Below are 57,671 nucleotides of genomic sequence, written 5' to 3' on the forward strand. Positions count from 1 at the left end.
TACACACACTACAAAGCAGAAATGTTTTCTAAAACCCACACATCTTATAGTCCTTGGATGATGGTAAAAACAAACGATAAAAAAGTAGCAAGATTAGAAGCAATGAGACACGTTATTTCTCAATTTGATTATGATGGAAAAGAAGAAGCAAAAACAACGCTAACACCAGATCCAAACGTTGTAATGAGATTTTATCGTTCTAATAGTAATGTAGATTAACAAAATGGGGAAAAAACTTACAACAAAGCAAGTAAATAAGCTAAATACAAAAAAAGGTCTTTTGGCACTATTATCCAAAGAACCTTTAAATATAGAAAGAGGTTTACGATATGTAGATTATCAAAAAAAATTAAAAAAATTACAAGTAGAGTTAATTCGATTACAAACTTGGGCAATTAATAATAACGAGCGAATAATTATTGTTTTTCAAGGACGTGATGCAGCAGGAAAAGGTGGAGCAATTAGAAGGTTAACAGAACGTATAAATCCAAGACATATGCGTATTGTAGCACTATCAAAACCTACAGAAGATGAAAAAACCCAATGGTATTTTCAACGTTATGTAGAGCAATTTCCAAAAGCTGGTGAAATTGTGTTTTTTGATAGAAGTTGGTACAATAGAGCAATTTTAGAGCCTGTAAATGGATTTTGTACGCAAGAAGAATATGAAATTTTTATGAACCAAGTAAATGAATTTGAAAAAATGATTTTAGAATCTGGTATTCATTTGGTTAAAATTTACATGTCAATTTCTAAAAAAGAACAAGCAAAACGTTTTGCCGATATAAAAAGCAATCCATTAAAACAATGGAAAATGACAAAACTAGATGAAAGAGCTCAAGTTTTGTGGGACCAATATACAGAGTATAAAAACGTAATGTTTCAAAGAACAAATACAGAAAAATCTCCTTGGAAAATTATACGAGCAAACAGAAAAACGGAAGCACGTGTAAACGTGATTAATTACGTTTTAAATAGAATACCTTACGATAAAAACTTAGAAATTTAACGAGTTAGTCTTTTTACTTCATTAAATATAAAATACATTTCAGCAGCAATTTGACGATTTGTTTTCAAATACGTTTTTTCTTGTTCAGGTGTTCCATCAGAAGCCTTAGGGTCTTCAAAAGGTAAATGATACCTTACAAGTGCACTTGGTATGAAAGGACAATTTTTATCAGCATTATTACAAGTAGTTATTGCTATAAAAGGTTCTTTGTTTTCAGGATGATCAAATCTTTTAGAAAAACCTAAAATAGATTTTTTACTTCCTTTAAATCGAATTTCATACTTCGGATTTTGATGTGAAAAATCTGAAACTTGAAAATCAAAACCTGCCTTTTGTAATGTTTTTACTGTATTTCTGTAAAAAGCAGTTACCTCTGTACCTCCAGAAAAAGAATTAATATTTAAATTAAAATAATTTGCAACATAAAAACCCCAGACTTGTCCAAGTTGACTTCTTCTAGAATTATGAGTACAAATAAAGTTTAAATTAACCACTTCATTTTTTAAATATTCTTTTGCAATACCTTCCGAAATTTTATGAAGTAAAACTTTTCTATCTTCCTTTAAAACAATACTTTTTACAGCATTTTTAAAGAAGTTTTCGGTAGAAGTTATTGAAGTAGTTAACATATCATTATTTTTGCCTCAAAAATAAAACTTATTAAACTTATATAAATTAATAAAAAGTTAAGAATGCGTTTAGAAATTGGAAATAAAGTGGCTGTTTTAGACGATGTTTTAAAAGGAAAAGTAACTGCTATTGATAATCATACAGTTTCAGTTCAAACTGAAGACGGTATGATTTTTAATTTTAATGAAAAAGAATTGGTTAAAATTGATGCAGAACAGCATGAGCTAACAAAGTTTTCTGATATAAATAACGATTTTTTTAAAGAAAAAATTCAACAAGCAAAACCTCAAAAGAGTCTTTTTAAAAAACAACAAAAAGAAGTAATTATGGAAGTTGATTTGCATATAAATCAGCTGGTAAAATCTACAAGAGGTTTAGATAATTACGATATGATAAACTTACAGTTAGACACTGCAAAACGAAAAATTGAATACGGAATTCAAAAAAGAATTTCAAAAATTGTGTTTATTCATGGAGTTGGAGAAGGTGTTTTAAAATCAGAATTGCATTCACTTTTAAATAAATATCCTGTTAAATATTATGATGCTTCTTATAAAAAGTATGGTTTAGGAGCTACAGAAGTTTATATTTATCAAAATATAAATGAGTAAAATAGAAACCTTATTTTTGTGATATGAAAACCGTGTATTTAGATAATGCTGCAACAACACCCATAGCTAAAGAAGTGGTAGAAGTAATGCAAACTTCTATGATAGATAATTTTGGCAACCCTTCTTCTACACATCAATTTGGTAGAAAAGCAAAATCGGCTGTAGAAACTGCAAGAAAAAATATCGCAAAACACTTTCATGTTTCTGCAAGTGAAATTATTTTCACGTCAAGTGGTACAGAAGCAGATAATTTAATTTTACAAAACGCAGTTTTAAATTTAGAAGTTACTAGAATTATTACTTCAAAAATAGAACATCACGCAGTTTTACATACTTGCGAATATTTAGAAAAAGAAAAAAATGTTACTTTAAATTATGTAAATGTTGATGCATTTGGAGCAATAGATATTTCACACTTATCGAATTTATTAAAAGCTTCAAAAGAAAAAACATTAGTAAGTTTATTAATGATAAATAATGAAATTGGAAACATTTTGCCACTTAAAATAGTGGCGAATCTCTGTAAAGAACACAATGCATTATTTCATTCAGATACGGTTCAAGCAATTGGGCATTTCAATTTAAATTTACAAGAAATTCATTTAGATTTTTTAGTGGCAAGTGCACATAAATTTCATGGACCAAAAGGTGTTGGTTTTGCTTTTTTTAGAAAAGGTTTTGGAATTTTACCAATGATACATGGAGGAAACCAAGAAAGAGGAGCAAGGTCAAGTACGGAAAATGTACACGCCATTTTGGGCATGGAAAAAGCTTTAGAAATTGCTGTTCAAAATATTCAAAAAGATAAAAACTATATTGAAAGTTTAAAGGTGTATTTTATTTCTGAGTTTAAAAAAATATCTCCAAACATTCAATTTAATGGACTTTCTGCAGATTTAGACAATAGCAGTTATACTATTTTAAATGTACGTTTTCCAGTTAAAAACGACATGTTGTTATTTAGTTTAGATTTGGCAGGAATTGCAATTTCAGGAGGTAGTGCTTGTCAATCTGGTAGTAATAAAGGTTCTCACGTTTTATCGGAAATCTTATTTGATGGAGAAGAAGATAAAACTTCTATCCGTTTTTCATTTTCAAAATATACAACCAAAGAAGATTTAGATTATACGATTTTAAAATTAAAGGAGCTGCTTTAAAGATAAAGCAACTCCCTAATCAACCAAATTAAAATCAATCAAACTATATTTTTATAAGTATTTTTTTATTAAAATTACCTTTATTCGTTTTTATATTAATAATGTAAAAACCACTTTTTATTTTTCTTTTTATAGGTAATTCTATTTTTTCAAGTTCACTTTTAACTTTCCATTTTTCAACCATTTTACTGTTTAATGCATAAAGTTTAGCTTGTTTTATTTTTGAATTTTTTTGTTGGATTATGATACTATTTGAGCTTGTGTTGTAATACACATCAATCTCATTGCTTTGTATTTCATTATCTTTTATTTTTGGTTTTTTATACTCATTAAAATTGATAAAAAATCTATCTGTATAAGTTCCAGTTTCTAAATTAATATTTATATTATTTTCTAATAAATATGATTTTTCTGTAACTTTATCTATTAAATAAACGGGTGCATCTATATTAGAAATTTCATCTATTTTGATAGAAATTTCACCAGAATAATTCATAATAATTTCTAAAGGAATTTCTAAATCTTCTCTAATACTTTCTACACCTGCTATGGAATATTTATTTTCATCTTCAGGAAATTTCCAATAAATATCTGTAGGGTTTAAATCGAAAAGTTCACTGTCGTAACCAAGATCTTTACTAAAAGAATTGTTTTCATTAAAAGAAATACCTATTTGACGGTGTAAAAGCTTATTATTTTCATTTAAAAAATCCATTCCTAATTTTATAATAGGTAATTTGTTTGTTACTTTTTTTACAGCTTTTTTCTTTGTACTCGTTTTAAAGAATAAAGATTCGTCTCCAAGAGTTTTATACTCTCTTTGACTGTTATTAAATACAACATTTCCGCCAGAACTACTGCCACCTATAAAAAAACCTTGACCAACAGCAATGTATTTTTCTGGAGCTTTGTAAACTCCATTTCCTATAGAAGGTGTGTTTGTTCCACTATCTTTATTATTAGAAGAAACTTGATTGGCAGCTAAACCCATAGAAATATTTCTTGTTGCATAACCACCTACATAACCAGAAAAGTTATGACCAGAAGTATTTGAAGATTCAATATCTTCTTCTCCTGCATGTTGCCAAAAGTAAAGTGTACCAGTAATAGCACCTAAATTGTCTTCTATAAATTTTTTAGAATTAATTGCTGATGCATACGGATTACCAACTAAATAAGATTCGTTAGCGCCAATAGCTGTTGTTAAAGTTCCATCTTTTGGAGATCCTACAAAAGTGTAATTTTGATTAGTACCTGTACCTTTCATTAAAAAACCGTCTGTTTCTGGTATAGCACCAGTACTACCTTTTCTCACGTAGTTAGACCTTGTTCCATCTCCACTTGCATAGGTGTAAATCCAGTAATTAGATATTTTTATAGGAGAAGTTGTGTCACCATCAAATCCGTTTACAAAATTAATATCTACAATATCAGAATTTTCACTTAAAACATTAGTACCATCTTTTAATACGTTTGCAACACTAAAATCATTGGCTCCAATTGAATTTACAGGACTACTCATGTATGTATATCTGTAAATACTTTGCACAGAAGTTTGTACATCTTTTAAAACTTTTCCTGATCCAATAATTTCGCTATTATTTTGATGTGTTTGTATTAATTGAGAGTTTCCTGCAAGTCTTATTTCATTGGTAGTATTTGTGAAACTTATAGATTTATTTACCACTAAAAGCGCATTGTTTAAAGTAAGCTTTCCTTCACTCTCAAAAGATAAAGTGTTTGCAGGCAATTGATTTGAACTATTAAAATTTTCATTGATAATAACAGTTCTAGATCTATCTGGTAAGCCATTAGACCAACTGTTACCAGTTCTAATGGTTGGTGCAATACTGTGTTCACCTAACTGTGAGTTTTGATTTGTATTTGCTGAAATTATTTCTGAAAGTAGCGGTGCATGAGGATGTCTTTCAGGACCCCCATCTGCTGAATCTTTGTAAGGGTCTAAATTGTCATCAACAAAAAGAATCCATTCAGATTCAGTAAAGTTTCTGTTGCCTTTATCAATTAAGTCTGACCTTATATAACTTGAATTATTTGGAATATCTGTTACAACATCTGTTCTTAAATCCCAATTTTGATTTATAGAGTTTTTTGAAAGTGTAATAAAATCATTTTCACCATCAAAAGCTGTTAAAACATCGTTGTTTACTAAACCAATACCATTTTTAACATTGGTAATGGTTGCATCTGTATTTTTAAATAGAAATGCTTCTCCAGGATTAAAAACACTTGTATATGTTAATCTTGTATCTGGTAAAACGTCAGATAAATTGTTTGTATTTTTATCTAAATAAATACTTATTCTTACGGTATTTTCTGGAACTATTGCTGTTGGATGAATATTTTTTATTTCTATCCATCTATCTGTACCAGATTGATAAACTTGGGTAATTATTACTTCTCCACATCCATTAATACTGTTGTCTAAAGCATAAGAGTTGTAAGTGTTTGTAAAATTACTAGTTGCGCTTGAAGCATCTAAATCTTCTAATGTGTTTAAGTAACCATTATTACCAAAATCACCTTCAATAATTGAGTTTACAATACCATTAAAATCTAGTAAATTTGCAGGAACACCAGATTCTATTGCATCTGAACAGCCATCATTGTCTGAATCTGAATCTAAGCGATTTGGAATACCATCATTATCTGTATCAATATCATTACAAGATTGGTATGCTTGGTATTCTAAGTAATCTACTTCAATTCTACCACCTTCTCTAACTGACATAGATATTTTTATGTATTGTGTATCTTCAGTTAAAGTATAATCAGTATTTTTTGATGAGTTATTGTTGTTGTTGTGAGAAATAGAAAGTGGGTTTGATGTAGTTGAACCATCAATATTAGACTGTTCTATAACTATTGTTTTATTAGAATTATTGGTAGCAAATGTTTGAAATTTTATAATTGTGTTTGCTGGAATAATTTTTCCTATATCAATAACAAGCTCGTCGTTTATACTATTAAATCTTGCTCCATTACCATTAATTCCATCTAATAACTCATTTTCATTTCTAACACCATTGTTAACTGTAAAAATATTATTTCCAGAAGCTGTTCCACTATTAGAATTTGTACAGTTTTGTTCATCTGCGTCTAAAATACCATCATTATCATCATCTATATCTAATACATCAGTAATGGTATCATTATCAGTATCTAAATTGATGTTGGGTACTGTTTTACAGAAAGAAAATCCGCTAAGTCCAGCTCCATGAAGGAATCCTGTAGTACAAACATCACAATCTTGCCATTGAATAGTAATTGAAGAAATTTTATCATTATCAGTAAAATTTACTCCTAACCAAGAATTACTATCAGTATTTCCACTAGTAGCTGTAACGCTTCCTGTATTTTCATTAGAGGAGTAAGAAGGAGATGCTGAGTTTGTAAAAGAAGGTAAAATAGTGTTGTTTAAAGTGTTTTTTGCGGAGACTGTAAATTTATCTCCACTTTGCCCACCTAAATTTATGTGTAAGATATCAAAACCAACCGCATACACAGGTTCACTAAAATTTATAGTAATTGTTACGCCATTTGAATTGTTGAAACCACTTGTGTAGAATTGTAAATTTTCTAAAGCACTTGCATCTTGACCAACAGCAGGGGAGTTTGTTGTGGTACTAGAACCTTGCCACCTTTCTAAACTTGCAGTATCGCCACTAAATGTAAAGGTCATATTTACTCCACTATTATCTATATTATTAAGAGTATTGCTCAAGTTTCCATCATTCCAATCAAATTGTGTGTTGTCATTGGGCGTAGTATCCCAATTAAAACTAAAATTATCGGCTGAACAAGTTTGATGTAATTGTTGAGAAATTCCATTAAAAACAAACATTATTAATATGAAAAAAATAGTTTTTTTAAATATTATATTGAATGTATTTTTTGAGAGCATAAATTGTAGTTATATTGGTTACAATCATACTTACGTAAATTTTGCCTGTATGGTTTTTTTAAAATAAAAAAAAGAGAATCTTAAAAGATTCTCTTTTCACCCAAGGTTAAAAATACTAATTGATTAGTATTTTTTTGGAAACATCACCTCTATCCGTTTTTATCTTTAAAACATATACTGCTTTAGAAAGATGGTTTATTTTTAATTTCTTACTTGTGTTTTCTTCAGAAACAAATTTCCAGTTTTTTACTTCTTGCCCTAAAATAGAATATAATTTAGCATTTTTAATAGCCACATTATTTATTGGGTTGATGTTTATTTCACTGTTTAGTTTGTCGTAGAATATAGAAACGTTTTGTGCAACAACATCATCTGTACTTAATGTTTTTGTACTTTTAAATGTAATGTAAAAACGCTCTGAATATGTTCCTTTTTCTAGTTCAAGTTCAGCTTTTCCATTGTGTAATTCGTAACTTTTGTTTGTTAGTTTGTCTAAAAGAAATAACTCAGTGTTTTCCAAATTCCATTCATCTATTTCGATACTAATTGCGTCTTTTTTTGAAATAACGATTTCTAAAGGTATTTCTAATTCTTTAGATATGCTTTCTACACCTGCAATTGCATAAGGTTGTTGTTGGTCTGGAAATTTCCAATAAAAATCAGTTGATGATAAATCAAATAAATAGCTGTCATAACCTTTATCATATTTAAAAGTATTTTTAGGTTTGAAAGAAATACCAATTTGACGGTGCATTTTAACGTTTGAATTATCATTATAATTCATACCTAATTTAATGATTGGTAATTTATTTTTTCTATTAGAAGCTTTTTTATGAGTTACATTTGGTTTAAAAAATGTTGATCTTGCACCTTCAGTAATACTTTCTCTTTGGCTATTATTAAAAACTATTGCACCACCATCATTATCACCACTAATAAAAAAACCTTGACCTACAGCAATATATTCTAATGGAGATGTGTATGTAAACCCACTTACAGCTCCTGCATTTGGAGCACAAGGTATTTTTCCATCTTCGTCTTTAACTATTATGTTATTCAAGTATAATGTGTTTGTATCTGTAGATTCAATTCTAACAATACTGTTTCTTTCGATACAAAAAGGAATATTAAAAGTTGTAAAGCTTTCAGAAACAGGAATTTCATAATTATCAATTAATTTGCCATTTACTTTTAAGGCAATCATTTTTATAGTTGAAGATTTGTAGTTTAATTGTAATTTTTCTATTCCTCTTGGTATTGCTCCAAAATCAACCCATTCATCATCGGCATCTAAAACAATAAATGTGTTTGCATCAGTATCTGTTTCTAATGTACCATTATAGGTTGCATTTTCTGCTTCCATGGTAATATCAAACTCACCAGAAATTGCTGTTGAATTTGCTGCAATTCCCATAGAAATATTTCTGGTTGCATAACCACCAATGTAACCATTGTAATAATGTCCTGCAATATCAGATGCTATAGTATCTTCTTCTCCAGCATGTTGCCAAAAATATAAAGTACCATCTATAGCGTTTCGATTATCTTCTATAAAACGTTGTACGCTAATAGCAGAAGGGTAAGGGTTACCAACTAAATAGGATTCATTTCCACCCACACTTGTAGTTAATTCACCATCATTAGGTGTTCCAACAAAAGTATAGTTTTGTGCTACTCCAGTTCCTTTTATTGTAAATCCATCAGTAACAGGAATGCTACCAGTACTCTTCTTTTGATTCCAATTTGATCTACTTCCATTTGCACTAGCATAAGTATAAATCCAATAATCTGCAATTTTAATTGGTGAATCTGCTTCACCATCAAAACCATTTACAAAGTCAATATCTATTGCTGTAGAGGTTGAAGAAGTTGGAGTTGTACCATCTTTTAAAACTTCAGATAATGTATAAGAAGTACCACCAACTGGAGAACTCATATAATTATATCTGTATTTACTTGCGATAGGCGAATCTTGATCTATATAAAGATTTCCTCCACCAGCAACTTTGCTATTTGTTTCATGAATTTGAATTAATTGAGAGGTTCCTGCAAGTCTAATTTCACTTGAAGATGATCCGAATTCTATATCTTCTGTAACGATTAACAAGTTATTGCTTACAGTTAATTTTCTACCCGAATTTACCGTAAGTTTTCTAGCAAATAATGATGATGATGTTGCATAATCTTGATCAATAACTACTCTTCTTGTTTTGTCTGGAATACCATTAGACCAAACATCTCCTGAACGTACTGTAGGATTTACAAAATGGGTTCCTAAACTCATATTAGAGTTTGAAGAAGCACTAGTTATTTCTGATATTATAGGTGCATGTGGATGTCTTTCTGGACCTCCAGCATCAATATCTCTGTAAGGGTTTAAATCATCAGCTACGAAAGGAATCCATTCACCTTCTGAGAAATTCTTATTTGTAGTTAATATTTCATCACTTCTTACATATATTGTGTTATCTGAAAAATTATACATGGTTTCATATCTATTTTTCCAGTCATTTAAACCAGATGATATTCCATTTGGATGCGAAAGATTTAAGATGTCATTTGCGCCATCTAAATCTGTGATGGCGTTATTTACTGTACCCGTAAAAACAGAAGAAGCATTGGTTATTAAGATTGATTGACCAGCAGCTAGTTCTGTTGGAACTGTGTAACTTACATCTGGAACTGTATTTGTTTGATCACCAGATTTATTTTTGAACAAGTTTAATTTTATAGTATTTGCTAATACCGAATTTGTATTATGAATATTTGTAATTTCTATTACTTTACTAGTTCCATCGTTAAATATTTGAGTTATCATTGGAGTACCAGAAACATGAGCGTCTCTATAATCTACATCTCCAATTGTTAAAACATCGTTATCTGTGTCTGGTAATGAAGTTGGGTCGTCAATGCTTGCGTTTACGTCATTAAAGTCATCTGCACTGTATAGTGTATTGTCTAACCCATTTTGACCTACAGTTCCGTTTGTTTGACCGTTGTTGTTTGAGTCAATTGTGTAACCAGCTTCTATTGTGTCAAAAATTGTATCATCATCTGAATCTAAATCTACATAATCTGCATTTCCAGTACCATCTGTATTTTGTGCTGATAAGCCAACTCCGTAAGCTGTATCTAATCCATTTGCAGTGTAAATATAATTTGGTGCAATATAATCTATAGTGCTTTGTGCTTCAATATTATCAGGAATTCCATCATTATCAGAATCTAAATCTTTATCATTTTGAATTCCGTCACCATCGAAATCTAGATCGTCTGCAAAACAAGATTGCGCAGAAGTTCCGTATGCAAAACTATCTAAACCGTGTGCATCTCTAGCACAAACATCTGTAGATCCAGCAACGATAGTAGTTCTAATTTCTACATTAGAAATAGCTGTAGCATTTATAAAACCAATGGTTGCTTCTGTTTGGTTTCCAATATTAATACTTCCATTTTCTAATGTTGTTTTATCACCTCTATATAATTCCATTGACCCAGCAATATCATTTCCAAAATTATCTGCTGTCATATATGCTAACAATTTTCCGTCAGCAAAAACCTCTAAAGTATATTCTAAATCTGAAGAACCGTTCGTATCAAAAACATCGTTTATATCAAAACTAAAAGCATAAATAGGAGTATTAAAAGCAATATTTATAGAATAAGAATCTCCTACAGTAGAACCTCTTTCTGGAACTACATAAATAGCTCTAGATGAATCTCCAGAAGAAAATTCACTACTTGTTGTTGTTCTTAATTCAGAGTTATTTCCATTTGGTGTTGCAGCACAACCAACATCTGGTGTGCCATCAGGATTATCTACATAATCTGGTGAAAAGTAAGTTGATGTAAAACTAACAACACCGTCGTTTGAGCTTGTTGTTGGATTTATACCAAAGTAAACTCTGTCATTTAAAGATAGTGGTGAAGAACTTGATGTTGGATTTTCTGTTACATAATTAGTTGAAGAATCGTCTAAAACTGTTAAATTAATACCTCTTTGAAATGCAGCTTGCTGAAAGCCAGATTCTTGATACCCTAATCCATTTGTGTTTGATCCAATTCCAAAAACACTATAATCACCATCAATCCAAGTTTCAGAATCGCCAGCAGGTATTGAAGCTCCTGGAATTACACAGTTTTCATCAGTGTCAATTATTCCATCATTATCATCATCGATGTCTACATCGTCTGGATATCCATCACCATCAGTGTCTTTTGCAGTAATTGTAAATAATGCACTAACAAATGAGATGTTGTACTTTGGGTTATTAGCATTTGTTATCGTTCCTTGATTTATATTGTAATTATTTACGGCTTCACCTGTATCTCTAGTTAAGCTACCAACTAATGTGTCACCGCTATCTAAACTTCCAGATGTAACTGTATAGGTTAAAGTTGGGTCTGCATCTCCAAATTCTTTGGTTTTTGCATCTGCAGTGATAGTAATTGGTATTCTTGAAGTTGTGGATTCTGTAATTGATAAATCGTCAATTCCAGCTTCTATTATGTCACCATTTGCAGTTCCGTCTGCAGCACTAACTCTTACTATAAAATTAGATCCTGCAGGAATGGTTGTAGTTGCTTCTGTCCAAACAGGTGTGTTTTGAACATCTCCTATAAATACTAAATCTGTCCAATTAGCTCCATTATTATAAGAAACTTCTAATCTAAAAAAATCACCAGCATCATCATTTGCATCTCTTTGTCCGAAAAAGTACCATATAGAAAAATTGGATTCTCCACTAACAAAATAAGTTGGTGAAGTTGCAAATACTGTTCCTCTATCTACATCGTCAGCCCCATTAGCATTTGAGGGGTTTGAACCTGTTACCAAAGCATTTGTACCAGGGTCTGAGTGATCGTTTTCTAATTGATAGCTTGTTCCTTCTGGATTTATATTTACAAATGTACCTTTAGATGCTGTTGTTCCTGTAGTTGACCAAGTGTTACCTGTTTCGAAGTTTTCAGAATAATTATAATTACAAATATTTAAAGTCACTGAGTTTATTGTACCCCCATCTTGATTCGTGTCGTCAGTTACTTCTAAGACCCAATTTCCATTTGCGTCTTCATTGTTAAAATCTGATAAGCTTCCTTCTGGTCTAAAAGTTCCAGTAATTGTAGTATTATCAGTAGGTAAAATGTTAGCTGAAGCATCATCGAAAGTAGCATTGTAATTATCGCCATTTCCACCATTATCTGTAGAAAGTTCTACTCTTGTACCTGAAGGCGATATTAAAAAAATATCTAAATCGTTATTCCAAGTATGGTCAATATCTATAGTCACATTAACATCAGAAATTGTAAAACTATCTGTGACATTAATATTAGTATTATATGTTACAGCACCTCCAGGTGTTGCAGCAATTGTAGTTGAAGGATTTTCTGTATAATTATTACATGTTTGCGCAGCACTATTTAAACTAATAAATAGCATTATAAATGGCAAAAACAGCCACTTACTTTTAGATTTAGGGGTCATAAAGTAATGTTTTAGGGGTTAATAAAAAATTTTTACGTTTCTTATTATAGAGCTAATATATTATTTTTTTTTCATATGATAACTCGTTTAAACAAAAAAAGTCCAAACTTTTTAGGTTTGGACTTTCAATTTAGTATTAATTTTATTTTCTTCTTTGTTGTTTTGCTTGCTGTTCTTGCGCTTGTTTCATAGCGTCATCAATTCTTTGTCTGAATTTAGATTTTTTCTTTTCTGGACGCTTTTTGTTTTCCTCTATTTGAGCATGAATTTTATCTTCATCTATTACAAAATTCTTAATAACTAACATTATGGCAATGGTTAATAAGTTAGAAACAAAGTAATACAAACTTAAAGAACTTGCGTAATTGTTAAAGAAAAATAGCATCATAATAGGAGAGAAGTAAATCATGTATTTCATCATTTTACTCATATCTGGCATACCTTCTTGCGTTGGTGCTTGCATATTTGCTTGCTGACTTTGGTTCATTTTCATATAAAAGAAAATTGCCACAGATGCTAAAATTGGAAATAAACTTACGTGATCACCGTAAAATGGAATTTTAAATGGTAATTGAAATATCGTGTCATATGATGATAAATCGTTTGCCCATAAAAAGCTTTCTTGTCTTAAAGATATATTTGTTGGAAAAAACTTAAATAATGCAAAGAAAACTGGCATTTGTAATAACGCAGGTATACAACCAGACATCATACTAACACCTGCTTTTCGTTGAATTGCCATTGTTTCTTGTTGGCGCTTCATCGCATTTTCTTTTCCAGGATATTTTTCATTTAATGCAGTTAATTCTGGACGAATTACCTTCATTTTTGCACTTGATAAATAAGATTTATAAACTAATGGCGACATTAAAATACGAACAACAATTGTCATTAAAATAATAATTAAACCGTAGTTAGATAAAAATCCTTTTAAGAAATTAAATACTGGATAAAAAACAGTTCTGTTTAAAAATCCAAAGATACCCCAACCCAAATCTGCAGATTCTGCTAAGTCTGTACCTTCATACGTTTTTAATAAATTATAATCATTTGGTCCATAAAACCATTTCATATCATAATTTAATTCACCGTTAGAAAGTTCTAAAGGAGTTTTTAATTCATATCTTTTTGTAAAAACAGTATCAATTTCTTCATTTTGTACTAAATCTGTAGATGTAATTGTAGCATTATTAAAGGGTTTGTCCGTTAATAAGTTTGAAGCGAAAAAATGTTGCTTGTACGCTACCCAATCTACATCGTTAATTATTTCTGTATTTCCAGCATTAATATAATCAACTTCTTCTTCAGCCTTGTAGTAATAGTAAGAATACATTGTATTCTCAGTTTTCATGCTTTTTTCATGTCTGTAACCGTTTAAAGTCCAGTCTAAATTAATAGGATTCGAAGCATTAATAATATTACTTAAGCCTTGAGAACGAATTGAGAAATCAACCATATAATCTTTAGGCTTCATTTCATATCTATATTCTAAAAACTGAGTATCAGAAACTTTTAATTTTAATGAAACCACTTGATTTGCTCCATTTTTTGTTACTGTTGGCTGAAAAAATAAATCTGTAGTGTTTAAAATCCTATTATCAGTTGTTCCAAAATTGATGTTAAAAGATGCATTGTTATCTTTTATCATATATAAAGGTAAAGAATCGTATGTTTTGTAATTTTTAATTAACGCTTCTTTTATCTGTCCACCTTTATTGTCGATTGTTAATTTTACAACTTCGTTTTCTAAAACCGTAACACCTTCTGTAGCTGAAATTGCACTTTGTGCAAATGCGCCTAATTTATTTTGAAGTGCTAAGTTTTTTATTGAATCGTTTTCGAAAGTAGTTTCATCAACAGTTGAACTTACAGGTGTATTAAGTGTTTTTTTTGTAGAATCTACAACTTGTGTTGTGTTTGTGTCTGTTGTAATTTCAGTTTCTGGTTGATTTGTATTCATCCACCAAAGAATGATACCACCCAATAAAATCATTCCAATAAAAGAATTGAAGTCGAATTTTTTTTGTTCCATGTGTTTTTTTAAAATGTCAATTTGTCATTTTTAAGCTTCTTGTAGCAGTTAAAACCGACAAATGTAGCAAAACAGTATTGTTTTTAATTGATTTTGCTGTGATTATTGTTGATGTATTAGATAGTTCAAATAGTATTCCTAAAATTTTTTGTGTCACTATAAGTTATTTTTTATTTTTTTAACTTAGGCTTACAATAGTTTTATAATTTAGACTGTTTTAAAGCTGCTTTAATAAAATCTACAAATAAAGGATGAGGTTTTAAAACGGTACTTTTATATTCTGGATGGTATTGTACACCAACAAACCATGGATGTGTAGGGATTTCTACAACTTCTACCAAGCCAGTTTTTGGGTTTGTACCTGCAGCATTCATTCCTGCAGCTTCAACTTGACTTAAATATTCATTGTTAAATTCATATCTATGTCTATGGCGTTCGCTAATTTTTTTAGCATTGTAAGCTTTGTAAACTTTTGAACCTGTTTTTAATTCACAATCCCAAGCACCCAAACGCATAGTTCCACCTTTTTCAGTAACACTTTCTTGGCTTTCCATTAAGTTAATAACTGGGTATTTAGTGCTTTTATTCATTTCTGTAGATGAAGCTCCTTCTAAGTTCAATACATTTCTTGCAAATTCTATCACAGCCATTTGCATACCTAAACAAATACCAAAGAAAGGGATGTTATTTTCTCTAGCGTACTTTACCGCTCTAATTTTGCCTTCAATACCTCTGTCTCCAAAACCTGGAGCTACTAAAATTCCGTTTACACCTTGTAACTTTTTTTCAAAGTTTTTTGGTGTTAAGCTTTCAGAATGTACCCATCTTACTTTAACTTTAGTTTCATGTGAAGAACCAGCATGAATAAAAGCTTCTGTGATGGATTTATAAGAATCTTGAAGTTCAATATACTTTCCAATTAAAGCAATTTCAACTTCTGAAGTAGGGTTTTTATGTTTTCTTAAAAAGTTATTCCAAACTTTTAGTTCAGGTTCACCTTTAGAAGATAATTTTAATTTATTTAAAACTACAGTATCTAAATTTTGCTCTAGCATTAAGTTAGGAACATCGTAAATAGTTTCTGCATCTATAGATTGTATAACGTCTTCTTTCTTAACGTTACAAAACAACGCTAATTTACGTTTGATGTCGTCAGAAATCTCATGCTCTGTTCTACATACTAAAATATCTGGGCTAACACCACTCTGCATCAACATCTTTACAGAATGTTGTGTAGGTTTTGTTTTTAATTCACCTGCAGCAGCTAAAAAAGGAACTAATGTTAAATGAATAACAATTGCATTTTCTTCACCTTTTTCCCATAAAAGCTGTCTAACAGATTCAATATAAGGTAACGACTCAATATCACCAACAGTTCCTCCAATTTCAGTAATTACAATATCATATTCGCCAGTTTCACCCAAAAGTTGAATTCTACGTTTTATTTCGTCTGTAATATGCGGAATTACTTGTACCGTTTTTCCTAAAAATTCTCCTTTACGCTCTTTATTTATTACAGATTGATAAATTCTACCTGTAGTAACATTATTTGCTTGAGATGTTGGAATGTTTAGATAACGCTCGTAATGGCCCAAATCTAAATCGGTTTCTGCACCATCATCCGTTACATAACATTCACCATGTTCATAAGGGTTTAACGTTCCTGGATCTATATTGATGTAAGGATCTAATTTTTGAATGGTTACAGAAAATCCTCTTTCTTGCAATAGTTTTGCTAAAGAAGCTGCAATAATTCCTTTTCCAAGGGATGAAGTTACGCCTCCTGTTACAAAAACGTATTTAGTATTACTCATGGTGTTCTTAGGTTTGCGCAAAAGTACTAACTCTAAAAATTCTGTCAAATAAAAAAGAGGAAAAGATTTTAATTAATTACTAATTAAAATTGAAAGAAATAGTATTTTTGAAATTACATCTAATAAAGTTAAAGGAACAGAAAATAGCATTTCTTTTTTGTATAAATGTATTGCTTGACTTAATCTGGGATAATTATTTAATTTTAAGATTGGTTTGGATTTTTAATGATTTTTAAATTAAAACATTTTAAATCAATTAATTACAGGTGTTTTATTTGTGGAATTGCATTTAAGAGTTAGATTAAATTTTTCGAAATGATTAAAAGATACTTTTACTTTATTTTACTTTATTTTACTTTATTTTACTTTATTTTACTAATATTTTGCTTGAGTTGTGCAAATAGAAATGGGCATTTATTATCTTTTAATTTGCCAGATTATAACTATGATTATCACACTTTAAATAAAAGTATTAATACAGAGAATATTTATATTTTAAATAAAACAAATATTCAAACAGAAAGTGGTTTTAAAACTGAAAATTTAGAAAATGTTCAAGATTTTTTTAAAAGAAAATTAGATAATAATGTAACTTTTGATTATTTATTAAAAGACTCAAATAATAATTTACTATTAAAAACTGTTTTTCCTTATGAAATTTCTGATTCAGATTTAAAAATATTAGAATCATCAACAAATTTTGATTTTATAATTTTATCTAAAATTGAATATTTAGAGTACTTAGATAAAAAGAATTTAAGTAAAAATAATAATGCGCGTTTAATATCTGCTTTGGCTGGTGCTGTAGCAACTGTGAAAATTATAGATTTAAAAAATAAGGAAGTATTTTTAGAAATGAGTTGTACTGCAAGTGTTAATGATGCTAATTATCATTTTGAAGAGGCTTTAGATAATCAAAACCCTGTTATAAGTACAATACCTGTTTATAAAAAATCTATTAGTTTAGGCGAAAAAGCAATGAAAAAACTACTTAGAAAAATAAAATAAAAATATTTTAATTTTTTTTCAAATAGTGTTTGTCTAAAATAAAAACAGTTGTATATTTGCACACGCTTTTAAAGAGCAAGATGTGAAAGCATTTAAAATAAATAAAGAAGTCATTTAAAAATACATATAATGCCGAAAAGAACTTACCAGCCATCGAAAAGAAAGAGAAGAAACAAACATGGTTTCAGAGAAAGAATGGCTTCTGCTAATGGAAGAAAAGTTTTAGCTAGAAGAAGAGCTAAAGGAAGAAAGAAAATTTCTGTGTCTTCAGAATCAAGACATAAAAGATAATATAATGATTAACAATTGTTAATAATTAAGGTGTTACTATTTTTAGTAACACCTTTTTTTATATCTATTTGCTAACTATTTTTACAAACTCATAAAATACAACAACTTAACATGCCAAAAAGAAAAGACCTCAAATCAATTTTAATTATCGGATCTGGACCAATTGTCATCGGACAAGCTTGTGAATTTGATTATTCTGGTTCACAATCTTTACGCTCACTTAGAGAAGATGGAATCGAAACAATTTTAATAAATTCGAATCCTGCAACCATTATGACAGATCCTTCTATGGCTGATCATGTGTATTTGTTGCCTTTAACAACAAAATCAATCATCAAAATATTAAAAGAACATCCACAAATCGATGCAGTTTTACCAACAATGGGTGGTCAAACAGCATTAAACCTTTGTATAGAAGCAGATGATAAAGGAATTTGGAAAGATTTTGACGTAAAACTAATTGGAGTTGATATTGATGCAATTAATGTTACGGAAGATAGAGAGCAATTTAGAGAATTGATGTTGAAAATTGGTGTGGCAATGGCGCCTCAAGCAACTGCAACTTCATTTTTAAAAGGTAAAGAAATTGCACAAGAATTTGGTTTTCCATTAGTAATTAGATCTTCTTACACTTTAGGTGGTGCAGGAGCATCAATTGTTTACGATCCAAAAGATTTTGATGAATTGTTAAGCAGAGGTTTAGAAGCATCACCAATTCATGAGGTGATGATTGATAAAGCAATGATGGGATGGAAAGAATATGAATTAGAATTATTACGTGATAAAAACGATAATGTTGTAATTATTTGTTCTATCGAAAATATGGATCCTATGGGAATTCATACAGGAGATTCTATTACTGTAGCACCAGCTATGACACTTTCTGACAAAACTTACCAAAAAATGCGTGATATGGCAATTCATATGATGCGTTCTATTGGTGATTTTGAAGGTGGTTGTAATGTGCAATTTGCAGTTTCTCCAGATGAAAAAGAAGAAATAATTGCCATTGAAATAAACCCAAGAGTTTCTCGTTCTTCAGCATTAGCAAGTAAAGCAACTGGTTACCCTATTGCAAAAGTTGCAACAAAATTAGCTATTGGATATTCTTTAGACGAATTAGAAAACGGAATTACAAAATCTACTTCAGCCTTATTTGAACCAACTTTAGACTATGTAATTGTTAAAATACCACGTTGGAATTTTGATAAATTTGAAGGATCTGATAGAACTTTAGGATTACAAATGAAAGCTGTTGGAGAGGTAATGGGTATTGGACGTTGTTTTCAAGAAGCATTGCACAAAGCAACACAATCATTAGAAATTAAAAGAAATGGTTTAGGTGCAGATGGTAAAGGATACAAAGATTACAACCAAATTATAGAAAAGTTAACCAATGCAAGTTGGGATCGTGTTTTTGCAATTTACGATGCCATTGCTATGGGAATTCCACTTAGTAAAATATACGATATCACAAAAATAGATATGTGGTATTTGAAACAATATGAAGAGTTGTTTCAACTTCAAAAAGAAATTTCTACCTATACAATAGATACCATAGAAAGAGATTTGTTATTAGAAGCAAAACAAAAAGGTTATGGTGATAGGCAAATAGCACACATGCTAGATTGTTTAGAAAGTGAAGTATATACAAAAAGAGAAGAACTAAAAGTACAGCGAGTTTTTAAATTGGTAGATACTTGTGCTGCTGAATTTGAAGCAAAAACACCATATTACTATTCAACTTTTGAGAATGAAATAGAAACAGCAAGTGGAGAAATAACCATTGCAAACGAAAGTGTTGTTACCGATAAAAAGAAAATAGTAGTTTTAGGTTCTGGACCAAACAGAATTGGACAAGGAATTGAATTTGATTATTGTTGTGTACACGGAGTTTTAGCAGCAGCAGAATGTGGTTATGAAACCATCATGATTAATTGTAATCCTGAAACGGTTTCTACAGATTTTGATACTGCAGATAAATTATATTTCGAGCCTGTTTTCTGGGAACATATTTATGATATTATTCTTCATGAAAAACCAGAAGGTGTTATTGTACAATTGGGTGGGCAAACTGCTTTAAAGTTAGCAGAGAAGTTAACTAAATACGGAATTAAAATTATAGGAACTTCTTTTGAAGCTTTAGACATTGCAGAAGATAGAGGAAGATTTTCAACATTATTAAAAGAAAATAATATTCCTTATCCAGAATTTGGTGTTGCAGAAACTGCAGATGAAGCTTTAGCATTGGCAGATGAATTAGACTTTCCAATTTTAGTGAGACCTTCTTACGTTTTAGGTGGTCAAGGAATGAAAATTGTAATCAACAAAGAAGAATTGGTTGAACATGTTGTTGATTTGTTACGTAAAATACCAAACAATAAACTTTTATTAGATCATTATTTAGATGGTGCTATAGAAGCAGAAGCTGACGCAATTTGTGATGCAGATGGTAATGTGTACATCATAGGAATTATGGAGCATATAGAGCCTTGTGGAATTCATTCAGGTGATTCTAATGCTACTTTACCAGCATTTAATTTAGGAGATTTAGTAATGCAACAAATTATAGATCATACACATACCATTGCTAGAGAATTAAAAACAGTTGGTTTAATTAACATTCAATTTGCTATAAAAGATGATATAGTTTACATTATTGAAGCAAATCCAAGAGCTTCTAGAACTGTTCCGTTTATAGCAAAAGCTTATAAAGAACCTTATGTAAACTATGCAACCAAAGTAATGTTAGGACACAATAAAGTTACAGACTTTAAATTTAATCCGCAGTTAGATGGTTACGCAATCAAACAACCTGTTTTTTCATTTAATAAGTTTCCGAACGTAAATAAGAAACTAGGACCAGAAATGAAATCTACAGGAGAAAGTATATTGTTTATTGATAGTTTAAAAGACGACGAGTTTTATGACCTATATTCAAGACGTAAAATGTATTTGAACAAATAAACACTTTCAAAATGAATTAAAACACCCAATTTAAGTCTTTAAATTGGGTGTTTTTTTACTCAAAAATTATTATTGTTTAATAATTTTAACTAAACTTTAAACAAAAATAATGTTTTAGTAGCTTATTTATCTTTAGTTTTGAAGTGAACTAATTAAAAATTCACAAGATGAACACTAAGAATATAACGATGATTCTAGCTTTAGTAGGTATGTTTACAACTACTTCATGCAAAGACTCAAAGAAAGAAGAAGTAAAAAAAGAAACAACAGAAGTTGTTGCAGAAACTAAAAAAACAGAAATGGAGCCTAATATTGTTGAGGTAGCTGTTGGAAATGAAAATTTTTCAACATTAGTGGCAGCAGTAAAAGCAGCAGATTTAGTTGAAACTTTAAGTGGAGAAGGACCATTTACAGTTTTTGCACCTACAAATGATGCTTTTGAAAAATTACCAGAAGGTACTGTAGCAACTTTATTAAAACCAGAAAACAAAAGTACTTTGTCTGGTATTTTAACATATCATGTTGTGGCAGGAAAATTCAATGCAGCAGCTGTAGTAGATGCAATACAATCTAACAACGGGGCTTTTGAAATTAAAACTGTACAAGGTGGTTTATTAGTAGCTTCTTTAGATGGAGAAAACGTAATGTTGAAAGATGAAAAAGGAAACATGTCAAAAATTATAATGACAGACGTTATGGCTTCAAATGGTGTAATTCACGCAATTGAAACTGTTGTAATGCCTAAATAATTTTATAACATAATATTATAAAAAAACCTTTACTTAATTTTGAGTAAAGGTTTTTTTTATGAATTAATTCAGTTCTATTTTAGAGTTGCTTTTCTCTAAAAGATGAATATAATCTTCTGTTTTAAATGCTTTACTACTAAAGCGCGAAGTTCTGTTTTTACCTTCACTTTGTCTTGTAATAGATCTTGCAAAACGTCTTATTTCATGTTTTGATTTTAATATAATACCAGGAATTGGAGTGCTTTTTCCGTTTTCATCTTTGGCTACCATAGTAAAATAAGAAGAGTTACAATGTTTCTTTTTACCAGTTCTAATATTTTCAGACTCTACACGTAAACCTACAACCATAGAAGTTCTTCCAGTATAATTTATAGAAGCTTTTAAAGTAACCAACTCACCAACTTCAATCGGATTTAAAAAATCTACCTTATTCACAGATGCTGTTACACAATAATTTTCTGAATGTTTAGAGGCACATGCAAAAGCAATTTGATCCATCAAATTTAAAATATGACCACCATGAATTTTTCCGCTAAAATTAGAATGAGAAGGCAACATCAATTCAGTAATTGTTAATTGAGACTCACTAATACTTTTAAATTTTTTTTGCATGATTTTTAATTTACTCTAAAGTGTGGAGATTGTTCTTTTTCAACCTTTGTAATAAAATACTTGGTATCTCCTAACCAGAAAAATGTTGCATATCTTTCAATATAAGTTAGTTTAACATAGTTACCTTGATATTCTTTTAAGTTTTTTATCACTTGTTCATTTTTGTCTTCAACCGAAAAAGCAAATATTTGAGCACCTGAAATACCCTGACTAATTTCTCCTTCCCATGTTTTTACTAAAACTCCTTTCTTACTTATTTTTATTAATTCACCAGAACGTACACCCTCACTAAAAGTTATATTGTATATAAAGAGGTAGTAAAGTGATGTCATAATTAAAACAACAGTAACTAATATTCCTACGATTTTTTTCATATTCAAAAATACAATTTATAAGTATAGGTAAAAATTCCAAATGAATTTTTTCCTTTTTCAGGTTCATTTTTTCCTTTTTAACTTTTTAATATTTTATAAACAATTGCTTTTTTATTAATTTACAGTGATTTACATAAAATTATTTGTTAACTTTAATTTTTTGTAATAATTAAAAAAAAAGAACATAACTAACATTAAATTAAATACTACTCTTATGAAAAAAAACTACTTCTTCAAATTCTTTTTATTACTAATTCCTGCTTCGGCTTTTTTACTACTTTCATTTTCTGGAGGAAATGGAAGTGCTCTTTCAGGTTCGCCAGGAGATGGAGGTAATAATTGTACACAATGCCATTCAGGTTCAGCAAATAACAGTAATATTTCTATTACAACAAATATTCCAGGTACAGGTTATGAATTTAATAAAGAATATGATATAACTATTACAAATTCTGGAGGAGGTTCAAGAAACGGTTTTCAAGTAACTGCAGAAAGAGACTTTAACAATGCTAAAATTGGTACTTTTAGATCCACAAGTTCTGATACCCAAACAGCCGCAAGTAATACAAGAATTATACATACTAGCGCTGGAAATTCACAAAACACATGGTCTTTTAAATGGACTTCACCAGCTTCAGAACAAGGAAAAATTACTTTTTATGGAGCTTCCGTTTCTGGAAATGGTAATGGAGGTTCTTCTGGTGATCAGGTATTTTTAGGTAGCTCTATTTCTTTACCATCATTAAGTGTAAATGAAGCAAATCGTTTAAATTTTGAAATGTTTCCAAATCCTGCTCAAGATAATCTAACAATTCAATTACCATCAAACTCAGAAAAAGCAACTGTTCAGTTTTACGATTATGTAGGTAGATTGGCATTAACAAAAACAATAGAAAATAATAAAAACAGCGTAAATGTTTCTGCATTATCTTCTGGAGTTTATATTTTAAAAGTAGTAACAGGTGATAAAATAGGAAGTAAAAAATTTATAAAAAACTAAGAACGTTTTATTTATCAAATTTAAAAACCAATTGTAATATTTACAATTGGTTTTTTTTTTGCTAATTTTAAAGTAGATTTGCGTACTTCAAAAAAAAGAAAATGAATTATATTTTATTTGATGGTGATGTAAGAAAATCTTTATTGCCTTTTACATATACAAGACCAGTTGCAGATATTCGAGTTGGTATTTTAACCATTAGAGAAAAATGGGAAAAATACTTAGGCTTAACAACTACAACAATTACAGAAGAGTTTTTAGAAGAAAAATTTCCAATGGTAGAAATGGAAGAAAATATTTTACTAAATGCTTCTTTTTGTCCTACAGAAAATTTGGTTGAAAGCGTTAAAAACTTATCTAAAAACGAAGCAATTTTTAAAGGTGAAGATGTTATTGCTTTTTACACTTCCAACAATCAAGAGGAAGTAAATTTTGATGAATACACTCAAATTGAGTTTGAAGATGATTTAATTCAAATAAAAAATACTTGGGACATTTTTACATTTAACGGTAAAGCCATAAAACAAGATTTTAAATTGTTAACAGAAGGAAAAACATCACAACCAATTCCAAGTGGAGTTCAAGTTTTAAACGAAGAAAATATTTTTATAGAAGAAGGTGCAGAAATACTTTTTTCCACATTAAATGCTTCTGAAGGACCAATTTATATTGGTAAAGATGCTTTAATTATGGAAAGTTCTTCAATAAGAGGTCCATTTGCAATGTGTGAACATGCAGTAGTTAAAATGGGAGCAAAAATTTATAGTGATACAACTTTAGGTCCTTACTGTAAAGTTGGTGGAGAAGTAAGTAATTCTGTTTTATTTGGTTATTCAAGTAAAGGTCATGATGGTTACTTAGGAAACTCAGTTTTAGGTGAATGGTGTAATTTAGGAGCCGATTCGAACAACTCAAATTTAAAGAACAATTATGCTGAAGTAAAATTATGGAGTTATGAAACTGAACGATTTGCAAAAACAGGTTTGCAATTTTGCGGTTTAATGATGGGCGATCATTCTAAATGTGGTATCAATACCATGTTTAATACAGGAACTGTAGTTGGTGTAAGTGCAAATCTTTTTGGAAGTGGATTTCCAAGAAACTTTATACCTTCATTCAGTTGGGGTGGAGCAGCTGGTTTTACAAACTTTCAAATAAATAAAGTTTTTGAGGTAGCTACAGCTGTCATGAAACGTAGAAACTTAGTTTTTGATGAAAAAGAGCAAAGAATTTTAGAGCATGTTTTTGAGGAAACTAAGAAATATAGAAATTATTAAAACTATTTAGTTTTAAAATTTAAAATATAGCTATAAAAAAGCCTTAAAATTAATTTTAAGGCTTTTTTTATTAAAGTTTAATAAGTTGTTTATTTAATTTCTATCCACAATACTTCCAGAACCTACAGATTTGCTGTTTACATGAGTTGGATTTCCTTTATAATAAATACTTCCTGATCCAACTAATTTTGCATCTATTTTGTTTTTAACAGTTGTTTTTACGCTTCCAGAACCTGCAATAGTAGCATTAACATCGTTTGTGTTTAATTCAAAAGCTCTAATACTTCCAGAACCAGCTATTGAGCACTTAAAAGTTTCAGTTTTTCCCTCTAAGTCTATGTTTCCAGAACCACCAATATTAGCGTTCACGTTTTTTGCATTTAGTTGTAAATCTATATTTCCAGAACCGCCTAAACTAACACTAAAATCTTTCGCGTTTATAATTTCTTTACTAGTAATATTTCCAGAACCTCCCAAACCAATACTTTCAATATCTTTAAAAGTTACAGTAACTGTTAACCTTTTGGTAGTCGAAATATTTGTGTTTTTTTTGAAGTTTATTTTTAATGAACCGCTTTTAACTTCAGTTTCTATATAAGGTATTATATTTTCTTCACCTTCAATGGTAATTTTTCCTTCTGTTCCTTTTATAAGAATTACATCAAATGAGCCACCAGCGTTTATTGCGTCGTAATCATCTGTAGTTCTGTTTACAGTAATTACATTTCCATTACCTTTTATTTTTTCACTTTTTCCCCACCAATTTTGTGCATTTATAGAAAATGTTAGTGATAAAATTAAAGTTGTAAAAAGTATTTTTTTATTCATAATAGTTGTTTTAGTTGATTTTTTATTTCTAATTTTCTTCAAATCTAACACTTCCATATTGTGAGTTTATATGAACTCTAGCGTTAGTTTTTCCTTTACCGTATTTACCTTCGTAATATTTTTTGGTAGATTTTGTGATGCTTTTAAAAAGCTCAATATTAGCATCATTTCTTTTAAAACTACTGTATTGTAAATCAATTTCAAAATCAAAGGTTGCTCCACTTTCTACACCAATTTTAATACCAGTATATTGTCCAGAAATATCTACTTTTTCGAAACCATTTTGTAAGTTTTTAATATAAAGTGAACCATAATCTGTATCAATAATTATTTTTTTACGGATATTTCCAAATCGCATTGTTACGTAATCGGAATTTCCATTAATACTTTCTGCATCGTTTACGATAATAGAACCATAATCTAAATTAAAATCGATAGTTTCTGCTTTGTCAAATTTTAATGTTGAATAATCTGCATTTAAATTAATGTTTTCAGAGTTTTCTACTGTTAATTTTGAATAATCAATATTCACGTTACCACTTTTCATATATGAAATAGAGGAAGAAGAACAATAATCTAAATTTATGCTGTTGTTTGATGCTGTTAAATCTCCTATAGAAATTTTACCGTAATCGCAATTTATAGTTGCTTTCCCAGAAAGATTCCCCATATAAATACTTCCGTAATTATTGTCTAAGTCTACTGAGTTTGTCTTAGGCATTTTTACAATATAATTTATTTTGTAACTAGTGTTTTTATTTTTTCCCCACCAAGACCAACTACTCTTACTTTTTTCTATAATTGTTTTGGCTTCTACTAAAGATTTGCTAGCGTTAAATCGAATTTCTATAGAATTTAACTTTGTTTCTACTTCGTCTAAATCATCACCTTTAACAGTAATTTGCACTTCAATTTCAACACTGTTTTTATCCCAAGTAGTAATATTTAAATCGCCATATTTATTGCTTAAAGAAACTGTTGCATTTGAATTTACACTGTATTCTTTTTTTACGGTTTTACTTTTTTCGTGTTTTTTATCATTGTTATTGGCAGTAAGTACTGCAGGAAACAACAACAAAAAGAATGTGATTTTATATAAAAATTTCATTTTTAATAAGATTAGGGTTTTTAATTTGATCTATTTGTTTTAAAGTATTTTCTAAAATATCTAAACGTCTTTGGTAATTTTTAATCATGGCACTAATAATTCTTCTTTGTTTGCCATTTTTATTTAATTCAAGTACAAATATTTTATAATTATCTTCTAATTCTTCCAATTCATTTAAAGCGTTTTCTATGATTGTTTCGGTATCTAAGCTTCTGTTTTTTTCTAAAACTTTTATTTCATTGTTAATCGTTGAAACAAAATAGTTTTGTACTTCTTGCATTTTTGGTGAAACATCAGCCAAATCCATTTGTCTTTTTTGGTGATTGCTTCCTAACCAAAAACCTAAAACTAAAATCACAGAAGCAGCAACACTTAACCATTTCCAAGAAGTTTTGGGTTTTTTAATAGTCGAGTTTAGTTTGCGCTCAAAACGTTCTAAGTGACCAGAATGAGGTTCTTTAAAATCGAAATTATTTTCAGAAAAAAATTGATGTAATTTATCTTCCATATGCTTGTGTTTTTATATTCTCCGCAAGTAAAACTTGCTTTAATTTTTTCTTTGCTCTTGAAACTGTGGTTCTAACATTTTCATTTGTATAGTTTAATATTTGTGCAATTTCTTCATAATCATAGCCTTCAATTAAGTTTAAATTTAGTACCAATCTGTAATTTTCTTTTAAACCTTGTAAACAATTTAAAACAATTTCTGGTTTCAAACCAGTATATTCAATTGCTTCGTCTTGTGTATTATCATCATTTGGAATCACTTCCATTTTTACTTCTTGATATCTAGAGTTTTTCTTTAATTGCGTCAAACTTTTATTAATAACAATTCTTTTCAACCAAGCTCCAAAAGTAACTTCACCTTTGTAAGTATGCATTTTTGTAAAAACCGTTAAAAAGGCTTCTTGCATAATATCTTCCGCTTCAAAATCATCTTTTAAAATGCGATAAGAAGTATTGTACATTGCTTTGTAATAAGCTTTGTAAATTTCTAATTGCGCGTTTTTATCCGACTTTTTGCAGCGTTCTATAAGGTTGGTTATATGTGGTTGATTAGCTTCCAATAAAACGTTTCTATGTTAAAGACAAAAACATCTTTAACTTGTGACACTTTTCTGGAAATAAAAGTAAACTTTTTATTTTAGGTAAGTTTTTTAGAAAATTATGAAAGAATAAAATAGTTTTATTAATGGCTGTTTTCTAGAATATTACTTTCTAAATTTTCAAAATTATATAAGGTTTTATCTAATAAATGCGAAGGGTAAACGTTTTGTAAGGCATTCATCATTACAGAGCTTCTATCAGGAAAATCTTGTTCCCAATTAGTAATCATTTCTTTAATTTTTTTGCGCTGTAAATTTTCTTGAGAACCACACAAATTACAAGGTATTATTGGAAAGTTTAGTAAGTTTGCGTAAGTTTCAATATCACTTTCTTTACAAAGAGATAAAGGTCTTAAAATGATTAAATCTCCAGTATCATTTACAAATTTTGGAGGCATGGTTTCTAACTTACCAGCAAAGAAAAAATTGAGTAAAAAAGTTTCAATGATGTCATTTCTATGATGGCCTAAAGCCAATTTGTTGCATCCTAAATCTCTAGCAGCTTCATATAAAGTTCCTCTTCTTAAACGAGAACATAAACTACACGTTGTTTTACCTTCTGGGGTTTTTTCCATAACCACTTTATAGGTGTTTTTTTCAATAATTTTATAAGCTACATTTAAGTCAATTAAATATTTAGGCAATATTTCTTCTGGAAAACCTGGTTGTTTTTGATCTAAATTCACAGCAATAATATCGAAAGAAATTGGAGCCACTTTTTTAAAATGAAGCATCATATTTAATAAGGTGTAGCTATCTTTTCCTCCAGAAAGACAAACCATTATTTTATCACCATTTTCAATCATTGAAAATTGTTCAATAGCTTCTGCAACAGATCGTTGTAGTTTTTTTGTGATTTGTTTCAAATTTTCCATAAGTGCAAAAATAATATTAAGAAAGCGATAATAAAATTCCTTTGGCACAACAATTGTCTTTATTTAATAGATAATCTTTAATAAAGTTTTTATTTATTTGATTATCAATATTTTAAAAATAATAAACTAATATTGATTTTTTGTTTTTTGAAAATCAATGTCAGTATGACAGATATAAAGAAGATGAGTAAGCCAAAAGTAATGAGATTAGACAATATGTCGCTCCAAAATATGTTGAATGAAGATTCTGAGTTAATTCCATTAATGACGCCAGAAGATGAAGAAATTATTAATAAAGAGAGCGTACCAGAAATTTTACCAATTTTACCATTAAGAAATACTGTTTTATTTCCAGGTGTTGTAATTCCAATTACTGCAGGTAGAGATAAATCTATTCAATTAATAAAAGACGCCAATAAAGGCAGCAAAGTTATTGGTGTTGTAGCTCAAAAAAATGAAGAAGTTGAAGAGCCAACCTTAAAAGATATTCATAAAACAGGTGTTGTAGCACAAATTTTACGTGTTTTAAAAATGCCAGATGGAAATACAACTGTAATTATTCAAGGTAAAAAACGTTTTGAAATAGATACAATTATTCAAGACAAACCTTACTTAAAAGCAACTGTAAAAGAGGCAATTGAAGATACAGCTGTAGATGATAAAAAAGAATTTGATGCAATTATAGATGCTATAAAAGAACAAGCGTTGGAGGTTATTAAAGAAAACCCAATGTTGCCAACTGAAGCTTCTTTTGCAATTAAAAATATACAATCTAATTCTTTTTTGGTGAATTTCATATCATCAAATATGGATTTATCTGTGGCTCAAAAACAAGTTATTTTAGAAAAAGATAATTTAAAAGAACGCGCATTATTAGCCTTAAAAAATTTAAATAGAGAGCTTCAAAAGTTAAAGCTTCGTAACGATATTCAGTCTAAAACTCGTGAAGATTTAGATCAGCAACAACGTGAATATTATTTACACCAGCAACTTAAAACAATTCAAGAAGAATTGGGTGGTGTTTCTAATGATCAAGAATTAGAAGAAATGCGCCAAAAGGCGAAAACTAAAAAATGGACCAAAGAAGTTGGTGAAACTTTTGCTAAAGAGTTGGCTCGTTTAAAGCGAATGAATCCGCAAATGGCAGAATATGGTGTACAAAGAAGTTACCTAGAATTGTTGCTAGAATTGCCTTGGGGAGAATTTACAGAAGATAAATTTGATTTAAAAAGAGCCACAAAAATTTTAGATAGAGATCATTTTGGTTTAGAAAAAGTAAAAGAACGAATTATTGAACACTTGGCTGTTTTAAAGTTGCGAAACGATATGAAATCGCCAATAATCTGTTTATATGGTCCTCCAGGAGTTGGAAAAACTTCTTTAGGAAAATCTATAGCAGAGGCATTAGGTCGTAAATATGTGAGAATGTCTTTAGGTGGTTTAAGAGATGAAGCAGAAATTCGCGGACATAGAAAAACCTATATAGGAGCAATGCCTGGGCGTTTAATTCAAAATTTAAAAAAGGCAGAAAGTTCAAATCCTGTTTTTGTATTAGACGAAATAGATAAATTAGGCCAAAGTCATCAAGGAGATCCATCATCTGCAATGTTAGAGGTATTAGACCCAGAACAAAATGAAGCTTTTTATGATAATTATTTAGAAGTAGGGTATGATTTGTCTAAAGTACTTTTTATTGCTACGGCTAATAATTTAGGACAAATTCCTTGGGCTTTACGCGATAGAATGGAAATTATAAATGTTACTGGATATACTATTGAAGAAAAAGTAGAAATTGCTAAAAAACACTTGTTACCAAAACAATTAAAAGAGCATGGTTTATCTGCAAAACACTTAAAACTTGGTAAAAAGCAAATTGAAACAATAGTAGAAGGTTATACAAGAGAATCTGGAGTAAGAGGTTTAGAAAAGCAAGTTGCTAAAGTGGTTCGTTTTGTAGCAAAATCTATTGCTATGGAAGAGCCTTATGAAATTGCTTTAACTTCAGAAAAAGTAGAAGAAATTTTAGGAACACCAAGAAATAGAGATAAGTATGAAAATAATGGTGTTGCAGGAGTAGTAACAGGATTGGCTTGGACACAAGTTGGAGGTGATATTTTGTTTATAGAATCAATTTTATCTAAAGGAAAAGGAAACCTTTCCATTACAGGTAACTTAGGTAATGTAATGAAAGAATCTGCAACAATTGCGTTACAGTATATAAAGTCGAATGCAGAAGAGTTTGGTATTGAACCAGAAATAATGGAAAAGTATAACGTTCATATACATGTACCAGAAGGAGCAACTCCAAAAGATGGCCCAAGTGCAGGTATTACTATGTTAACTTCTTTGGTATCTTCTTACACGCAACGTAAAGTAAAAAATAAATTAGCAATGACTGGCGAAATCACATTGCGAGGAAAAGTGTTACCTGTTGGCGGAATTAAAGAAAAAATACTTGCTGCAAAAAGAGCAAATATTAAAGAAATAATTTTGTGTGAAGACAATAGAAAAGATATTTTAGAAATTAAAGAAAGTTATTTAAAAGGACTTACTTTTCATTATGTTTCAGATATGAAACAAGTCATAGAAATTGCACTTACCAAACAAAAAGTTGAAAACGCTAAGAAATTAGTATAATAAAAAAAGCCTCTCAATTTTGAGAGGCTTTTTTTTGAGTTCATTTTTTTATTATATGAGTTAAATACAGCCTTTAATTTACATTAGTTTTGAAGCAAAATAATAAAAACCAAAATTATGAGAATTAAAAATTTAGTACTTGCAATATTATCAATTGCAGTTTTAAGTAGTTGTAGTTCAAGTTCAGAAGCAGAAGTAAATGGTACATCACAAGTACAATTTAAGTTAGTTGATGCTCCTGGAGATTATAAAGAGGTAAATGTGGAAATTGTTGACATTCAGTACAATAATTCAGAATCCGAAGATGATTCAGCTTGGAAAAGTTTTACCAGCTTTTCTGGACCAATCAATGTCGATTTAACAACATTAATTGCTGGTAATTCAGTAATCTTATCAGATGAAGTTATAGAGGCAGGTATGTTAAAACAAATAAGATTAGTTTTAGGTTCTAACAACACATTGTTGCTAGAAGGAGAAATAAATACCAGACCTCTAAGTACACCAAGTGCTCAACAATCAGGTTTAAAATTAATGCTTAATGAAGAGTTAGAAGCAGGCTTTTCTTATACCTTTATTTTAGACTGGGATGTTCAAAAATCTATTGTAGAAGCAGGTGGTTCTGGAAATTATAATTTAAAACCAGTAATTAGAGTAAATGCAGAAAAAAACTCAGGAACTATTTCGGGATCAGTTTTTCAAGATAATGGAACTACAGAAACTTCAGACGATACACCTTTAGAAGATGCATTAGTGTCTATATACACTACTACAAATGTTTTAGTAGCAGAAACGTACACAAATGCAGAAGGTAATTTTACTGTTCAAGGGTTACCAGCTGGAAATTATATTGTAAAAATTACAAAAGGTAGTTTTATAGAATTCACATCATCTACCAATGTAACAGTTAATGTTGGTGAAACAGTAAGTTTTGGTAATGTAGTTTTAATTAGTATTTAATAATTAATTAAAATATATAAGCCTCTCAATTTTGAGAGGCTTTTTTTTATTATTTCGTTAACGTGTTTGTATATGGTTTGTTGCGTGGTTAAGCACGTAATTTAGCAAATAAAAACCGAATAGAAAATCCGCGAGGATTTTCGTAAGTAGGCTAGAACTAGCAATAAATTATATACGTTGTTACCTTGCGTTTTTATCCTTTCAACCAGTTAATCCAACGGTTTTTGTCTTTTTCATTATTTGATTGGTCAATAGCAATTTTTGCTATATCTGTTAATCTCTCCTTAATTTCTTCTAACCATTCCTCATATCCATCAAGACTATGTGATTCGTCTTTTTTGTATTCGGTAATTTCATTGATTTCATTCTTAAGAAGAGAAAGTTGTTCTTTAAGATTATTTTGAATGTATAATTTATATTCTTTCGCTTCCTTATTATTTTTGTCTTGAATTAGTTTGTTCAATATTTCTTCAGCTAATCTGTACCATTCATTCAAATAATCGTGATTAATTAAAACATAACTGGCGTAAGCGATACATACTCTTTTAAAATTTGGTTTTTCGATATGTGTGAGAACAAAATTTGATTGATTTTTTAGTTTAAATTTTTCAAAATATGTTTTTTCAGCTTCCTCATAAGATTCAAAAGATGAGATGTTCGATGTTTTGTTTTTGTCAACTTCAATTATAAAGTAATTGTTTTCTTTACCAATATGACAAAACCAATCTTTTCTGATTTTTGCATTGTTTTTGATAAATACCTCATTAAATTTCGAATGAACTTTGTGTTTATTATCTATTGAAATTACTTCTTTCTTTTCCTCAAATGTAAGTTCGTCAATTTTTGATAATTGAAATAGGAATCTTTCAAAATCAGGATGTTTTTGTCCTTCTTTGATTTTTAAATTATATAAAATATCAATTATTTCAACCATAGAAGCCCATTTATGGCTTTTAACAGTTCTTATTTGTATTTCAATAAGCTTACTCGGATTTATAGGACTCTCAATATATATGTGGTAACCTCGATAACCATCATTTTTAGTTTCTTTTAAGTAATCATTAAAATATTTTACATTGAACTGTTGGTTTAGTTTTTGAACTAATTTTGGAATTGAATTGTCATTGTAAACTAAAATCCGACAGCCAGCAATATCTCCCATATTGCCAAGTGCCATTGTCGGTTGTCTTTTTATTTTTGATAGAATTGATTCTATTCTTTTGATTCGAAAGGCAGTAATGCTGTCACTTCGAATGTCTTTAGCCATATCAGAAATCACTTCGAAGACAGAAGAAAGGTCAGACTTGAAAGAAGTCCTATATTCTTGTAGTTTTTCAAGTAAATCAGAAGAAGGATGTTCATTCTCCTTTATTAACTTTCGAATATCTTTTCCTAATTTATTTACTTGAGATTTTGTCATTTTCAAATGCAAGGTAACTTAGACGAATATGCGTCGTATTTGATATGACTTATATTCGGCGTTAGCGAAGTTATATTTTTTTAAGTTTAGAAACAAACCAAATTAGTCTGCTTTGGGTTGACTTTGCCAAATTACATTCACAATTTTCCATTGATTATCTACTTTAGCCAAATGAAATAAATCTATACCCCAAACAGCTGTTAATTTAGCCGAGGCAGTTTTAGAATTTACATCAAAAATTTCAATTTTTTTAGGCGAGTTCTCATCAGCTTGATCAGAATCTGAATTCCATCTTGCAGCCAAACGTACCAATTGTTCATGAGTCATTTCTAAATTATCTCTATAAGCCTTTTCTTTTGGATGATACCAAAAACCTATTTTACGCAATTTAGGATCTACGCTTTTTATAATTTTTGTAGAATCTACTAAATACAAAGCTTCTACATAATTTAAAATAGCATTTTCTACGCCTTTAAAATCTTCTTGATTGTACTCCTTTTTAATAATTTCTTTTTCTTCTTTTTGAGTTGTACACGAAGAAAAAAGAAGAATGGAAAATAGAGTTGTTAGAAAAAAATAGTTCTGATTTTTCATAATTGGTTGATTTTTAATTCCTTCTAAAGTTATAAAAGATAATTTAAAATCAATATTACAAAAAAACCTTTAACTTAAAATTAAGGTATCTGCTTACCTTTAAAATTAATTATTTGTATAATTTTTTTGAAGCTTCCCAAAAAACATCCATTTCTGCTAAAGTCATATCAGAAAGTTTTTTGTTTAAATTTTTAGCTTCTTTTTCTAAATATTGAAAACGATTGATGAATTTTTTATTCGTTTTTTCTAAAGCATTTTCTGGATTCACATTGATAAAACGTGCATAATTAATCATTGAAAATAAAACGTCACCAAATTCTTTTTCAGTGTTTTTTGTGTTTCCTGCTTTTATTTCTTCGTTTAATTCAGTAAGTTCTTCTTGTACTTTTTCCCAAACTTGTTCTGGTTTTTCCCAGTCGAAACCTACACCAGCAACTTTTTCTTGAATTCTACTTGCTTTAACAACTGCAGGTAAACTTTTAGGCACACCTTCTAAAACAGAAGTTTTTCCTTCTTTAAGTTTTAAGTTTTCCCAGTTACGTTTTACATCTGCCTCATTTTCAACCTTAACATCTCCATAAATATGTGGGTGTCTGTCAATTAATTTATCAGAAATTGAATTGGCAACATCAGCAATGTCAAATGCTTTTTTTTCGCTTCCAATTTTTGCGTAAAAAACAATGTGCAATAAAACGTCACCTAACTCTTTTTTTATTTCTTGTAAATCATTATCAAGAATGGCATCAGTAAGTTCGTAGGTTTCTTCTATTGTTAAATGACGTAAACTTTCGAGGGTTTGTTTTTTATCCCATGGACATTTTTCACGGAGTTCATCCATGATATCTAACAAACGATTAAAAGCGGCTAATTGCTCTTTTCTTGTATTCATTTTTATTTATAGAAGTAACAAAATAGCAAGTTTTCAAAAACTGAAAATTGAAATTGTTTGCTAAAAATTACTCAGCTTTTGTTTCTTCAGTAGTTTCTTCTGTTTTAGAAAAATCCATACCAGATTTAACCAATAAATTATACCACTGAACTACTTTTTTAATGTTTGAAGTATACACTCTTTCATCGTCATAATTTGGTAATACTTCAGCAAAAAAAGTTTCTAATTTTTTACTGCTTTCTTTGTGTGAAATAGCTTCTTTACCTTCTGTTTTTGCGTACATTGCCTTAAAAACATCTAATAAAGGTAAATCTTCTTCGTATGTGTAAATGGCAATGTTTTCTAACAAACTTACGTTTTGTGTAGCGTTTACTGCCAATCTTTTTTTATCTGTTAAAGACTCAACAATAATTGCATTTTTTGATTGTGAAACTACTTGGTATAAACCAGGTTTTCCTGTAACTGATATAATTTTACTAAATTCCATTTTAATATTTTTTATTGTCTTTTTAAGACTATTTGCCTTTTTTTAAATTAGGAAAACGCATTCTATAATCTGCATTAATTTTTCCTTTAGAAATGTTTTCTAATTTCTTTTTAATCAATCTTTTTTTAAGTGATGATAATTTATCTGTAAATAAAATACCTTCGATATGATCATATTCATGCTGAAAAACTCTTGCAGCCAAACCATCTAAGTTTTCTGTATGTTTTTTAAAGTTTTCATCTTGATATTCAATGGTAATTTTTGGTTTACGAACAACATCTTCACGAACATCAGGTATGCTTAAACATCCTTCATTAAAAGTCCATTCATCTCCTTCTTCTTCGATAATTTTAGCGTTTATAAAAACCTTATTGAATGTTTTTAGAACAGCTCTGTCTTTTTCAGACAAATCTTCATCTTCTGCAAAAGGAGATGCATCAATTAAAAACAAACGTATTGCTTTACCAATTTGAGGAGCTGCTAAACCAACACCAGAAGCATTGTACATAGTTTCTCTCATGTTAGAAATTAATTTTTCTAAATCTGGGTAGTTTTCATCTATTTCTACTGCAACTTTTCTTAAAACAGGATCTCCGTAAGCAACAATTGGTAAAATCATTTTTTTAATTTTATTTAAAAACGAGTGCAAAAATACAATTTACAATTACGAATTACGAATTTTTGCTTTTGAATTTTATGAAATACTTTGCAAACTACTTATACATCTATTAATTATTTATCCTTTAAAAATGGTAATAGAACTTAATAGTTTGTGTTTATATATGCTGGTTGTATAAATAAGATTGTAAAATAATTGTGGCACTAATTTCATCAACTAACGCTTTGTTTCTGCGTTGTTTTTTTTTCATTCCACCATCTATCATTGTTTGAAAAGCCATTTTTGAGGTAAAACGTTCGTCAACTCTTTGTACAGGAATTTCTGGAATTGTTTTAGCTAATTTTTTTAAGAAAGCAACAATTAAAACTTCACTTTCACTATCAGAATTATTCATTTGTTTTGGTTGTCCAACTAAAAATAAATCTACTTTTTCTTTAGAAACATAATCTTTTAAAAAGCTTAATAATTCATTAGTATTAACAGTAGTTAAGCCAGATGCAATTATTTGCAGTTCATCAGTTACTGCAATTCCTGTTCTTTTTTTTCCAAAATCGATTGCTAAAATTCTTGCCATTTACAATTGTTTTTGCAAAAATACGTTTTTTAAACAAAGCAGCTATATCTGTTTAAAAAATGTATCTTCGCTTTCTATTTTTACAGATACATTTATATTTGCAGAAATTAATATATTACAATGGAACAAATTAGAGAAATTATAGAATCAGCTTGGGAAAATCGTGAGTTATTAAAAGAACAAAACACGATAGATACAATACGAAAAGTAGTTGATTTGTTAGATAAAGGAGAGTTAAGAGTTGCAGAACCAACAACAGATGGTTGGCAAGTAAATGAATGGGTTAAAAAAGCAGTTGTTTTATATTTTCCAATTCAAAAAATGGAAACTCTAGAAGCTGGTATTTTTGAATATCATGATAAAATTCCATTAAAAAGAAACTTTAAAGAAAGAGGAATTAGAGTGGTACCAAATGCAGTAGCAAGACATGGAGCCTACATTTCTGCAGGAACTATTTTAATGCCAAGTTACGTAAATATTGGTGCTTATGTAGATGAAGGAACCATGGTAGATACTTGGGCAACAGTAGGTTCTTGTGCACAAATTGGTAAAAATGTACATTTATCTGGTGGAGTTGGTATTGGTGGAGTTTTAGAGCCATTACAAGCAGCTCCTGTTATTATAGAAGATGGCGCTTTTATTGGATCTAGATGTATTGTTGTGGAAGGCGTAAGAGTAGAAAAAGAGGCTGTTTTAGGCGCAAATGTTGTGTTAACAATGAGTACTAAAATTATAGATGTAACTGGAGATGAACCTGTAGAAATGAAAGGAGTAGTACCTGCAAGATCTGTGGTAATTCCCGGAAGTTATACAAAGAAATTTGCTGCTGGAGAATACAATGTACCTTGTGCATTAATTATTGGAAAAAGAAAAGAAAGTACCAACAAAAAAACATCTTTAAACGATGCTTTACGTGAGTATGACGTAGCTGTTTAAAGACTAACTTTTATGACAAAAATATCGGCAATAATACCTACTTTAAATGAAGAAATTCATATAGCTGATGCTATAAAATCTGTAAGTTTTGCTGATGAAGTTATTGTAATTGACTCTTTTAGTACAGATAAAACTGTTGAAATTGCAGAAAAAATGAATGTAAAAATCATCAAACGAAAGTTTGATGATTTTTCTTCTCAAAAAAACTTTGCAATATCTCAAGCAAAACATCCTTGGATTTATATTTTAGATGCTGATGAAAGAGTTACAAAACCAGTGAAAGCAGAAATATTAGAAAGCGTAAAAAATCCTAATGGTTTTGTTGGTTTTTATGTAAGAAGAACTTTTTACTTTGCGGGAAAAAAAATAAACTATTGTGGTTGGCAAAGAGATAAGGTAGTACGTTTGTTTTTAAAAGAACAATGTAAATATGTTGGTGTAGTTCACGAAACAATTACTACAAATGGTCAGTTAGGTTTTTTAAAAAATAAAATAGACCACTTTGGTTACAGAAACTACAACCATTTTATATCTAAAATTAATTATTACTCAAGTTTAAAAGCTAAAGAACTTCATGCAAAAGGTAAAAAAGTAAATGCTTTTCATTTATTAGTTAAACCAGCTGCAAGGTTTTTTATTCACTATATAATACGCTTAGGATTTTTAGATGGTTTGGCAGGTTTAATTCTTGCTAAAATTTTAGCTTACTCTGTTTTTACTAGGTATATAAAGTTATGGCTTTTAAACAAAGGAATTAAAGAGCATTAATTACTTTTATAGAAAGCATAATTTTTTAAAAATCGATATGTTTTATAAGTAAGCAACGTAATTAGTTGCCAAAAAGGACGAACAATTTCTCGTACTATTTTTTTAAATTTAGGCATTTTCTTTTGCTGAATTGTAGTGCCACCAACATTTTTATCGTTACTAGTCACATAACATTTATTAGTTGTTAAAACTGGTGTTTTGTGTTTAAAAACGTCTTGTTTTAAAACATCAATAGGAGCGTAGTAAGTGTTTAAATTTTTAAAAAGTATTTCAGCCGCTTTTTTACCAATAATTTGTCCTGTTGTTTGAAGCGAAGGAACTAAAAATGTGCTTGTAAATTCGGTTGAATTTATTTCGTAAAATCCTTTTCTACCAGAAATGTCTAAAAAAGTATTTTTAGTAATCGATTTTAAAAGCAACTCTAAATCTTCAAAAAAACTATCTGTTAAAAGTGCATCATCCTCTAAAATTATGGCAAAATCTTCTTTTTGGGTTCCTATAATTTTCCATAAATCGAAATATGTTTTTGTCAAACCTATTTCACCATCATTTAAATTAGGATAATGGGTAAAAATATTGAATTGACTTTTTGCTTTTTTTAAAAAATCTTGAGGTAATTCTTTTCCATAAACAGCAGGCATTCTGGTTAATGGAATATTCAATTTTTTAAACTGATTTTCCATAAAATTTCTACGCTCTAAACTTTTGTCTAAATTGATGTAATAAACTTTAAAAGAACTCATAATTTTATCCAATTTTTAGGTACAATTTCATTTTCTTTTGAAATATACCATTGTTTTGGTGCAATAATAGTTTTTTGTTCATTTTTATTCAACCAAGCTCCCCACCAAGAAAAACTACTGTTTGCCGTGATGTTATGAGTACACAAACTCATCAAATGTAAATCTTCATGAGGTGAACATTTATGATCTACAAAAAAAGCATTTTTAATAGGTAAATTGTTTTTTGTCCAAGAAATATCATCAGAAAATACAAAAAAAGAAACATTTTTATATTTTTCTTTAATGATAGAAATAGCATTTTTGTAGTACTCTAAACTGCAAGTTCCGTGAACACTATTCGATTTTTTATCAGAAACATAATCTCCTCTTCTAATATGTAAACTACAGCTTACTGCTTTTTCTGAAATTTGTGTTATGTATTCTTTGGTTGTTTCTTCTATGTTAAAGTCAATTGTGAATTGCTCTAAAAGTATATTTCTTATTTCCTTAAAATATTTTTCTGTTTGAAAATACCCTTTCACATATTCGTTTCCTTTTAAAGAAATAAGGCTTTCATCATATCGTAAGTTTTTTTCTTTTAAACTTCTAAAAAAATTGATTTTTGATAGCAGTACTTTGGCTTTATTGGCCTGTTTTAAATCTATTTTATATTTATTTAATTGATAACCACCATGTAATTTATAGTTCTTAAAACCAGAAATATCTAACTGTACATTAAAACCCTTTTGTACCAACATTTTTGCATATGCGTATTGAAACATTTGATTTCCTAAGCCACCAAGAATTCTAACAATTACCATTTACGTAGGTTGTTCATTTTTTAATGAAATACAAAAGTACAAATGTTATCACAATTTTCTTTTATCTATTTTAGGTTTAAAAGAATAGAAAACAATAAATTTGCATCACTTTTTAAAAATTATGAATTATACAGAAGCAATTTCATCAGAAATATTTAAAATAATTGCAAAAGCATCTAAAGAAATACAAACAGAAAGTTATGTGATTGGTGGTTTTGTGCGTGATTTTTTTTTAAAAAGAGGAACTGCAAAAGATATTGATGTTGTTACTATTGATAGTGGAATAGACTTGGCTTTAAAAGTATCTGAATTGCTGCCAAACAAACCAAAAGTGCAGGTTTTTAAAACTTACGGAACTGCCATGTTACGTTTTAAAGATGTTGAAATTGAATTTGTTGGTGCTAGAAAAGAATCGTATTTAGAAGAGAGTAGAAATCCTGAAGTAACTGAGGGTACTTTACAAGACGACCAGAATAGAAGAGATTTTACCATCAATGCTTTAGCTTTAAGCTTAAATGAAGCAAATTTTGGTGAATTATTAGATCCGTTTAACGGAATTGAAGATTTAGAAAATAAAGTTATTAGAACACCTTTAAATCCTGATATCACGTATTCTGATGATCCATTAAGAATGATGCGTGCCATACGTTTTGCAACACAATTAAATTTTAAAATTGAAGAAAATTCTTTAAAAGCCATTAAAAAAAATGCTCACAGACTTAAAATAATTACCAGAGAAAGAGTTATTGACGAGTTAAATAAAATTTTGAGTGCACCAAAACCTTCTGTAGGTTTTTTATTGTTAGAAAAAACTAATTTATTAGAACAAATTTTACCAGAGTTAATTGCTTTAAAAGGAGTAGAAGAGGTTGAAGGGCAAAAACATAAAGACAATTTTTATCATACGTTAGAGGTTGTAGATAACATTGCAAAAAACACAAATGATGTTTGGTTAAGATGGGCAGCATTATTACATGATATTGGAAAAGCTCCTACCAAAAAATTTAGTAAAAAAGTAGGTTGGACGTTTCATGCGCATGAGTTTGTGGGATCTAAAATGGTATACAAACTATTTAAAAGATTAAAAATGCCATTGAATAACAAAATGAAATTTGTTCAAAAAATGGTTATGTTAAGTTCAAGACCTATTGTGTTAGCAAGTGATGTTACAGATTCTGCTGTAAGGCGTTTGGTTTTTGATGCTGGCGAAGATATTGACGATTTAATGACGCTTTGTGAAGCAGATATTACTACCAAAAACCCAAGAAAATTTAAAAAATATCACCAAAATTTTAAATTGGTTCGTGATAAAATTAAAGAAGTAGAAGAAAGAGATAAGGTTCGTAATTTTCAACCACCCATTTCTGGTGAAGAAATTATGACAGCTTTCAACTTAAAACCTTGTAGAGAAATTGGTCAAATAAAAGAAGCAATAAAAGAAGCGATTTTAGATGGAAAAATTCCTAATGAGTACAAAGCTTGTTACGATTTTATGATTGAAAAAGGGAAGGAATTGGGGTTAAAAACTAGTTAATAAAATTATATATTATTAACTGAAAGGCCAAACTCTTTTTGGTTTTTTATTTACAAAACGATTAGAACAATATTCCAACAGGTAAAACCACTTGTCTTTTGTTATTTTTGTTTTCTTAGCTTTAACTAAATCCACTAATTCCTTGTTATTAACTATAACAGATGCTAGTAAACTTTGGTCGCAATTTACAGTTGCATTTTCATGATAGAAAGTAAACATTTTATCATATAGTGGAATCCATTTTTGCCAAGTTTCTTTTGTAGCAATTTGAACGCCACCACCAATTTTAATTTGTTTATCTGCAAGAAAAAGATAATTTTGTCTCAACTCTTTCTTCTTGAACTTCTTAATTTGTAAAAGTGTCATTTTTTTAGAATCTAAATAACTAACTTCAGGGAAATTAATGTCTATTTCTTTCCTAAAACAACCTATATCACACCAAACAAACCATTCTGTATTTTTATATAAATCGATTGCTTTTTCTACGAATTTGCATTTTTCATTATATAAAAGACTTAGTTGCCAAACTCTTGTTGGGTTTATATCTTTTTTTTGTTGTTCTTCCCAAAAGTCCTTTCCGTATTTCTTGAAAAAATATAAATCATTAAAAGGAAGTATTTGATATTCTATTTTAGAATCTTCAATTGATAGAAAATCCTTAGATTTTTCATCAGTAAAAACAATGATTTTTGTATTTAAGTTAGATAGAAGATTTAAAAACCAAGTTTTATATAAATCGTGAGACCTGTTAGGTTTTGGTTTCACTAAATAAAAACAAGTAGCAACTAGTGTTTTCATCTTTTATACCAATTGTTTTAGGCTAAACTCTGCATAGTAACCAACTTAAAATATTCGCCTTTAACAGCCAATAAATCTTCATGTTTACCTTGTTCTACGATTTTCCCTTTTTTCATTACTACAATTTTATCTGCTTTTTGAATGGTTGATAATCTGTGAGCAATCACTAAAGAAGTTCTATTTTGCATCATTTTTTCTAAAGCAACTTGAACCAATTGTTCAGATTCTGTGTCTAATGCTGAAGTGGCTTCGTCTAAAATCATAATTGGTGGATTTTTTAAAACCGCTCTTGCAATAGATAAACGTTGTTTTTGTCCTCCAGAAATAGTATTTCCACTATCTCCAATATTATTGTTGAATTGCCCAGGTAAATCTTTTATAAACTCATATGCATTTGCAATTTTAGAAGCTTCTAAAATTTGTGATTCTGTTGCATCTTGTACACCTAACTTAATATTGTTTTCAATAGTATCATTAAACAAAATTGAATCTTGAGAAACAATGCCCATTAAGCCTCGTAAAGATTTTTTAGTAATATTTTTAATGTTTTCTTCATCAATAAAAATTTCGCCTTTATTTACATCGTAAAAACGAGTAATTAAATTAGCCAGGGTAGATTTTCCACTTCCAGATTGTCCTACCAAAGCTACAGTTTCTCCTTTGTTTATGGTTAAAGAAAAATCTCTCAAAACATAATCTTTCTTGTATTTAAAAGAAATATTTTTAAACTCGATTTTATTAGTGAAATTTTGTTTTACAATAGCGTTAGGAAGATCTTTAATATCATTTTCAGTGTTTAAAACACTCATAATTCTTTCTGCAGAAGCTTCTCCTTTTTGAATATTATAATACGTAGTTGTAATTAATTTTATAGGGTTTAAAACTGTATAAAATAATACAATATATCCCATAAATTCATCTGGTTGAAGCGCGCTTGTGTTAGATAATACTTCAGTTCCTCCATACCATAGAATTGCAATAATAGTTGCAGATCCTAAAAACTCACTCATTGGTGAGGCTAAAGTTTGTCTGTGAATTACACTCGTCATCAATTGCTTAAAACTTAAAGTGGAATTGTTAAATTTTTTCTCAATTACATTTTCGGCATTAAAACCTTTAATTATTCTTAAGCCAGTTAAAGTTTCTTCAATAAATGATAAAAAGTTTCCAGTTTCTTTTTGTGCTTTTACAGAGTTTGCTTTTAATTTTTTACTGATGGATGAAATAATAAAACCAGAAACTGGTAATAACACAAAAACAAAAAGAGTTAATTTTACGCTCATAAAAAGCATAATTGCAATGGCAATAATTACTGTTAAAGGCTCTCTAACAATAGTTTCTATAGATGTTAATATGGAGTTTTCTACTTCCTGAACATCAGAAGTCATACGTGCAATAATATCTCCTTTTCTTTTTTCTGAAAAATAAGAAACAGGTAATTCTACAATTTTTTTATACAATTTATCTCGTAAATCTTTTACAATTCCCGTTCTTAAAAAAGTAATTACATAGGAAGCTAAATATCTAAATAAATTTTTTAGAAAAAATAAAGAAATAGCTAAAAGACAAATAAAAATAAGTGTTTTAATATTTCCTTCATTTTCTATTTTTTCTGAAATAAAATAATAGAAACTTTCTTTTAAATAAGTACCAATATGAGTGATATCTTCATAAATTGGTTTTTTAACTATTTTTTTATCGGTTTCAAATAGTATTCCTAAAACAGGAATGAAGGCTAAAACAGAAAGCACATTAAAAATTGCGTAAAGAATATTAAAAACAATGTTTAGTATTGTAAATTTTCTGTACTTCTTTTCGTATTTTAAAATGTCTTTGAAATAACTCATTAATTTAAGTTCATTTCTTTAATAATTCGTTGAATTTTAGCATCCAGTTCAGCTTCAACTTTATCTGCATTTTCTGCACTATCTAAAGAAGTGTTTACACTAAAATAAAATTTAATTTTAGGTTCGGTTCCACTTGGTCTTGCTGCAATTCTAGTTCCGTTTTTGGTTTGATAAATTAAAACATTCGATTTTGGTAAATCAATCTTTGTGGTTTCACCAGTAATTAAGTTTTTTCTAGTAGATGCTTGGTAATCTGAAAGTGATTCTACTTTTTCACCATCTATTCCTTTAATAGGGTTGTTACGCATATCGCTTAACATTTTCTGAATTTCAGCAGCACCATCCATTCCTTTTTTGGTGATAGAAATTAAATGTTCTTTGTAAAAACGGTTATTTACATAAATGTCTAATAATTCTTCATAAAAAGAGCTGCCATTTTGTTTAGCTAAAGCTGCTACTTCACAAGCTAAAAGTGTTGCAGTAACTGCATCTTTATCTCTTACAAAATCACCAACCATATATCCAAAACTTTCTTCTCCACCACCTATAAAATCAAGTTCAGGAAAATCACGCACCATTTTAGCAATCCACTTAAAACCTGTTAAACCAACTTTGGTTTCTACGTTATAATTTGCTGCTAAATCATTTACTAACTCTGTAGAAACAATAGTAGATCCAACAAATTGTTTTCCATTTAGTTTTCCTTCATTTTTCCATTTTTTCAACAAAAACTGAGTCATAACCACCATAGTTTGGTTTCCATTCATCAGCTTCATATTGCCTTCTAAATCTCTTACAGCAACTCCTAATCTATCACAGTCTGGATCTGTACCAATTACAATATCAGCTCCGATTTTGTTAGCTAAGTCTGTTGCCATTTCTAAAGCTTCTGGCTCTTCTGGATTTGGCGATTTTACCGTTGGAAAATCTCCATCTGGTTTTCTTTGTTCTTCTACAATATGCACATCAGTATAACCAGCTTTTTTTAAAGCGTCAGGAACAGAAACAATTGAAGTACCATGTAATGACGTAAATACTATTTTTAAATTGTTTCTATCGATGTTTTTTGATAACGATCCATTTTTTACAGAAGCCTCTATAAAAGCTTCATCAACTTCTTTTCCAATAACTTCGATTAAACTTTCATTTGCATCAAACTTTATTTCAGAGAAATCCAAGGTGTTTACATTAGCTATAATTCCGTTATCATGAGGAGGTACAATTTGACCACCATCTGCCCAATAAACCTTATAACCATTATATTCTGGTGGATTGTGAGAAGCTGTTAAAACAATACCTGCATCACAACCTAAATGACGAACAGCAAAAGATAGCTCTGGAGTTGCACGTAAATCTTCAAACAAGAAAACTTTGATGTTGTTTGCAGAAAAAACATCTGCAACTACTTTAGCAAATTTTTTACTGTTATGTCTACAATCAAAAGCTATTACTACTTTTAATTGTTCTTTTTTTATGTTTTTTATTAAATAATTAGATAACCCTTGAGTGGCTCTACCTAAAGTGTATTTATTAATTCTGTTGGTTCCTGCACCCATAATACCACGCATTCCACCAGTTCCAAATTCCATGTCTTTGTAAAATCGATCATCTAAATCAGAAGAGTTCGTAGCTATTAATTGTTGAATTTCGGCTTGTGTTTCAGCATCAAAAGTAGCAGTTAACCACTGTTTTGCTTTGTCTAAAATTTTGCTCATTTTAATTAAATATTAGTTGTCTAAAATACAAATATACATTTTAGAAATTGAGTTTTTCTTTTATTAAGTAGTGTTTTTCATTGCTTTTAGTTCTAATGATCAACTCGCCAATAAAACCTGCTAAAAATAATAAAGTTCCTAAAATCATTGAAGTTAGGGCAATATAAAACCAGGGATTATCTGTTACCAAAATGGTTTTAATGCCATTATAAAGTTTGTATAATTTTAAAACTCCGATATAAAAAGCACTTGTTGTTCCGAATAAAAACATAAAAGTACCCCATAAACCAAAGAAGTGCATAGGTCTTTTACCAAATTTAGATAGAAAAGAAATGGTAATTAAATCTAAAAAACCATTTACAAAACGGTCCATTCCAAATTTTGTAACACCATATTTTCTTGCTTGGTGTTGCACCACTTTTTCACCAATTTTAGTAAAACCTTCATTTTTAGCCAATACAGGAATGTATCTATGCATTTCGCCACTTACTTTTACAGTTTTAATTACCTCATTTTTGTAGGCTTTTAAACCGCAATTGAAATCGTGTAATTTTAAACCTGAAGTTTTTCTAGCAGCAGCATTAAATAACTTTGAAGGAATGTTTTTGGTAATTACGTTGTCATAACGCTTCTTTTTCCAACCAGAAATCAGGTCGAAATCTTCTTTAACAATTAGATCATATAATTCTGGGATTTCTTCTGGATTGTCTTGTAAATCTGCATCCATAGTAATTACTACATTACCTTTTGCCATTTCAAAACCAGCGTCTAAGGCTTGAGATTTTCCATAATTTTTTTGAAAACGAATTCCTTTTACAGAGTTGTATTTTTCTGATAGTTTTTCAATAACATTCCAAGAAGTATCTGTACTACCATCATCAATAAAAATAATTTCATATAAATAACGATTGGATTGCATAACTTTTGCAATCCAATCGTGTAATTCTTGTAAAGATTCTTCTTCATTAAGAAGTGGTATTACTACCGAAATGTCCATATGTAAGTTTCAAAGTTCTTAAAAGCAATATTCAAAGTTACGGTTTTCGTACTTATTGAACAATTGACTTTTAAAATTTAATATGTTTCTTCTTCTGAGTGTTTCATGATGGCAGATGTAATTGCAGAAAAGATAAATCCTAAAACTAAGCCACCAATTACCATACCTCCAAATAAAGAAACATAAAAATAATCTTCAGTCATTTGTTTAGAAAGGTCTATCTGGTCTTGAGACATACCAGCATCTTGCCATTGTACTATAGATTTTTCAATAATTTGATTTTTGAATTCAGGCTCTATAAAAGAGGTAAATAAATACGTATATATTGCTGAAATAATTACTCCAATTAAAACTACACCCATACCAATTTTAACACCTTGTCCCCAAGACATAAAACCTCCATTATCAAATTTAAACTTTTTTGTAGCTAAAACAATAAAAGTAATCATAATAGCAAAACCTATAAGTGAGGTTGCTATACCTTGCTCTAAATGCTTGCCTAAAGCATACATTATTAAACTAAAAATTACTGATACAACACCGTAATACAATCCATAATTTAAAATAGTATTTTTACTACTTGCTTGATTTTCCATTTTTTTAAAGTTTAGTTAGTTTTACAAATATATTCATTTCGTTGAAATTGTATTAAAATTTATTTTTATTTAAAAAACCATGACAACAATTAATTAGTATTCAAACATTTAAAAATGTTACAAAAAATTTAAGATTTTTTAATTGCTAAACTGAAAATCTATTGTAAATTTGCATCGGCAAGTTCTACACAACTAGCTCCCTTTGAATCCCCCAGGGTGGGAACACAGCAAGGGTATTAGGTTGTAGCAGTGTGATGTAGGTAGCTTGCCATTTTTTATGCGCTAAATTTAGATATCTTCATTTACTTTTAAGATATTTGCAAAACTTAAAGCATTGAATATTAAATCGTAAACTTTTTTATGTCTAAAGTTGTTTTAGTTACTGGCGCTTCTTCTGGAATTGGAAAGGCAATTGCTTCTTTTTTATCAGAAAAAGGTTTTAAAGTATATGGTACCAGTAGAAATCCTAAAAACATTAATGAGTATAACTTCAAATTAATTGCTTTAGATGTTTTAAATGTTGAAACTATTAAACATGCAATAGATACAATTATTAAAGCTGAAGGTAATATTGATATTTTAGTAAACAATGCAGGAATTGGTGTTACAGGACCAATTGAAGAAACTCCAACAGACGAAATGCGCAATGCATTTAATACCAATTTTTTTGGAGCAATTGATGTAATTAAAACTGTTTTACCCTTCATGCGAAAGCAACAATATGGTTTAATTATAAATACAACTTCTATTGCTGGATATATGGGTTTGCCTTTTAGAGGAATTTATTCTTCGTCGAAAGGAGCTTTAGAATTGGTTACAGAAGCCATTAGAATGGAGGTAAAAAGATATGGAATTGATTTGGTAAATGTGGCTCCTGGAGATTTTGCAACAGATATAATTTCACGAAGATATCATACACCACTTTTTGAAAATTCTGTTTACAAAGAAAACTATAAAGCAAATTTAGATTTGATGGATGCTCATGTAGATACTGGTAAAAACCCCATTGAAATGGCTGAAAAAGTGTATAAAATAATACATACGAAAAACCCTAAAATACATTATAAAGTAGGAGGTTTTTTAGAGAAATTCTCTATCGTTTTAAAAAGAATTTTACCAGATACTTGGTTTGAAAAATTATTAATGAATCACTACAAGCTATAACAAATACATTCGTTTTTGTTTATAAGTAGTAATAAATTGATGCTATTTCAATTCTTAAAATTATAAGTAAGTAACTATCTTTGCGTTAGGGATTGAAGCGTTTGTTTGAGCTCTTTTGTGAAGATTGAACAAAAAGCGAGTGCGTAAAGCCCGCCCTTTTTTGGGAACGCCCAAATAATAGAAAAAACACAACAAAACATAAACAAATGAAATTTTTTATTGACACTGCAAATTTAGATCAAATTAAAGAGGCGCAAGCTTTAGGTATTTTAGACGGAGTTACTACAAACCCATCTTTAATGGCAAAAGAAGGAATTACAGGTGAAGAAAATATTATTAACCATTACAAAGCAATTTGTGAGTTGGTTGATGGTGATGTTTCTGCGGAAGTAATTTCTACAGATTTTGATGGAATGGTAAGAGAAGGAGAAGCTTTAGCTGCTTTAAACCCGCAAATTGTGGTAAAGTTACCTATGATAAAAGACGGTATAAAAGCGTGTAAATATTTTTCATCTAAAGGAATTAAAACTAACGTAACTTTAGTTTTTTCTGCAGGACAAGCTTTACTAGCTGCAAAAGCAGGTGCAACTTTTGTTTCGCCATTTATTGGACGTTTAGACGATATTTCTACAGATGGTTTGAACTTAATTGCAGAAATTCGTCATATTTATGATAATTATGGTTTCGAAACTGAAATTTTAGCAGCATCAGTGCGTCATACAATGCATGTTATAGACTGTGCAAAAATTGGTGCAGATGTTATGACAGGACCTTTAAGCGCAATTGAAGGTTTGTTAAAACACCCTTTAACAGATATTGGTTTGGCAAAATTTTTGGCAGATTATAAAAAAGGAAACTAAAAAGTTTTCAGTTTTCAGTTTTCAGTTTTCAGTGATTCACTAATAACTAACAACTAACAACTAACAACTTTTTAAATCTTTTAAGATTTAAAAAATGTATCCAAAAAAAGAACTCGCACAAATCGTAATTTCAGCATGTATACAATTTGATGTTGATACTGTTGTAATATCTCCAGGTTCACGAAATGCACCCTTAACAATTGGTTTTTCTAATCATCCAGAAATACAAACTTTAAGTGTGGTAGATGAACGTTGTGCAGCCTTTTTTGCTTTAGGTATTGCACAACAAACAAAAAAACCAGTTGCAGTTTTATGTACTTCAGGCTCTGCATTGTTAAATTATTATCCAGCAATTGCAGAAGCATTTTATAGCAACATTCCTTTAGTGGTAATATCTGCAGATAGACCAAAACATTTAATTGATATTGGTGATGGACAAACTATTAGGCAAGAAAATGTATTTGAAAACCACATTTTATTTTCTGCAAATCTTGTAGAAAATGAAAAGTTTAAAACCAGAAACGCCCAGTTAATAGGTGAAGCTTTACAAATTTCTATTTCTCAGCAAGGTCCTGTTCATATAAATGTTCCTTTTGATGAGCCCTTATATGAAACTGTAAAAAAGTTAAACAACTTTAGTTTTCCACACATTTCTTTAAGTTCATTAGATAATTCTCACATTAATTATAACGAATTATCTAAAATATGGAATGCAGCAGAAAAGAAAATGATTGTTGTAGGTGTAAATTATCCTGATAATGAATTGCACAATTTAATGGATTTATATGCGGAAGATGATTCTGTACTAATTTTAACAGAAACTACCTCAAATTTGCATCATAAAAAGGCAGTAAACTCTATAGATCAGTTGATTTTTTCTATGGAAGATACTGATTTTAAAGAGTTGCAACCAGATATTTTAATCACTTTTGGAGGTATGATTGTTTCTAAAAGAATCAAACGATTTTTAAGAGATTATCAACCAAAACATCATTGGAATATTGATGCTAAAAAAGCAACCAATACCTTTTTTTGTTTGTCTGAATTCATACAAACAACACCTGTAGATTTTTTTACTCATTTTAATAATTTTATCAAACCAATACAAAGCAACTACCAACCAAAATGGTTAAAAATAAGAGATTACAGAAGGCAAAAACATGCTGAATATTTTAAAGATTTAAAACATTCTGACTTCAAAGTTTTTGAAGAGGTTTTAAAAAAAATACCAGAAAATACTAGTTTGCAAATTAGTAATAGTGCCATTATTAGATATGCGCAACTTTTTACCATTCATAAAACACTAACAGTTTTTTGTAATAGAGGTACAAGTGGAATTGATGGAAGTACTAGTACCGCAATTGGAGCTGCTTTTGCAAATAAAAACCAAACTGTTTTTATAACTGGAGATCTAAGCTTTTTTTATGATTCTAATGCACTGTGGAATAAAAACATTCCAAATAATTTCAGAATTATATTAATAAACAATTCTGGTGGCGGAATTTTTAAAATCATACCAGGACCAAGAACTACAAATGCAGCAAATTATTTTGAAACACCACATTGTTTAACAGCAGAACATTTGGCTAAAATGTATAATTTCGAATATGTAAAAGCATACTCAAACGAAACTGTAACAAAAGGTTTACAAGGCTTTTTTAAAGCATCAGAAAAACCAAAAATATTAGAAATCTTTACTCCAAATCAAGAAAATGATTTAGTTTTAAAAGAATATTTTAAATATATAAAATAATGGACGAACACGAAGAAGAAAATAATTTTCAAGAAATTGAATATGATTTTAAAGAAGGAGATAAGGTAAGTTTAATAATTGAAACTGAAACCGCTTTAGGTTATACTGTATTAATTAATGATGAGTTTGATGGCTTGCTTTTTAGAAGTGAAGTTTTTCAAGAATTAGAAGAAAATATGGAGGTTGTAGGTTATATTAAAAAAATTCGTGAAGATGGTAAAGTAGATGTTTCTTTACGTCCACAAGGTTTTAGAAATGTAATTGATTCTGACACAGACAAAGTATTGCAAAAACTTAAAGATAGTAGAGAAGGGTTTTTGTTGTTAACAGATAAAAGTAGTCCTGATGCTATTCGTTTTCATATGAAAATGAGTAAAAAGGCTTTTAAAAAAGCGGTAGGAAATTTATACAAGCAAAAATTAGTTCTATTAAAAGAAGATAGAATTGAATTGGTAAAATAAAAACGAGGTGAAAAAGTTATTTTTCTGTATTTTAATTTTAACTGCTTCAGTTGCGAAAGCTCAATTTACTGAAGTTTTGACTTCTGATAGACCAGGACAAGCTTTGTCTGCAAACACAGTTGGTAAAAACGTTTTTCAAGTGCAAACGGGTATCGATTTTTTTGACAATAATTCTCAATTTTATCCAAATTCTTACTTTAGATATGGGCTTTCAGAAAAGTTCGAATTAAATTCTGGTATTATTTTATCTGGAAGTAAATTTGCGAATGAAATCGCTTCTTTTTCAGTTGGAGCAAGATATAATTTATCTGATATAGATAGCAAATTTACTTCAACTTTACAGTTTTCTCATGATTTTGGAGCAACAAATAACAACTCTCAATTAACATACATTTTAGCAAGTTCTTTTTCTGAAAAACTTTCTTATACTGTTAACTTAGGAATTAATTTTGATAATGATTTCGGAGTAAATAATGGAATTTATGTATTTAATTTATCTTACGGAATTAACTCAAAAATGGGTGTTTTTCTAGAGACTTTTGGAAACTTTTTAAATAGCGGTTTTCAATTGAATATAGATACAGGAATGTATTATCTTTTAAATAATAATTTCCAAATAGATGCGCTTGTTGGAGATAATGACGGTTTATTTTTAGGAGCTGGATTTACTTGGAGAATTCCTGCAAAAAAAATATAATTACCTTCCACCAAGCCTTAAAATATTTTCATAAAAAGCATCTGCATTTGGGTTAGATGGATCCATTTTTCCGTATCCAATTTTGTAATATTTCAAAGCTTTTTTAATGTTTTTCCCTTGTTCATAATAGCGTCCAATATAATAATCACCCAAAGGAGAACTTGGATAAAGCTTTAAAATCATTTTACCGAAATTTAATAATTGATCTCCGTTTTCTTTTTCAATTACAATTTTTTCAATTGCATAAATATCTGTTTCACGAATTCCTAAATTGGTACCAAACAAAAACTCTATATCTAAATATTTGTTTTCTAAATAAGAAATGGCATCAATAGGAGACAAATCTTTAATGTTTTTATCAAATTCTTCTTTAGAAATTCCAGAATAAATTTCAAAAACTTTAGTCAAAGCTCTGGGTATTGCTTCACTCATTGCAGAAATACTGCTTTTTGTGACTATAGTGTCATTTATAACATTAAAATTTTCAAGTTTTAAACCTGCAAGTCCTTTTTGTAATTCACCAATTCGAATTTGTTTATTTTCCGAAAACGAGGTAGAATTATTCGTGTAATAATAAAAAGTATTGTCTTCTTTTTGGAACCTTGGAAAATCGTAAGATTGCATTTGGTTTCCTATAAAATCAGAGTAAATAGGGTTTATACAAATATATGCGTTGATAAATGGAGTAGATTCTCTTAAAAAATTTGTAATTAAATTAGCGGAAGTTCCTTCACCAATCAACGAAATAAAAGGCGATGTTTTATAAGTACTTTCAATTTCGAAAATAACTTCATTTTTTAAGAACTGATAAAATTTTTCATTATCGGTAGTTAAATTTCCATTATTTATATTAAAATAAGTATCCTTTTTTCTAGTTTTACTCATTTGTATTCCGACAATAATTTGTTTTGGAGCTTTATCTTTTGCAGCAAATAAAACCGAATTTCCTACATAAGCATCAAACATATAGGAAGCGTCTAATACAATTGCAAGCGGATAATTTTTTTCTTTAGTATCATCATAACCTTCTGGAAGGTAAATTTTTATTTTTCTTTCATCATCAACATAATTGGAGTTAATGGTTTTATTTAAAATTTTTTGCGAAAATCCAATCACAGAAAAAAAAAGGAATATTAATGGAAACGTTTTCTTTATCATCATTTAGAATGTTTATTTTTGTAAATCTAAATTTTTAGTTCTTTTCTTAGAACGTCTAAAATACAAAAATATGATACAACCTGAATGGAAAACTGCCAAAGAGTATGAAGATATTACTTACAAGAAATGTAATGGTGTTGCAAGAATAGCATTTAACAGGCCCAATGTTAGAAATGCATTTCGTCCTAAAACAACATCAGAATTGTATGATGCATTTTACGATGCTGGTGAAGATGTAAATATTGGAGTAGTATTACTTTCTGCAGAAGGTCCAAGTACAAAAGACGGTGTGTATTCATTTTGTTCTGGAGGTGATCAAAAAGCAAGAGGTCATCAAGGTTATGTTGGTGAAGATGGTTACCACAGATTAAACATTTTAGAAGTACAGCGTTTAATAAGGTTTATGCCAAAAGCTGTAATTTGTGTAGTTCCAGGTTGGGCAGTTGGTGGAGGTCATTCATTACATGTGGTTTGCGATTTAACGTTGGCAAGCAAAGAACATGCTATTTTTAAACAAACTGATGCAGATGTAACCTCTTTTGATGGTGGTTATGGTTCAGCATATTTAGCAAAAATGGTAGGTCAGAAAAAAGCAAGAGAGATTTTTTTCTTAGGAAGAAATTATTCCGCTCAAGAAGCTTATGAAATGGGAATGGTAAATGCTGTAATACCTCATGATGAACTAGAATCTACTGCTTATGAATGGGCACAAGAAATTTTGGCAAAAAGTCCGACTTCAATTAAAATGCTAAAATTTGCTATGAATTTAACTGATGATGGAATGGTTGGTCAGCAAGTTTTTGCAGGAGAAGCAACAAGATTAGCTTACATGACAGATGAAGCAAAAGAAGGAAGAGATGCTTTTCTTGAAAAAAGAAAACCTAATTTTCCTAAAAAATGGATACCATAAACAGTTTATTAATTTATAAGTCATAATTATTTATGAAAATAATTTGTATTGGGCGCAATTACGCTAAACATATTGAAGAGTTGGCAAATGAAAAACCAGACAATCCTGTTGTTTTTTTAAAACCAGACTCAGCAATTTTACCTAAAAAAAATCCATTTTTTATTCCTCCTTTTTCAAATGATGTTCATTACGAAGTGGAGGTTTTAGTAAAAATTAATAAAGTTGGAAAGCATATTGATGAAAAATTTGCCCATAAATATTACGATGAAATAGGATTAGGAATCGATTTCACAGCACGTGATGTACAGCAACAATGCAAAGAAAAAGGATTGCCTTGGGAAAAAGCAAAAGCATTTGATGGAAGTGCAGTTATTGGCGATTTTTATGCAAAAGAAATATTTGATTTAGAAAATTTAAATTTTCAACTATATAAGAATAATGAGTTAGTTCAAGATGGTAATACAAATACCATGTTGTGGAAAATAGATGAACTAATAGCTTACGTATCGCAATATTTTACACTAAAAAAAGGAGATGTTATTTTTACAGGAACACCTGCAGGAGTTGGTAAGGTTTCTGAAAATGATACTTTAGAAGGTAAAATTGAAAGTAACACTGCTTTTTCAATACGTGTTAAATAGTTTTTAAGTAACAGACAATAATTATACTTTTTTGGGCGATAAAAAAACTATTTTAATTTTTTACTGAGTTACTTTTGTTTCTTTAACATATGTTAATACCTTTACAATATTTTATAAAATTTTAAAAATGAATAAAATTACTTTTTTTAAAACAATACTTTTTTTATTGCTTTCAACGTTTTCTTACGCTCAAAATGCAGCGTATTACGTAAGTCAAGAAAATGGTTTAGATAGTAACGATGGTTTATCATCAGCAACACCATTTAAAACCATAGGGAATATTCCAAAAACTGTAACTGCAAATGGAGATACTGCTTTTGAGATTGTTTTAATGGGAACTTTTGTAAACGATAGTTATTATTCAAGTGGAACAACAAAACATACTTACACTGGAGATATTTCTGCACCCTTTATTTGGAATTCAGAAAACACATTGAATTTTAGCGGTTTTCAAGGACAAGCTGGTAAATACATTACTATAAGATCTTTTGATTCAAACACAAAACTAAAAGGTAATGGTAGTAACATTTTAAGAGTACAAAACTCAGAGTATTTAATTATAAAAGATTTAGTCATAGAGGGTGAAGTGCAGAGTATTGCATTATCTACAGCAAACGATTTACAATTTTCCTATTTAAATTTAACTACAGACCCTTCTATAGACCGTTACAATCCTACTTTAGAGCAAATAAGAGAAAGAGATGAAGATGATTGTATAGTACCTGGATGTGATACGTCTCAAGACGGTTCTTTGCCTAAAATTAATGGAGATGATACTGTGAGACCTTCTTATGTAGACACAAGAGGATTTTTTTTAAGCAATATTAATAATGTTCAAATTTTAAATAATACTGTTACTCAAATGCCAGGTGGTGGTTTAAGAGTTTCTGATGCAGAAGATGTAGATATTATTGGTAATGAAGTATCTTATTGCTCTTTAAGATCTTTTTCTGGTACACATGGTTTGGTAGTTACAAAAGCAACAAGTACGAGAACCACAGATGATTATAGAATTAGAATTCTAAGAAATAAAGTTCATCATAATTATAACGAACAATATTCTTGGGCACCAGATAAAGATAAAATTACACCTCACATTGATGAAGGTAAAGGAATTTCTTTACAAAGAAACCAAACCACTTACGAAGATGATGGAACAACTATTAAAGTAAATTGGGAACATGGTAGAATTTTAGTAGCCAACAATCTTACTTATTTTAATGGCTTTAGTGGTGTGCATTCTAATGATGGAAATCGTGTAGATTTTATTAATAACACTTCTTATTTTAATTCATACACAAAGTCTATTACAGAAGATGATGATGGTGACCCCTCAACATTTCCTACTTCCAATAATGGAGGAAATATAGGAATTAGTATGAGTGATGGTTTCGATTGTAAAATTATTAATAATATATCTATAATAGATTCTAGACTAAGTAAATCTGCGATATCTGTTAAAAATAGTACAATTGCAACAAGTTCAGCTACAGAAGCAACAAGAGATGCAGGTACACCAGATGCTGAAATTAAGAATAATCTTATTTATGGGACAACCTTAGCTGGTGTAACTGGTACAATTAATGAAAATGCGACAACAAATGGTATTCAATTAAATTCAATTAAAGCAGATCCTCAATTTGTAGATCCTACAAATTTTGATTTTAGGTTAAAAATTACCTCTCCAGCAATAAACGCAGCAGATAATACAGAGGCAATTACAACAGATTTTAATGAAGACCCAAGATTTGGAATTGCAGATATGGGGGCTTTAGAATTTGATGCTAATGTAACTTTATGGGAAGGTACAAACAGTAGTTCTTGGTCAGACGCAGGAAACTGGAGTAATGGAGTTCCTTTAAATGACAATACATATGCTATAAATATTCCAGCAGGTTTAACAAATTATCCAGAAATAACAACTGCAGGAGTTTCTTTAAAAGATATGTATATAAATACTGGAGGAACTTTAAATATAGCTCCAACAGGTTCTTTAACAGTGGAAAGAGATTTGACCCAAGATGGAACTTTTACCATAAAATCAGACGCAACAAATAATGGCTCTTTTATACTAAAAGGAGACCAAAAAGGATTAGGAAATGTAGCTTATGATAGATATGTAACTACAAATTGGCATTTGGTTTCGTCTCCAGTTGATGGTCAAAACATTAATGATTTTGCTGCAGATTTAGAAAGAAATTCAGAAAATTATGCAGTTGCAGCTTATGACAATAGCCTAGATTTAGGTTCAAGATATA

The 57,671-nt window shown here is 29.4% G+C and carries 49 protein-coding genes and 1 other RNA gene (2 of these 50 cut by a window edge); 24 read left to right on the forward strand and 26 right to left on the reverse strand.

What is annotated here, in order from left to right:
- Positions 1–219, forward strand: the 3' end of a protein-coding gene (gene ppk2 / locus FDT66_RS12700; RefSeq protein ID WP_138537126.1) for a polyphosphate kinase 2. The gene continues 639 nt to the left of window position 1, outside the view; only the last 219 of its 858 coding nucleotides appear in the window; its start codon lies off the left edge, out of view; it ends in the stop codon at positions 217–219.
- A gap of 4 nt (positions 220–223) precedes the next feature.
- Positions 224–1,009 (forward strand): polyphosphate kinase 2, encoded by a 786-nt coding sequence (gene ppk2, locus FDT66_RS12705; RefSeq protein ID WP_138537128.1) that lies wholly within the window; start codon positions 224–226, stop codon positions 1,007–1,009.
- Here the strand turns inward: ppk2 (FDT66_RS12705) and FDT66_RS12710 are convergent.
- Positions 1,006–1,638 (reverse strand): low molecular weight phosphatase family protein, encoded by a 633-nt coding sequence (locus FDT66_RS12710; RefSeq protein WP_138537130.1) that lies wholly within the window; start codon positions 1,636–1,638, stop codon positions 1,006–1,008. The genes ppk2 (FDT66_RS12705) and FDT66_RS12710 overlap by 4 nt on opposite strands.
- A 63-nt stretch (positions 1,639–1,701) precedes the next feature.
- Between FDT66_RS12710 and FDT66_RS12715 the strand changes: the two genes are divergently transcribed.
- Both FDT66_RS12715 and FDT66_RS12720 read left to right on the forward strand, forming a co-directional pair.
- The gene (locus FDT66_RS12715; protein ID WP_138537132.1) at positions 1,702–2,250 is read left to right on the forward strand and encodes a Smr/MutS family protein; all 549 of its coding nucleotides are present in this window, start codon (positions 1,702–1,704) and stop codon (positions 2,248–2,250) included.
- Between the two features lie 23 nt (positions 2,251–2,273).
- The gene (locus FDT66_RS12720) at positions 2,274–3,407 is read left to right on the forward strand and encodes a cysteine desulfurase family protein (RefSeq protein WP_138537134.1); all 1,134 of its coding nucleotides are present in this window, start codon (positions 2,274–2,276) and stop codon (positions 3,405–3,407) included.
- A 43-nt stretch (positions 3,408–3,450) separates the two neighbouring features.
- On the opposite strand, the gene FDT66_RS12725 is transcribed toward FDT66_RS12720, so the two are convergent.
- The 4 genes from FDT66_RS12725 to FDT66_RS12740 all read right to left on the reverse strand — a co-directional run bounded on the left by FDT66_RS12725 (position 3,451) and on the right by FDT66_RS12740 (position 16,663).
- A complete protein-coding gene (locus FDT66_RS12725) occupies positions 3,451–7,272 on the reverse strand; it encodes a T9SS type A sorting domain-containing protein (RefSeq protein WP_138537136.1) in 3,822 nt (1,273 codons plus the stop codon).
- A gap of 175 nt (positions 7,273–7,447) precedes the next feature.
- Positions 7,448–12,817 (reverse strand): proprotein convertase P-domain-containing protein, encoded by a 5,370-nt coding sequence (locus tag FDT66_RS12730; RefSeq protein WP_138537138.1) that lies wholly within the window; start codon positions 12,815–12,817, stop codon positions 7,448–7,450.
- A 142-nt stretch (positions 12,818–12,959) separates the two neighbouring features.
- Complete coding sequence (gene yidC, locus FDT66_RS12735) at positions 12,960–14,849, reverse strand: membrane protein insertase YidC (protein WP_138537140.1); 1,890 nt, start codon at positions 14,847–14,849, stop codon at positions 12,960–12,962.
- A gap of 200 nt (positions 14,850–15,049) precedes the next feature.
- Positions 15,050–16,663 carry a CTP synthase gene (locus FDT66_RS12740; RefSeq protein ID WP_138537142.1) on the reverse strand — a complete coding sequence of 538 codons (1,614 nt, stop codon included), beginning with the start codon at positions 16,661–16,663 and terminating at the stop codon, positions 15,050–15,052.
- A 387-nt stretch (positions 16,664–17,050) separates the two neighbouring features.
- Between FDT66_RS12740 and FDT66_RS12745 the strand changes: the two genes are divergently transcribed.
- From FDT66_RS12745 to FDT66_RS12760, 4 genes are all read left to right on the forward strand, one after another.
- The gene (locus tag FDT66_RS12745) at positions 17,051–17,671 is read left to right on the forward strand and encodes a hypothetical protein (RefSeq protein WP_138537145.1); all 621 of its coding nucleotides are present in this window, start codon (positions 17,051–17,053) and stop codon (positions 17,669–17,671) included.
- Positions 17,672–17,800: 129 nt separating this feature from the next.
- Complete coding sequence (gene rpmH, locus FDT66_RS12750; RefSeq protein ID WP_088324822.1) at positions 17,801–17,962, forward strand: 50S ribosomal protein L34; 162 nt, start codon at positions 17,801–17,803, stop codon at positions 17,960–17,962.
- A gap of 111 nt (positions 17,963–18,073) precedes the next feature.
- Complete coding sequence (gene carB / locus FDT66_RS12755; RefSeq protein ID WP_138537147.1) at positions 18,074–20,929, forward strand: carbamoyl-phosphate synthase large subunit; 2,856 nt, start codon at positions 18,074–18,076, stop codon at positions 20,927–20,929.
- 167 nt (positions 20,930–21,096) lie between these two features.
- Complete coding sequence (locus tag FDT66_RS12760; protein ID WP_138537149.1) at positions 21,097–21,678, forward strand: fasciclin domain-containing protein; 582 nt, start codon at positions 21,097–21,099, stop codon at positions 21,676–21,678.
- Between the two features lie 63 nt (positions 21,679–21,741).
- Here FDT66_RS12760 and FDT66_RS12765 read toward each other — a convergent pair whose 3' ends face one another.
- Together FDT66_RS12765 and FDT66_RS12770 are read right to left on the reverse strand one after the other, a co-directional pair.
- Positions 21,742–22,290, reverse strand: a complete 549-nt coding sequence (locus FDT66_RS12765) for an acyl-CoA thioesterase (protein ID WP_138537151.1) — start codon at positions 22,288–22,290, stop codon at positions 21,742–21,744.
- 5 nt (positions 22,291–22,295) lie between these two features.
- A complete protein-coding gene (locus tag FDT66_RS12770; protein ID WP_138537153.1) occupies positions 22,296–22,664 on the reverse strand; it encodes a 6-phosphogluconate dehydrogenase in 369 nt (122 codons plus the stop codon).
- A 214-nt stretch (positions 22,665–22,878) separates the two neighbouring features.
- On the opposite strand from FDT66_RS12770, the gene FDT66_RS12775 reads away from it, so the two are divergent.
- Positions 22,879–23,664, forward strand: a complete 786-nt coding sequence (locus tag FDT66_RS12775; protein ID WP_138537155.1) for a choice-of-anchor V domain-containing protein — start codon at positions 22,879–22,881, stop codon at positions 23,662–23,664.
- Between the two features lie 101 nt (positions 23,665–23,765).
- Positions 23,766–24,941, forward strand: a complete 1,176-nt coding sequence (locus tag FDT66_RS12780; RefSeq protein WP_138537157.1) for a GlmU family protein — start codon at positions 23,766–23,768, stop codon at positions 24,939–24,941.
- A 93-nt stretch (positions 24,942–25,034) separates the two neighbouring features.
- On the opposite strand, the gene FDT66_RS12785 is transcribed toward FDT66_RS12780, so the two are convergent.
- From FDT66_RS12785 to ttcA, 5 genes are all read right to left on the reverse strand, one after another.
- Positions 25,035–25,769 (reverse strand): head GIN domain-containing protein, encoded by a 735-nt coding sequence (locus FDT66_RS12785; RefSeq protein ID WP_171032387.1) that lies wholly within the window; start codon positions 25,767–25,769, stop codon positions 25,035–25,037.
- A gap of 28 nt (positions 25,770–25,797) precedes the next feature.
- The gene (locus FDT66_RS12790; RefSeq protein ID WP_138537161.1) at positions 25,798–26,877 is read right to left on the reverse strand and encodes a hypothetical protein; all 1,080 of its coding nucleotides are present in this window, start codon (positions 26,875–26,877) and stop codon (positions 25,798–25,800) included.
- Positions 26,861–27,385 (reverse strand): DUF3379 domain-containing protein, encoded by a 525-nt coding sequence (locus tag FDT66_RS12795; protein ID WP_138537163.1) that lies wholly within the window; start codon positions 27,383–27,385, stop codon positions 26,861–26,863. The genes FDT66_RS12790 and FDT66_RS12795 overlap by 17 nt, the downstream gene beginning before the upstream one ends.
- Entirely contained in the window at positions 27,375–27,944 is a 570-nt protein-coding gene (locus FDT66_RS12800) for an RNA polymerase sigma factor (protein WP_138537165.1), read from the reverse strand. Before FDT66_RS12800 ends, FDT66_RS12795 begins: the two co-directional genes overlap by 11 nt.
- 122 nt (positions 27,945–28,066) lie before the next feature.
- Positions 28,067–28,858 carry a tRNA 2-thiocytidine(32) synthetase TtcA gene (ttcA, locus tag FDT66_RS12805; RefSeq protein WP_138537167.1) on the reverse strand — a complete coding sequence of 264 codons (792 nt, stop codon included), beginning with the start codon at positions 28,856–28,858 and terminating at the stop codon, positions 28,067–28,069.
- 165 nt (positions 28,859–29,023) lie between these two features.
- Between ttcA and lon the strand changes: the two genes are divergently transcribed.
- Together lon and FDT66_RS12815 are read left to right on the forward strand one after the other, a co-directional pair.
- A complete protein-coding gene (gene lon, locus FDT66_RS12810; protein WP_138537169.1) occupies positions 29,024–31,495 on the forward strand; it encodes an endopeptidase La in 2,472 nt (823 codons plus the stop codon).
- 117 nt (positions 31,496–31,612) lie between these two features.
- The gene (locus tag FDT66_RS12815) at positions 31,613–32,452 is read left to right on the forward strand and encodes a DUF4382 domain-containing protein (protein WP_138537171.1); all 840 of its coding nucleotides are present in this window, start codon (positions 31,613–31,615) and stop codon (positions 32,450–32,452) included.
- A gap of 193 nt (positions 32,453–32,645) precedes the next feature.
- On the opposite strand, the gene FDT66_RS12820 is transcribed toward FDT66_RS12815, so the two are convergent.
- The 6 genes from FDT66_RS12820 to ruvX form a co-directional block, all read right to left on the reverse strand.
- Entirely contained in the window at positions 32,646–33,872 is a 1,227-nt protein-coding gene (locus FDT66_RS12820; RefSeq protein WP_138537173.1) for a nucleotidyltransferase family protein, read from the reverse strand.
- Between the two features lie 102 nt (positions 33,873–33,974).
- The gene (locus tag FDT66_RS12825) at positions 33,975–34,466 is read right to left on the reverse strand and encodes a nuclear transport factor 2 family protein (RefSeq protein ID WP_138537175.1); all 492 of its coding nucleotides are present in this window, start codon (positions 34,464–34,466) and stop codon (positions 33,975–33,977) included.
- A gap of 109 nt (positions 34,467–34,575) precedes the next feature.
- Complete coding sequence (mazG, locus tag FDT66_RS12830; protein ID WP_138537177.1) at positions 34,576–35,355, reverse strand: nucleoside triphosphate pyrophosphohydrolase; 780 nt, start codon at positions 35,353–35,355, stop codon at positions 34,576–34,578.
- Between the two features lie 67 nt (positions 35,356–35,422).
- Positions 35,423–35,842, reverse strand: a complete 420-nt coding sequence (locus tag FDT66_RS12835) for a DUF5606 family protein (protein WP_138537179.1) — start codon at positions 35,840–35,842, stop codon at positions 35,423–35,425.
- Positions 35,843–35,870: 28 nt separating this feature from the next.
- Complete coding sequence (gene def, locus FDT66_RS12840) at positions 35,871–36,461, reverse strand: peptide deformylase (RefSeq protein ID WP_138537180.1); 591 nt, start codon at positions 36,459–36,461, stop codon at positions 35,871–35,873.
- A 157-nt stretch (positions 36,462–36,618) separates the two neighbouring features.
- Positions 36,619–37,035, reverse strand: a complete 417-nt coding sequence (gene ruvX / locus FDT66_RS12845) for a Holliday junction resolvase RuvX (protein ID WP_138537182.1) — start codon at positions 37,033–37,035, stop codon at positions 36,619–36,621.
- A gap of 120 nt (positions 37,036–37,155) precedes the next feature.
- Between ruvX and FDT66_RS12850 the strand changes: the two genes are divergently transcribed.
- Positions 37,156–37,971, forward strand: a complete 816-nt coding sequence (locus FDT66_RS12850) for a 2,3,4,5-tetrahydropyridine-2,6-dicarboxylate N-succinyltransferase (RefSeq protein WP_138537184.1) — start codon at positions 37,156–37,158, stop codon at positions 37,969–37,971.
- Positions 37,972–37,983: 12 nt separating this feature from the next.
- Positions 37,984–38,739, forward strand: coding sequence for a glycosyltransferase family 2 protein (locus FDT66_RS12855; protein ID WP_138537186.1), 756 nt, complete (start codon positions 37,984–37,986; stop codon positions 38,737–38,739).
- Here FDT66_RS12855 and FDT66_RS12860 read toward each other — a convergent pair.
- Together FDT66_RS12860 and FDT66_RS12865 are read right to left on the reverse strand one after the other, a co-directional pair.
- Positions 38,736–39,482, reverse strand: coding sequence for a glycosyltransferase family 25 protein (locus FDT66_RS12860; RefSeq protein WP_246034875.1), 747 nt, complete (start codon positions 39,480–39,482; stop codon positions 38,736–38,738). The two genes, FDT66_RS12855 and FDT66_RS12860, sit on opposite strands and share 4 nt — an antisense overlap.
- The gene (locus FDT66_RS12865; RefSeq protein ID WP_138537190.1) at positions 39,479–40,282 is read right to left on the reverse strand and encodes an alpha-1,2-fucosyltransferase; all 804 of its coding nucleotides are present in this window, start codon (positions 40,280–40,282) and stop codon (positions 39,479–39,481) included. Before FDT66_RS12865 ends, FDT66_RS12860 begins: the two co-directional genes overlap by 4 nt.
- A 121-nt stretch (positions 40,283–40,403) precedes the next feature.
- Here FDT66_RS12865 and FDT66_RS12870 point away from each other — a divergent pair, with 121 nt between their 5' ends.
- Positions 40,404–41,816: a CCA tRNA nucleotidyltransferase gene (locus tag FDT66_RS12870; protein WP_138537191.1), complete on the forward strand. Its 1,413-nt coding sequence runs from the start codon at positions 40,404–40,406 to the stop codon at positions 41,814–41,816.
- Between the two features lie 15 nt (positions 41,817–41,831).
- Here the strand turns inward: FDT66_RS12870 and FDT66_RS12875 are convergent, their stop codons facing one another.
- The 5 genes from FDT66_RS12875 to FDT66_RS12895 form a co-directional block, all read right to left on the reverse strand.
- The gene (locus FDT66_RS12875; protein WP_138537193.1) at positions 41,832–42,614 is read right to left on the reverse strand and encodes a WlaTC/HtrL family glycosyltransferase; all 783 of its coding nucleotides are present in this window, start codon (positions 42,612–42,614) and stop codon (positions 41,832–41,834) included.
- 17 nt (positions 42,615–42,631) lie between these two features.
- Positions 42,632–44,461, reverse strand: coding sequence for an ABC transporter ATP-binding protein (locus FDT66_RS12880; RefSeq protein WP_138537195.1), 1,830 nt, complete (start codon positions 44,459–44,461; stop codon positions 42,632–42,634).
- Positions 44,461–46,176 (reverse strand): phospho-sugar mutase, encoded by a 1,716-nt coding sequence (locus FDT66_RS12885; protein WP_138537197.1) that lies wholly within the window; start codon positions 46,174–46,176, stop codon positions 44,461–44,463. The genes FDT66_RS12880 and FDT66_RS12885 overlap by 1 nt, the downstream gene beginning before the upstream one ends.
- Before the next feature lie 40 nt (positions 46,177–46,216).
- On the reverse strand, positions 46,217–47,173 hold the full coding sequence (locus FDT66_RS12890) for a glycosyltransferase family 2 protein (RefSeq protein ID WP_138537199.1): 957 nt from the start codon (positions 47,171–47,173) through the stop codon (positions 46,217–46,219).
- 77 nt (positions 47,174–47,250) lie between these two features.
- Positions 47,251–47,769, reverse strand: a complete 519-nt coding sequence (locus FDT66_RS12895; protein ID WP_138537201.1) for a DUF4199 domain-containing protein — start codon at positions 47,767–47,769, stop codon at positions 47,251–47,253.
- 175 nt (positions 47,770–47,944) lie between these two features.
- On the opposite strand from FDT66_RS12895, the gene ffs reads away from it, so the two are divergent.
- From ffs to FDT66_RS12925, 6 genes are all read left to right on the forward strand, one after another.
- Positions 47,945–48,043: signal recognition particle sRNA small type (gene ffs / locus FDT66_RS12900), an RNA gene on the forward strand.
- 86 nt (positions 48,044–48,129) lie between these two features.
- On the forward strand, positions 48,130–48,933 hold the full coding sequence (locus FDT66_RS12905; protein ID WP_138537203.1) for an SDR family oxidoreductase: 804 nt from the start codon (positions 48,130–48,132) through the stop codon (positions 48,931–48,933).
- Between the two features lie 206 nt (positions 48,934–49,139).
- Positions 49,140–49,793: a fructose-6-phosphate aldolase gene (fsa, locus tag FDT66_RS12910; protein WP_138537205.1), complete on the forward strand. Its 654-nt coding sequence runs from the start codon at positions 49,140–49,142 to the stop codon at positions 49,791–49,793.
- A 94-nt stretch (positions 49,794–49,887) separates the two neighbouring features.
- Positions 49,888–51,546: a 2-succinyl-5-enolpyruvyl-6-hydroxy-3-cyclohexene-1-carboxylic-acid synthase gene (gene menD / locus FDT66_RS12915; protein ID WP_138537207.1), complete on the forward strand. Its 1,659-nt coding sequence runs from the start codon at positions 49,888–49,890 to the stop codon at positions 51,544–51,546.
- On the forward strand, positions 51,546–52,007 hold the full coding sequence (locus FDT66_RS12920; RefSeq protein ID WP_138537209.1) for a S1 RNA-binding domain-containing protein: 462 nt from the start codon (positions 51,546–51,548) through the stop codon (positions 52,005–52,007). The genes menD and FDT66_RS12920 overlap by 1 nt, the downstream gene beginning before the upstream one ends.
- A 7-nt stretch (positions 52,008–52,014) precedes the next feature.
- The gene (locus FDT66_RS12925) at positions 52,015–52,704 is read left to right on the forward strand and encodes a transporter (protein WP_138537211.1); all 690 of its coding nucleotides are present in this window, start codon (positions 52,015–52,017) and stop codon (positions 52,702–52,704) included.
- Here the strand turns inward: FDT66_RS12925 and FDT66_RS12930 are convergent, their stop codons facing one another.
- On the reverse strand, positions 52,705–53,865 hold the full coding sequence (locus FDT66_RS12930) for an alpha/beta hydrolase-fold protein (protein ID WP_246034876.1): 1,161 nt from the start codon (positions 53,863–53,865) through the stop codon (positions 52,705–52,707). It lies immediately after the preceding gene.
- A 67-nt stretch (positions 53,866–53,932) separates the two neighbouring features.
- On the opposite strand from FDT66_RS12930, the gene FDT66_RS12935 reads away from it, so the two are divergent.
- The 3 genes from FDT66_RS12935 to FDT66_RS12945 all read left to right on the forward strand — a co-directional run.
- Positions 53,933–54,772, forward strand: coding sequence for a 1,4-dihydroxy-2-naphthoyl-CoA synthase (locus tag FDT66_RS12935; RefSeq protein WP_138537213.1), 840 nt, complete (start codon positions 53,933–53,935; stop codon positions 54,770–54,772).
- Between the two features lie 32 nt (positions 54,773–54,804).
- Positions 54,805–55,413: a fumarylacetoacetate hydrolase family protein gene (locus tag FDT66_RS12940; protein ID WP_138537215.1), complete on the forward strand. Its 609-nt coding sequence runs from the start codon at positions 54,805–54,807 to the stop codon at positions 55,411–55,413.
- A gap of 127 nt (positions 55,414–55,540) precedes the next feature.
- Positions 55,541–57,671 carry the 5' portion of a T9SS type A sorting domain-containing protein gene (locus tag FDT66_RS12945; RefSeq protein ID WP_138537217.1) on the forward strand. It continues 1,160 nt past the right edge of the window, so only the first 2,131 of its 3,291 coding nucleotides appear in the window; the start codon lies at positions 55,541–55,543; its stop codon lies beyond the right edge, outside the window.

Source organism: Polaribacter aestuariivivens, assembly GCF_005885675.1.
GTDB classification, from domain to species: domain Bacteria; phylum Bacteroidota; class Bacteroidia; order Flavobacteriales; family Flavobacteriaceae; genus Polaribacter; species Polaribacter aestuariivivens.

What these genes read in the sequence shown, in the direction of transcription:
- ppk2 (WP_138537128.1), top strand. Translation starts at nt 224, where the DNA reads ATGGGGAAAAAACTTACAACAAAGCAAGTAAATAAGCTAAATACAAAA.
- FDT66_RS12710 (WP_138537130.1), bottom strand. Translation starts at nt 1,638, where the DNA reads ATGTTAACTACTTCAATAACTTCTACCGAAAACTTCTTTAAAAATGCT.
- FDT66_RS12715 (WP_138537132.1), top strand. Translation starts at nt 1,702, where the DNA reads ATGCGTTTAGAAATTGGAAATAAAGTGGCTGTTTTAGACGATGTTTTA.
- FDT66_RS12720 (WP_138537134.1), top strand. Translation starts at nt 2,274, where the DNA reads ATGAAAACCGTGTATTTAGATAATGCTGCAACAACACCCATAGCTAAA.
- FDT66_RS12725 (WP_138537136.1), bottom strand. Translation starts at nt 7,272, where the DNA reads ATGTTTGTTTTTAATGGAATTTCTCAACAATTACATCAAACTTGTTCA.
- FDT66_RS12730 (WP_138537138.1), bottom strand. Translation starts at nt 12,817, where the DNA reads ATGACCCCTAAATCTAAAAGTAAGTGGCTGTTTTTGCCATTTATAATG.
- yidC (WP_138537140.1), bottom strand. Translation starts at nt 14,849, where the DNA reads ATGGAACAAAAAAAATTCGACTTCAATTCTTTTATTGGAATGATTTTA.
- FDT66_RS12740 (WP_138537142.1), bottom strand. Translation starts at nt 16,663, where the DNA reads ATGAGTAATACTAAATACGTTTTTGTAACAGGAGGCGTAACTTCATCC.
- rpmH (WP_088324822.1), top strand. Translation starts at nt 17,801, where the DNA reads ATGCCGAAAAGAACTTACCAGCCATCGAAAAGAAAGAGAAGAAACAAA.
- carB (WP_138537147.1), top strand. Translation starts at nt 18,074, where the DNA reads ATGCCAAAAAGAAAAGACCTCAAATCAATTTTAATTATCGGATCTGGA.
- FDT66_RS12760 (WP_138537149.1), top strand. Translation starts at nt 21,097, where the DNA reads ATGAACACTAAGAATATAACGATGATTCTAGCTTTAGTAGGTATGTTT.
- FDT66_RS12765 (WP_138537151.1), bottom strand. Translation starts at nt 22,290, where the DNA reads ATGCAAAAAAAATTTAAAAGTATTAGTGAGTCTCAATTAACAATTACT.
- FDT66_RS12770 (WP_138537153.1), bottom strand. Translation starts at nt 22,664, where the DNA reads ATGAAAAAAATCGTAGGAATATTAGTTACTGTTGTTTTAATTATGACA.
- FDT66_RS12775 (WP_138537155.1), top strand. Translation starts at nt 22,879, where the DNA reads ATGAAAAAAAACTACTTCTTCAAATTCTTTTTATTACTAATTCCTGCT.
- FDT66_RS12780 (WP_138537157.1), top strand. Translation starts at nt 23,766, where the DNA reads ATGAATTATATTTTATTTGATGGTGATGTAAGAAAATCTTTATTGCCT.
- FDT66_RS12785 (WP_171032387.1), bottom strand. Translation starts at nt 25,769, where the DNA reads ATGAATAAAAAAATACTTTTTACAACTTTAATTTTATCACTAACATTT.
- FDT66_RS12790 (WP_138537161.1), bottom strand. Translation starts at nt 26,877, where the DNA reads ATGAAATTTTTATATAAAATCACATTCTTTTTGTTGTTGTTTCCTGCA.
- FDT66_RS12795 (WP_138537163.1), bottom strand. Translation starts at nt 27,385, where the DNA reads ATGGAAGATAAATTACATCAATTTTTTTCTGAAAATAATTTCGATTTT.
- ttcA (WP_138537167.1), bottom strand. Translation starts at nt 28,858, where the DNA reads ATGGAAAATTTGAAACAAATCACAAAAAAACTACAACGATCTGTTGCA.
- lon (WP_138537169.1), top strand. Translation starts at nt 29,024, where the DNA reads ATGACAGATATAAAGAAGATGAGTAAGCCAAAAGTAATGAGATTAGAC.
- FDT66_RS12815 (WP_138537171.1), top strand. Translation starts at nt 31,613, where the DNA reads ATGAGAATTAAAAATTTAGTACTTGCAATATTATCAATTGCAGTTTTA.
- FDT66_RS12820 (WP_138537173.1), bottom strand. Translation starts at nt 33,872, where the DNA reads ATGACAAAATCTCAAGTAAATAAATTAGGAAAAGATATTCGAAAGTTA.
- FDT66_RS12825 (WP_138537175.1), bottom strand. Translation starts at nt 34,466, where the DNA reads ATGAAAAATCAGAACTATTTTTTTCTAACAACTCTATTTTCCATTCTT.
- mazG (WP_138537177.1), bottom strand. Translation starts at nt 35,355, where the DNA reads ATGAATACAAGAAAAGAGCAATTAGCCGCTTTTAATCGTTTGTTAGAT.
- FDT66_RS12835 (WP_138537179.1), bottom strand. Translation starts at nt 35,842, where the DNA reads ATGGAATTTAGTAAAATTATATCAGTTACAGGAAAACCTGGTTTATAC.
- def (WP_138537180.1), bottom strand. Translation starts at nt 36,461, where the DNA reads ATGATTTTACCAATTGTTGCTTACGGAGATCCTGTTTTAAGAAAAGTT.
- ruvX (WP_138537182.1), bottom strand. Translation starts at nt 37,035, where the DNA reads ATGGCAAGAATTTTAGCAATCGATTTTGGAAAAAAAAGAACAGGAATT.
- FDT66_RS12850 (WP_138537184.1), top strand. Translation starts at nt 37,156, where the DNA reads ATGGAACAAATTAGAGAAATTATAGAATCAGCTTGGGAAAATCGTGAG.
- FDT66_RS12855 (WP_138537186.1), top strand. Translation starts at nt 37,984, where the DNA reads ATGACAAAAATATCGGCAATAATACCTACTTTAAATGAAGAAATTCAT.
- FDT66_RS12860 (WP_246034875.1), bottom strand. Translation starts at nt 39,482, where the DNA reads ATGAGTTCTTTTAAAGTTTATTACATCAATTTAGACAAAAGTTTAGAG.
- FDT66_RS12865 (WP_138537190.1), bottom strand. Translation starts at nt 40,282, where the DNA reads ATGGTAATTGTTAGAATTCTTGGTGGCTTAGGAAATCAAATGTTTCAA.
- FDT66_RS12870 (WP_138537191.1), top strand. Translation starts at nt 40,404, where the DNA reads ATGAATTATACAGAAGCAATTTCATCAGAAATATTTAAAATAATTGCA.
- FDT66_RS12875 (WP_138537193.1), bottom strand. Translation starts at nt 42,614, where the DNA reads ATGAAAACACTAGTTGCTACTTGTTTTTATTTAGTGAAACCAAAACCT.
- FDT66_RS12880 (WP_138537195.1), bottom strand. Translation starts at nt 44,461, where the DNA reads ATGAGTTATTTCAAAGACATTTTAAAATACGAAAAGAAGTACAGAAAA.
- FDT66_RS12885 (WP_138537197.1), bottom strand. Translation starts at nt 46,176, where the DNA reads ATGAGCAAAATTTTAGACAAAGCAAAACAGTGGTTAACTGCTACTTTT.
- FDT66_RS12890 (WP_138537199.1), bottom strand. Translation starts at nt 47,173, where the DNA reads ATGGACATTTCGGTAGTAATACCACTTCTTAATGAAGAAGAATCTTTA.
- FDT66_RS12895 (WP_138537201.1), bottom strand. Translation starts at nt 47,769, where the DNA reads ATGGAAAATCAAGCAAGTAGTAAAAATACTATTTTAAATTATGGATTG.
- FDT66_RS12905 (WP_138537203.1), top strand. Translation starts at nt 48,130, where the DNA reads ATGTCTAAAGTTGTTTTAGTTACTGGCGCTTCTTCTGGAATTGGAAAG.
- fsa (WP_138537205.1), top strand. Translation starts at nt 49,140, where the DNA reads ATGAAATTTTTTATTGACACTGCAAATTTAGATCAAATTAAAGAGGCG.
- menD (WP_138537207.1), top strand. Translation starts at nt 49,888, where the DNA reads ATGTATCCAAAAAAAGAACTCGCACAAATCGTAATTTCAGCATGTATA.
- FDT66_RS12920 (WP_138537209.1), top strand. Translation starts at nt 51,546, where the DNA reads ATGGACGAACACGAAGAAGAAAATAATTTTCAAGAAATTGAATATGAT.
- FDT66_RS12930 (WP_246034876.1), bottom strand. Translation starts at nt 53,865, where the DNA reads ATGATGATAAAGAAAACGTTTCCATTAATATTCCTTTTTTTTTCTGTG.
- FDT66_RS12935 (WP_138537213.1), top strand. Translation starts at nt 53,933, where the DNA reads ATGATACAACCTGAATGGAAAACTGCCAAAGAGTATGAAGATATTACT.
- FDT66_RS12940 (WP_138537215.1), top strand. Translation starts at nt 54,805, where the DNA reads ATGAAAATAATTTGTATTGGGCGCAATTACGCTAAACATATTGAAGAG.